The sequence below is a fragment of the Dehalobacter sp. TBBPA1 genome (assembly GCF_040931655.1).
Classification (GTDB): Bacteria; Bacillota; Desulfitobacteriia; order Desulfitobacteriales; family Syntrophobotulaceae; genus Dehalobacter; species Dehalobacter restrictus.
Window position 1 is genome coordinate 2,553,071 of the sequence record NZ_CP162385.1, and the last position, 57,671, is coordinate 2,610,741.

General features: G+C 46.3%; 55 protein-coding genes and 3 other annotated features (2 of these 58 running past the window's edge). Of the genes, 9 read left to right on the forward strand and 46 right to left on the reverse strand.

Translation table 11 applies throughout. From position 1 onward, the window contains the following. The 3 genes from lepA to spoIIP form a co-directional block, all read right to left on the reverse strand. Positions 1–947 carry the 5' portion of a translation elongation factor 4 gene (gene lepA / locus AB3489_RS12575; RefSeq protein ID WP_368293174.1) on the reverse strand. It extends 859 nt beyond the left edge of the window, so the window shows 947 of its 1,806 coding nt (coding positions 1–947); the start codon lies at positions 945–947; its stop codon lies beyond the left edge, outside the window. A gap of 123 nt (positions 948–1,070) precedes the next feature. Beyond that, entirely contained in the window at positions 1,071–2,630 is a 1,560-nt protein-coding gene (gene murJ, locus AB3489_RS12580) for a murein biosynthesis integral membrane protein MurJ (protein ID WP_368293175.1), read from the reverse strand. Positions 2,631–2,685: 55 nt separating this feature from the next. After that, positions 2,686–3,531, reverse strand: a complete 846-nt coding sequence (gene spoIIP, locus AB3489_RS12585) for a stage II sporulation protein P (RefSeq protein ID WP_242871518.1) — start codon at positions 3,529–3,531, stop codon at positions 2,686–2,688. A 356-nt stretch (positions 3,532–3,887) separates the two neighbouring features. After that, positions 3,888–4,156, forward strand: a binding site (T-box leader). 96 nt (positions 4,157–4,252) lie between these two features. On the opposite strand from spoIIP, the gene ileS reads away from it, so the two are divergent. Continuing rightward, positions 4,253–7,354: an isoleucine--tRNA ligase gene (gene ileS / locus AB3489_RS12590; RefSeq protein WP_368293176.1), complete on the forward strand. Its 3,102-nt coding sequence runs from the start codon at positions 4,253–4,255 to the stop codon at positions 7,352–7,354. 91 nt (positions 7,355–7,445) lie between these two features. Here ileS and AB3489_RS12595 read toward each other — a convergent pair whose 3' ends face one another. From AB3489_RS12595 to AB3489_RS12620, 6 genes are all read right to left on the reverse strand, one after another. Beyond that, positions 7,446–7,628: a hypothetical protein gene (locus tag AB3489_RS12595; RefSeq protein ID WP_368293177.1), complete on the reverse strand. Its 183-nt coding sequence runs from the start codon at positions 7,626–7,628 to the stop codon at positions 7,446–7,448. A 155-nt stretch (positions 7,629–7,783) separates the two neighbouring features. Next, entirely contained in the window at positions 7,784–8,503 is a 720-nt protein-coding gene (locus AB3489_RS12600) for an ABC transporter ATP-binding protein (RefSeq protein ID WP_368294637.1), read from the reverse strand. Continuing rightward, positions 8,496–9,263, reverse strand: a complete 768-nt coding sequence (locus AB3489_RS12605; protein ID WP_368293178.1) for an ABC transporter ATP-binding protein — start codon at positions 9,261–9,263, stop codon at positions 8,496–8,498. Before AB3489_RS12605 ends, AB3489_RS12600 begins: the two co-directional genes overlap by 8 nt. Positions 9,264–9,343: 80 nt before the next feature. Continuing rightward, entirely contained in the window at positions 9,344–10,339 is a 996-nt protein-coding gene (locus tag AB3489_RS12610) for a branched-chain amino acid ABC transporter permease (RefSeq protein WP_368293179.1), read from the reverse strand. An 85-nt stretch (positions 10,340–10,424) separates the two neighbouring features. Further along, positions 10,425–11,300 (reverse strand): branched-chain amino acid ABC transporter permease, encoded by an 876-nt coding sequence (locus AB3489_RS12615; protein ID WP_368293180.1) that lies wholly within the window; start codon positions 11,298–11,300, stop codon positions 10,425–10,427. 34 nt (positions 11,301–11,334) lie between these two features. Next, the gene (locus tag AB3489_RS12620; protein WP_368293181.1) at positions 11,335–12,525 is read right to left on the reverse strand and encodes an ABC transporter substrate-binding protein; all 1,191 of its coding nucleotides are present in this window, start codon (positions 12,523–12,525) and stop codon (positions 11,335–11,337) included. A gap of 239 nt (positions 12,526–12,764) precedes the next feature. Next, positions 12,765–13,028: a binding site (T-box leader), on the reverse strand. 269 nt (positions 13,029–13,297) lie between these two features. On the opposite strand from AB3489_RS12620, the gene rpsT reads away from it, so the two are divergent. Continuing rightward, on the forward strand, positions 13,298–13,570 hold the full coding sequence (gene rpsT / locus AB3489_RS12625) for a 30S ribosomal protein S20 (protein WP_019226572.1): 273 nt from the start codon (positions 13,298–13,300) through the stop codon (positions 13,568–13,570). A 124-nt stretch (positions 13,571–13,694) separates the two neighbouring features. Here rpsT and holA read toward each other — a convergent pair whose 3' ends face one another. The 6 genes from holA to AB3489_RS12655 all read right to left on the reverse strand — a co-directional run bounded on the left by holA (position 13,695) and on the right by AB3489_RS12655 (position 19,867). Continuing rightward, positions 13,695–14,759, reverse strand: a complete 1,065-nt coding sequence (gene holA / locus AB3489_RS12630; RefSeq protein ID WP_368293182.1) for a DNA polymerase III subunit delta — start codon at positions 14,757–14,759, stop codon at positions 13,695–13,697. A 36-nt stretch (positions 14,760–14,795) separates the two neighbouring features. Next, the gene (locus AB3489_RS12635) at positions 14,796–15,656 is read right to left on the reverse strand and encodes a methyl-accepting chemotaxis protein (protein ID WP_368293183.1); all 861 of its coding nucleotides are present in this window, start codon (positions 15,654–15,656) and stop codon (positions 14,796–14,798) included. Between the two features lie 288 nt (positions 15,657–15,944). Continuing rightward, positions 15,945–16,463: a peptidylprolyl isomerase gene (locus AB3489_RS12640; RefSeq protein WP_019226569.1), complete on the reverse strand. Its 519-nt coding sequence runs from the start codon at positions 16,461–16,463 to the stop codon at positions 15,945–15,947. A gap of 86 nt (positions 16,464–16,549) precedes the next feature. Continuing rightward, the gene (locus AB3489_RS12645; protein ID WP_368293184.1) at positions 16,550–18,400 is read right to left on the reverse strand and encodes a ComEC/Rec2 family competence protein; all 1,851 of its coding nucleotides are present in this window, start codon (positions 18,398–18,400) and stop codon (positions 16,550–16,552) included. Between the two features lie 72 nt (positions 18,401–18,472). Then, complete coding sequence (locus AB3489_RS12650; protein WP_368293185.1) at positions 18,473–19,078, reverse strand: DUF4131 domain-containing protein; 606 nt, start codon at positions 19,076–19,078, stop codon at positions 18,473–18,475. Between the two features lie 189 nt (positions 19,079–19,267). Beyond that, positions 19,268–19,867 carry a helix-hairpin-helix domain-containing protein gene (locus tag AB3489_RS12655; RefSeq protein ID WP_368293186.1) on the reverse strand — a complete coding sequence of 200 codons (600 nt, stop codon included), beginning with the start codon at positions 19,865–19,867 and terminating at the stop codon, positions 19,268–19,270. Positions 19,868–20,067: 200 nt separating this feature from the next. On the opposite strand from AB3489_RS12655, the gene AB3489_RS12660 reads away from it, so the two are divergent. Together AB3489_RS12660 and AB3489_RS12665 are read left to right on the forward strand one after the other, a co-directional pair. After that, positions 20,068–20,364, forward strand: a complete 297-nt coding sequence (locus AB3489_RS12660; RefSeq protein WP_368293187.1) for a hypothetical protein — start codon at positions 20,068–20,070, stop codon at positions 20,362–20,364. A 233-nt stretch (positions 20,365–20,597) separates the two neighbouring features. Next, entirely contained in the window at positions 20,598–21,317 is a 720-nt protein-coding gene (locus tag AB3489_RS12665) for a type II toxin-antitoxin system prevent-host-death family antitoxin (protein ID WP_368293188.1), read from the forward strand. A gap of 6 nt (positions 21,318–21,323) precedes the next feature. On the opposite strand, the gene leuS is transcribed toward AB3489_RS12665, so the two are convergent. The 12 genes from leuS to AB3489_RS12725 all read right to left on the reverse strand — a co-directional run bounded on the left by leuS (position 21,324) and on the right by AB3489_RS12725 (position 31,616). Next, complete coding sequence (gene leuS / locus AB3489_RS12670) at positions 21,324–23,816, reverse strand: leucine--tRNA ligase (RefSeq protein ID WP_368293189.1); 2,493 nt, start codon at positions 23,814–23,816, stop codon at positions 21,324–21,326. A gap of 119 nt (positions 23,817–23,935) precedes the next feature. Continuing rightward, positions 23,936–24,130, reverse strand: a binding site (T-box leader). A 67-nt stretch (positions 24,131–24,197) separates the two neighbouring features. Beyond that, positions 24,198–24,545 carry a ribosome silencing factor gene (gene rsfS / locus AB3489_RS12675; protein WP_019226562.1) on the reverse strand — a complete coding sequence of 116 codons (348 nt, stop codon included), beginning with the start codon at positions 24,543–24,545 and terminating at the stop codon, positions 24,198–24,200. A 3-nt stretch (positions 24,546–24,548) separates the two neighbouring features. After that, positions 24,549–25,133: a bis(5'-nucleosyl)-tetraphosphatase (symmetrical) YqeK gene (gene yqeK / locus AB3489_RS12680; RefSeq protein WP_368293190.1), complete on the reverse strand. Its 585-nt coding sequence runs from the start codon at positions 25,131–25,133 to the stop codon at positions 24,549–24,551. A gap of 202 nt (positions 25,134–25,335) precedes the next feature. Beyond that, positions 25,336–25,590 carry an RNA-binding protein gene (locus AB3489_RS12685; RefSeq protein ID WP_019226560.1) on the reverse strand — a complete coding sequence of 85 codons (255 nt, stop codon included), beginning with the start codon at positions 25,588–25,590 and terminating at the stop codon, positions 25,336–25,338. 81 nt (positions 25,591–25,671) lie between these two features. After that, a complete protein-coding gene (gene nadD, locus AB3489_RS12690; RefSeq protein WP_368293191.1) occupies positions 25,672–26,313 on the reverse strand; it encodes a nicotinate-nucleotide adenylyltransferase in 642 nt (213 codons plus the stop codon). A gap of 141 nt (positions 26,314–26,454) precedes the next feature. Beyond that, on the reverse strand, positions 26,455–26,745 hold the full coding sequence (yhbY, locus tag AB3489_RS12695; RefSeq protein WP_368293192.1) for a ribosome assembly RNA-binding protein YhbY: 291 nt from the start codon (positions 26,743–26,745) through the stop codon (positions 26,455–26,457). A gap of 1 nt (position 26,746) precedes the next feature. Continuing rightward, positions 26,747–28,024, reverse strand: coding sequence for a GTPase ObgE (gene obgE / locus AB3489_RS12700; protein ID WP_019226557.1), 1,278 nt, complete (start codon positions 28,022–28,024; stop codon positions 26,747–26,749). 98 nt (positions 28,025–28,122) lie between these two features. Next, entirely contained in the window at positions 28,123–28,635 is a 513-nt protein-coding gene (locus tag AB3489_RS12705; RefSeq protein ID WP_019226556.1) for a Spo0B domain-containing protein, read from the reverse strand. A 76-nt stretch (positions 28,636–28,711) separates the two neighbouring features. Further along, positions 28,712–28,987, reverse strand: coding sequence for a 50S ribosomal protein L27 (gene rpmA / locus AB3489_RS12710; protein WP_015044630.1), 276 nt, complete (start codon positions 28,985–28,987; stop codon positions 28,712–28,714). 51 nt (positions 28,988–29,038) lie between these two features. Beyond that, a complete protein-coding gene (rplU, locus tag AB3489_RS12715; protein WP_368293193.1) occupies positions 29,039–29,350 on the reverse strand; it encodes a 50S ribosomal protein L21 in 312 nt (103 codons plus the stop codon). Between the two features lie 166 nt (positions 29,351–29,516). After that, entirely contained in the window at positions 29,517–30,770 is a 1,254-nt protein-coding gene (locus AB3489_RS12720; protein WP_368293194.1) for an Rne/Rng family ribonuclease, read from the reverse strand. Between the two features lie 51 nt (positions 30,771–30,821). Then, positions 30,822–31,616, reverse strand: coding sequence for a TIGR03936 family radical SAM-associated protein (locus AB3489_RS12725; RefSeq protein WP_368293195.1), 795 nt, complete (start codon positions 31,614–31,616; stop codon positions 30,822–30,824). Positions 31,617–31,754: 138 nt separating this feature from the next. On the opposite strand from AB3489_RS12725, the gene AB3489_RS12730 reads away from it, so the two are divergent. After that, positions 31,755–32,177 carry a DUF2935 domain-containing protein gene (locus AB3489_RS12730; RefSeq protein ID WP_019224799.1) on the forward strand — a complete coding sequence of 141 codons (423 nt, stop codon included), beginning with the start codon at positions 31,755–31,757 and terminating at the stop codon, positions 32,175–32,177. Positions 32,178–32,190: 13 nt separating this feature from the next. On the opposite strand, the gene AB3489_RS12735 is transcribed toward AB3489_RS12730, so the two are convergent. Continuing rightward, positions 32,191–34,065 carry a TIGR03960 family B12-binding radical SAM protein gene (locus AB3489_RS12735; RefSeq protein WP_368293197.1) on the reverse strand — a complete coding sequence of 625 codons (1,875 nt, stop codon included), beginning with the start codon at positions 34,063–34,065 and terminating at the stop codon, positions 32,191–32,193. 188 nt (positions 34,066–34,253) lie between these two features. Then, positions 34,254–34,883, reverse strand: a complete 630-nt coding sequence (locus tag AB3489_RS12740; protein WP_368293198.1) for a methylated-DNA--[protein]-cysteine S-methyltransferase — start codon at positions 34,881–34,883, stop codon at positions 34,254–34,256. A gap of 161 nt (positions 34,884–35,044) precedes the next feature. Here AB3489_RS12740 and AB3489_RS12745 point away from each other — a divergent pair, with 161 nt between their 5' ends. After that, on the forward strand, positions 35,045–35,593 hold the full coding sequence (locus tag AB3489_RS12745; RefSeq protein ID WP_019224796.1) for a manganese catalase family protein: 549 nt from the start codon (positions 35,045–35,047) through the stop codon (positions 35,591–35,593). A gap of 82 nt (positions 35,594–35,675) precedes the next feature. Here the strand turns inward: AB3489_RS12745 and AB3489_RS12750 are convergent, their stop codons facing one another. The 14 genes from AB3489_RS12750 to AB3489_RS12815 all read right to left on the reverse strand — a co-directional run bounded on the left by AB3489_RS12750 (position 35,676) and on the right by AB3489_RS12815 (position 49,862). Next, positions 35,676–36,536 carry a M50 family metallopeptidase gene (locus AB3489_RS12750; protein WP_368293199.1) on the reverse strand — a complete coding sequence of 287 codons (861 nt, stop codon included), beginning with the start codon at positions 36,534–36,536 and terminating at the stop codon, positions 35,676–35,678. A 78-nt stretch (positions 36,537–36,614) separates the two neighbouring features. After that, on the reverse strand, positions 36,615–37,364 hold the full coding sequence (locus tag AB3489_RS12755) for a murein hydrolase activator EnvC (protein ID WP_368293200.1): 750 nt from the start codon (positions 37,362–37,364) through the stop codon (positions 36,615–36,617). Between the two features lie 158 nt (positions 37,365–37,522). Then, positions 37,523–38,695, reverse strand: a complete 1,173-nt coding sequence (gene rodA / locus AB3489_RS12760; RefSeq protein ID WP_368293201.1) for a rod shape-determining protein RodA — start codon at positions 38,693–38,695, stop codon at positions 37,523–37,525. Between the two features lie 315 nt (positions 38,696–39,010). Continuing rightward, positions 39,011–39,301, reverse strand: coding sequence for a cell division topological specificity factor MinE (gene minE / locus AB3489_RS12765; RefSeq protein WP_025206115.1), 291 nt, complete (start codon positions 39,299–39,301; stop codon positions 39,011–39,013). Positions 39,302–39,327: 26 nt separating this feature from the next. Continuing rightward, positions 39,328–40,122: a septum site-determining protein MinD gene (gene minD / locus AB3489_RS12770; RefSeq protein ID WP_019224790.1), complete on the reverse strand. Its 795-nt coding sequence runs from the start codon at positions 40,120–40,122 to the stop codon at positions 39,328–39,330. Between the two features lie 236 nt (positions 40,123–40,358). Further along, positions 40,359–42,437: a penicillin-binding protein 2 gene (gene mrdA, locus AB3489_RS12775; protein ID WP_368293202.1), complete on the reverse strand. Its 2,079-nt coding sequence runs from the start codon at positions 42,435–42,437 to the stop codon at positions 40,359–40,361. Positions 42,438–42,475: 38 nt separating this feature from the next. Further along, positions 42,476–42,991, reverse strand: a complete 516-nt coding sequence (mreD, locus tag AB3489_RS12780) for a rod shape-determining protein MreD (RefSeq protein WP_287895750.1) — start codon at positions 42,989–42,991, stop codon at positions 42,476–42,478. Next, positions 42,988–43,854, reverse strand: coding sequence for a rod shape-determining protein MreC (mreC, locus tag AB3489_RS12785; protein WP_025206118.1), 867 nt, complete (start codon positions 43,852–43,854; stop codon positions 42,988–42,990). The genes mreD and mreC overlap by 4 nt, the downstream gene beginning before the upstream one ends. 18 nt (positions 43,855–43,872) lie before the next feature. After that, positions 43,873–44,889, reverse strand: coding sequence for a rod shape-determining protein (locus AB3489_RS12790; protein WP_368293203.1), 1,017 nt, complete (start codon positions 44,887–44,889; stop codon positions 43,873–43,875). Positions 44,890–45,120: 231 nt separating this feature from the next. Continuing rightward, entirely contained in the window at positions 45,121–45,804 is a 684-nt protein-coding gene (gene radC, locus AB3489_RS12795) for a DNA repair protein RadC (protein WP_368293204.1), read from the reverse strand. Between the two features lie 29 nt (positions 45,805–45,833). Next, the gene (locus AB3489_RS12800) at positions 45,834–46,439 is read right to left on the reverse strand and encodes a nucleoside triphosphate pyrophosphatase (protein WP_051408119.1); all 606 of its coding nucleotides are present in this window, start codon (positions 46,437–46,439) and stop codon (positions 45,834–45,836) included. Positions 46,440–46,608: 169 nt separating this feature from the next. Beyond that, entirely contained in the window at positions 46,609–48,210 is a 1,602-nt protein-coding gene (gene cimA, locus AB3489_RS12805; RefSeq protein WP_368293205.1) for a citramalate synthase, read from the reverse strand. Between the two features lie 182 nt (positions 48,211–48,392). Then, positions 48,393–49,025, reverse strand: coding sequence for a redox-sensing transcriptional repressor Rex (locus AB3489_RS12810; RefSeq protein WP_025206122.1), 633 nt, complete (start codon positions 49,023–49,025; stop codon positions 48,393–48,395). 129 nt (positions 49,026–49,154) lie between these two features. Next, on the reverse strand, positions 49,155–49,862 hold the full coding sequence (locus AB3489_RS12815; RefSeq protein WP_368293206.1) for an SPOR domain-containing protein: 708 nt from the start codon (positions 49,860–49,862) through the stop codon (positions 49,155–49,157). A gap of 173 nt (positions 49,863–50,035) precedes the next feature. Between AB3489_RS12815 and AB3489_RS12820 the strand changes: the two genes are divergently transcribed. Beyond that, positions 50,036–50,935, forward strand: a complete 900-nt coding sequence (locus AB3489_RS12820; RefSeq protein WP_368293207.1) for a diguanylate cyclase — start codon at positions 50,036–50,038, stop codon at positions 50,933–50,935. Here AB3489_RS12820 and AB3489_RS12825 read toward each other — a convergent pair. Together AB3489_RS12825 and AB3489_RS12830 are read right to left on the reverse strand one after the other, a co-directional pair. Further along, on the reverse strand, positions 50,926–52,251 hold the full coding sequence (locus tag AB3489_RS12825) for a folylpolyglutamate synthase/dihydrofolate synthase family protein (protein ID WP_368293208.1): 1,326 nt from the start codon (positions 52,249–52,251) through the stop codon (positions 50,926–50,928). The genes AB3489_RS12820 and AB3489_RS12825 overlap by 10 nt on opposite strands. Before the next feature lie 21 nt (positions 52,252–52,272). Further along, a complete protein-coding gene (locus tag AB3489_RS12830) occupies positions 52,273–54,948 on the reverse strand; it encodes a valine--tRNA ligase (RefSeq protein WP_368293209.1) in 2,676 nt (891 codons plus the stop codon). Between the two features lie 227 nt (positions 54,949–55,175). Here AB3489_RS12830 and AB3489_RS12835 point away from each other — a divergent pair, with 227 nt between their 5' ends. Next, positions 55,176–55,322, forward strand: coding sequence for a hypothetical protein (locus AB3489_RS12835; RefSeq protein WP_368293210.1), 147 nt, complete (start codon positions 55,176–55,178; stop codon positions 55,320–55,322). Positions 55,323–55,560: 238 nt separating this feature from the next. Then, positions 55,561–57,360 carry a ribonuclease J gene (locus AB3489_RS12840; protein ID WP_025206126.1) on the forward strand — a complete coding sequence of 600 codons (1,800 nt, stop codon included), beginning with the start codon at positions 55,561–55,563 and terminating at the stop codon, positions 57,358–57,360. A gap of 123 nt (positions 57,361–57,483) precedes the next feature. On the opposite strand, the gene AB3489_RS12845 is transcribed toward AB3489_RS12840, so the two are convergent. After that, positions 57,484–57,671, reverse strand: partial view of an EamA family transporter gene (locus tag AB3489_RS12845; protein ID WP_019224778.1) — the 3' portion only. Its footprint extends 160 nt past the window's final position; the window shows 188 of its 348 coding nt (coding positions 161–348); its start codon lies off the right edge, out of view; its stop codon occupies positions 57,484–57,486.

A 57,671-nucleotide genomic window follows, 5' to 3' on the forward strand; every position in this document is an offset into this window, starting at 1 on the left:
TCCTTCAGCCTGTCAAAGTCGGAAGTTTCAACCGGATAAAGGCCGCAAAAAACCATCGATACCGCTTTGCGGTAGCCCGACAGCGGTTCCGCCGCCGCATGGTCGTTATCCGTCACGGTATCCCCGACCCGGGTATCCCCGACATTCTTGATACTGCCCGCGATATAGCCAACCTGGCCTGCCCTCAGCTCATCGACAATCGTCATTCCTGGGGTAAAAACACCAACTTCGGTGATTTCAAACATTTTTCCGGTGGACATCATCCTGATGTTCGTTCCTTTGGAGACTTTACCGTCAAATAATCGAATATAAGGGATCGCACCTTTGTAGGAATCAAACTTTGAGTCAAAAATCAATGACTTTAAAGGTTCTTCATCATCACCCTTAGGCGGAGGAATCCTCTTGACAATGGCTTCCAGGATCTCTTCGACCCCAATCCCCACTTTGGCCGATGCGAGGATCGCCTCACTCGCGTCAATCCCAATCACATCTTCAATCTCCTGTTTGACTCTGTCAGGTTCTGCGCTTGGCAGATCTATTTTATTAATAACCGGAATGATCTCCAGATCATTTTCCAATGCAAGATAGACGTTGGCAAGAGTCTGCGCCTCAATACCCTGGGCCGCATCGACCACCAACAAAGCCCCTTCGCAGGCAGCCAGACTCCGGGAAACTTCGTAAGAAAAGTCAACATGTCCGGGAGTATCGATCAGATTCAGCTCATAGACCTCTCCGTTTTTTGCCTTGTAGCGCAAACGAACTGCCTGCAATTTGATGGTAATACCACGCTCCCGTTCCAAATCCATGGAGTCGAGAACCTGCTCCTTGAGTTCCCGGGTGGACATGGTTCCGGTATACTCAATCAGCCGATCGGCAAGAGTAGATTTGCCGTGATCGATATGGGCAATGATCGAAAAATTTCTGATTTTAGATGAAGCGTTTGCCATGGATATTCTTCTCTCCCCGAATATAATGCCAGCATATCATTATACCAAACTACCGCCTTGAAAAGCAAGGCGGCTCCGGAATGCCGGGGGGACAGGGGGAGTCCTTTTGCCCCCCAGCCCTCCTTATTTGCGTCGTTTGATCAGCATCTCGATGGCCATTTGGTACTCTTCCATCTTCAGCAGACGGGCAACTATAAAAAACACGAGCATGCCTACGAGTGCTCCGCTGATTAAAACAATCGTCGAGCCCATTTTGCCAATTCCGACCCAAAGGGTCAGCAGATTCGCCCAAATCATGACGACAGCTGCCATGGCCAAAGCGGCTGCCAGTGTTTTACTAAACACGGCTGCGATTCTGCGCCCGTCAATTTTGCCGAGTTTGCGGCGCAGTACGATAAACAGCAGGAGCATCTGCATAATGGCTCCGAGGGTTACAGCCAGGGCCAAGCCGCCGCAAGCCAAAGGCCCGACTAAAATGTACATCCAGATTATGCTGGCAGCCATGGCGATAAGACCAAGAATAACCGGAATCCAGGTGTTCTGCATCGCATAAAAAGCACGCGGCAGAATCTGAATAATAGCCTGAGCAGTGATCCCTAGCGAAAAATACAGCAGCGGCACAGCCATGATATCCGTATCCCCTGCACTGAATTCACCATGCTGGAACAGAACCCGAATCAAAGGGAAGCGCAGGACGACCATCCCAATGGATATCGGAACCGTAATAAAGATAATCAGACGAATTGCACTCGAGATCGTCTCCAGAAAGTCTTTGGCCTTTTTCAGAGTAGCCTGCTCTGTTAAGGTCGGAAAAACAGCGACACCGATGGCCAGCGCGAAGATGCCGACCGGGACCTGGAAAAGACGGTAAGAGTACCAGACCGCAGTCAAGCTTCCCGGATCAAGAGCAGAACCGAGGTTGGAATTCACAATGACCTGGAATTGATTCAAGGTGTACATGATAATCATCGGGACAGCCAAGACCATGATCTTCCGGACCCCGGGATGTTTCAAATCGATCATTGGATAGTAGCGGAAGCCAACCCTGTGCAGGGAAGGGACCTGGACAAGAAAATTTACCGTAGCGCCGATCACGACCCCAAACGCAAAACCGGAGATACTCCGGGCCTCACCGGAATTAGCAAAAAGCGCCCCAAATAGGATGACGCTGGCATTGTAAAGGACCGTCCCCAGCGCGGACGGCCAAAATATTTTGTACGAGTTCAGGATACCCATCGTAATCCCGCTCAAAGCCAGAATGACCGGCTGCAGCAGTAAGATACGGGTAAGATAGATGGTAAGTTCCTTATTCGCCGGACTGAATCCAGGTACCTGCATCTCAATAAACTTCGGAGTCAGCAGCATGCCTGCGATAACCAGGATACAGAGCAGAAGAAATGTCGCATTGGTTACCGAGCTGACGACTTTCCATCCTTCTTTTTCCTTTTCTTTGGCAATATATTCGGATAGGACAGGGATAAAGGCAGCACTCAACACCCCTCCGACCAACAGCCAGTAGAGCAGGTCCGGAAGAATAAAAGCCGTATTATATGCATCTGTAGCCGCCGTTTTCCCAAACAGGCCTGCCATCAGGGATTCCCTGACAAAACCGAGAAGCCTGGAAACAAGGTTGGCAGCCATCATGAAGCCTGCCGCTTTCATCATTTTTTGATTGTTTGTCATAATGATGCTGAAGGACCTTTCTATATACAAAGAAATGCACTCACTGCAAATTATATCATTTACCGAGATATTCCTTCAATACTTCGGCTATCGGTCCGGCTGCAGCCTGTGCTTCCTCCAACGTGTTTAGCTGACTGCCAATTTCCAGCAGGATTGCTCCGTCCGTGAGATACTGGTTATAGCGTGCTTCTGAGGCATAGCGGATTTTCGGGAAAAACAGTCCCGGGTATTTTTTCTCCGCAATCTTAATAATTTCACGCGCAATTGCATCATTCTTTTCCCAGTTTTGATTTTTCTGACCGATCACAATCATGACTCTGGCACACTCCTGTCCGTTAATCTTTGCAGTATCTTTGCCCACCTGGGAAGGAAGTCCGTCCCGGTGAAGATCGATCAGCAAACGGGTTGTTGGGTTTTTCTCGAGCATTTTTTTTGCTGCGAGATAGGAATGATTGTAGGCCTGGATATAGACAGCATCATTAACCTCCTCGGAATGTGCCGTATTGATTCCTGCCTGGTTCAATTTTTCAGTCAATAGCTGTCCAATCTCCACAATATCTCCGTTTTCACCTCCAGCTGACCGGTCTGCACCGCCATCCCCCGAATAGGACTCTGCACTGTGGGTGTGATAGATGCTTACCAGGACATCCTGCGCACTTTTAATCGGTTCAGGATCATGATAAAACGGATTATCGAGGGGTTCGAGCAGTGGTCCCTCCATTTCAGGATCATTGGGATAATAGGCCCAGCCCAGCCAGGTCGGCCCTTCGGAAGGAGGTGCATAGAAACTTAAAAAATACGTCCGAGCGTCGGATATGTTGACTCCGGTCAGCAAATACATTCCGATCCCTGCAGCAGCATTCCGTGTATCACTGATATAGGTTCGTTGTGGATAAGACATCCCCGGGGCGCCTTCCAGAAGTATAAGCTCAAACGGAAAGCTTTTTTCAGACAATATTTTTATGGTATACTGAAAACTATCGTTGGAAATGCAAAAGTAAACAGAAAATGCAAGCAGCGCCAAGAGTAGTATGACCCCAATAGCTTTCAGACGGGTATTCCAAAAAAACAGGATAATCTCCTCCTTTCCATAATTAGGAATATGAAGGACAAACCTGTCTTAGAACATTGAAATACCCTTAATATTTTACACCTGCATTAACGCTGAATTTATACAGTGCAGAATTTTTAAGATGTACTTGGCATTTTTGCATGAGATGTCATATAATAGATATAATTTGAAGACAATTCAAGTATCAAACAGCAAAGAATGGGACAGTAGCTTAAAAGGAAGTCCACAGAAAGCAATCAAATGCTGAGAGATTGCGTCCGACTTTCAAGTGAAAATCACCCGGGAGCTGAACTTCAGAAATATGTGCCTTGTCACTGCCAAGTGATCAATTAACAGGGTTCCAGTAAGAAGTTTCGCCTGCCCTGCGTTAACGGGTAAGAGTGATGTGTTTGACGTAATTTCATGTACCTCAGACATATAATCAGGGTGGTACCGCGGTTTAGTCGTCCCTAAGTTATTTATACTTAGGGATTTTTACTTTTTTCATATGATAACTTGAGGGTTGACGAGGAACTAACAGTCATTAATGAATTGATAAAGGAGAATCTCTATGAAAAAATTTAAATCTTTAGCTGAAAACCCCGTTGCTGGACGGGAAAAACAAATATCAGATTACTGGGATTCGATTGATATTCTGCAGAAGACAATCGAAAACCGCGAAGGCGCGGAACCGTTCGTGTTTTATGAGGGTCCGCCGACTGCCAACGGCAAGCCGGGTATTCACCATGTCATGGCGAGAACCCTGAAGGATTCCGTCTGCCGGTATCAGAACATGAAAGGTTTTCAGGTCAAACGGAAGGCCGGATGGGATACGCACGGACTGCCGGTGGAAATCGAAGTTGAAAAACAGCTGAATCTTTCCGACAAACAAGGTATAGAAGCGTATGGGATCGCCCAGTTCAATGAAAAATGCCGCGACTCTGTGTTTACGTATGAAAAACAGTGGCGCGAAATGACGATCCGGATGGGTTATTCGATTGATCTGGATCATCCGTATATTACCCTGGATAACAATTATATTGAAAGCGTCTGGTGGATTCTGGACAAATTTTTCAGAGAAGGATATATGTACGAAGGTCACAAGATTCTTCCGTACTGCTCCAGATGTGGAACCGGACTTGCTTCCCACGAAGTGGCGCTGGGCTATAAAGAAATTAAAACGAATACAGTCATTGTCAAATTCAAACGCCAAGAATATGACGAGTATTTTCTGGCCTGGACGACCACACCATGGACCTTGCCCTCCAATGCTGCACTGACGGTAAGCCCGACCGAAACCTACGTCAAAGTCCGCAGCAATGATGAGATTTATTATCTATCGAAGACGCTCGCACCGAAAGTACTCGGCGACGATTATGAAGTCCTGCAGGAATTAAAAGGCACTGAGCTTGAATATATGGAGTATGAGCAGCTGATGCCGTTCTTAACCGCCGACAAAAAGGCTTTTTTTGTAACGACTGCCGATTATGTCACGACAGAGGACGGTACCGGGATCGTCCATACCGCACCCGCTTTTGGTGAAGACGATTATAACACCGGAAAGCGCTACAACCTGCCGGTTTTTCAACCGGTAGACGAATCGGGCAAATTTATCGCAACACCTTGGAAGGATAGCTTTGTGATGGATGCCGACCTGGATATCATCAAGTGGCTGCACGCCGAGGGCAAACTGTTTAAAAAGGAAAAGATGGAGCATAATTACCCGCACTGCTGGCGCTGTCAGACCCCTCTGCTGTACTACGCCAAACCAAGCTGGTACATTGCGATGACCAAACTAAAAGATCAGCTTGTCGCCAATAACAAAACAGTCGAATGGTATCCCGACTTTGTCGGTGAAAAACGTTTTGGCAACTGGCTTGAAAATGTCAATGACTGGGCATTGTCCCGTAACCGCTACTGGGGGACTCCGCTGAATATCTGGCGCTGCGAATGCGGCCATACTGCTTCGGTCGGCTCCCGCAAAGAACTTGTGGAAAAAGCAATCGAAAAGATTGATGAAACCATCGAACTGCACCGACCTTACGTCGATGATGTTCATATCCGCTGTGAAAAGTGCGGCAAACCGATGACCCGGGTCAGTGAAGTCATTGACTGCTGGTTTGACAGCGGCGCGATGCCCTATGCTCAGCATCATTATCCGTTTGAAAACAAAGAGAACTTCCATGAACTGTTCCCGGCTGATTTTATCTGTGAAGGGATCGATCAGACCCGCGGCTGGTTCTACTCCCTGCTCGCGATCTCGACCTTTGTGATGGGCCGTTCCCCGTATAAGCGGGTTCTGGTCAACGATCTGGTTTTAGACAAGCAGGGACAGAAAATGTCCAAATCCAAAGGCAACACGGTAGACCCGTTTGAACTGTTTGACCAGTACGGTGCCGACACGCTCAGATGGTATTTGCTTTATGTGTCTCCGGCCTGGACACCTAAACGCTTTGACATTGAAGGCCTTAAGGAAGTCCAGAGCAAGTTCTTCGGGACACTCCGCAACGTCTATACCTTTTTTGCGCTCTATGCGAATACCGATGAGGTCGACCCGAGAGATTTCTTTATCGAATACAAAAAGCGGCCGGAGCTCGACAGGTGGATCCTCTCCAAATATCACGCCCTGATCAATGACGTTGAAACCAATCTCGCTGTCTATGATCTGACTAAAGCGGTCCGAAAAATACAAGAATTTGTCAGCGAGGATCTCTCCAACTGGTATATCCGGCGCTCCCGCCGCAGATTCTGGGATTCCGGCCTATCGGACGACAAGAAGGCCGTTTATAACACCACGTATGAAATCCTGGTCGGCATCGCAAAAATCTCAGCACCGTTCGCACCTTATCTGGCGGAAGAAATCTACCGTAACCTGACCGGTGAGACTTCGGTCCACCTGGCAGATTATCCGGAATATGTCTCGACTATGATCGATGAGAACGTCGAAACCAGAATGGATTTGGTCAGGAATTTAGTCACCCTCGGCAGATCTGCCCGGGAACAGGTCAGGATCAAAGTCCGTCAGCCGATCCAGCAAATCCTAGTTGACGGGAAATATGAAGTCCTGATCGCCGATTTAATTCCACTGATTCAGGAAGAGCTCAATGTAAAGGAAGTTATTTTTGCGAATAACTTAAGCGATTTCATGAATTTCATTCTGAAGCCTAACTTCAAAACTGCTGGACCCGTCTTCGGCTCGAAAATCAAACTCCTTGGCAAAGCACTGGAAAGCCTGGAGGCTTCAACGGCTGCGGCTGCCCTGGAGGCTGGAGAATCGCTCTCAGTGGATGTGGATGGAGAACAGCTAGATATCGTCAAGGACTATGTCATCGTATCGATTTCCGCCAAAGAAGGGTTCACGGTCACAATGGAAAACAACCTGTTCGTTATTCTTGATACCACGCTGACCAGAGAGCTTATCGATGAAGGTCTGGCCAGAGAGCTCGTTTCCAAAGTCCAGCAGATGCGCAAGAGCAATGATTTTGAAATGATGGACCGCATCCGGATCTATTTCGATGGGGATGACCAAGTCACGAGTGCGATTCAAAGCTATCAGGAATACATCAAAGTAGAAACGCTCGCTGAAAGCATCGAAAAAACACTGAGTACCGCAGACCTGACTAAGGTGAACCTGAATGACCACGATACCGGCGTCAGGGTAGAACGGATCTAAATGCTTTGGCTCCGTTGAGCTGAATTTTTTAAAATAAGTAACCTTGAACTGAAATAATGCTGATAATAGTTAACACAGACCGTCATTAGCATTATTTTTTTAAGCTGAAGCTAACGGCGTGGTGCCATCCGCTTTTCAGCTGTTGTGCCATCCATGGCACAAACAGCCGCGTTCCGCATCCAGCTCCACTTGGCGCGGACAGCACCATGCCGTTAATATCTCGTCCATTAAGCAATCCTGTAAAGAATTTGAGATCTAATTTTTCTGCTATCATTTATAAGTACCGCTATATACTGGCGTAGGAAAAACCAGACGAATATTTTTCAGAATCTTATTCGAGATCAACGTAGTCCAGTCTGACATATTTTACGTTTCGGGGCGACAAAAACGAATCGTCAAAGAAGATCGAGATCCCGCATTATTGGCTGGTCACATCCGGGTCCGGCCCAGATAAGCTTCCTGAAGCAGAGAATCCGAGATTGCTTCTTTGGAGCTTCCGTGGTGAACAATTTTACCCCGCTCCATGACGAGTACACTGTCCGCCATTTTCAAGGCGGCTTTTGTATTTTGTTCGACCAGTACGACTGTGACGCCGGACTCTTTCATCCCGACCAGGATCGCCATGATCTCGCGTACGACAAGCGGGGCCAGCCCGATGGAAGGTTCGTCGAGCAGCAGCAGTGAGGGCCTGGCCATAAGGGCCCTGCCTATTGCCAGCATCTGCTGTAGACCACCGCTTAAAGAACCGGCCAAATCCTTTTCTCTTCCCTGCAGCAGAGGGAATAATTCCAAGACTTCCTCCACATCGTTTGGGATATCCGCCTTGTCCTGACGATAACGGTGAAAAGCCCCCATCATCAGGTTATCCATCACGCTTAGCCCGCTGAATATCTCTCTTTTCTCCGGTATAAGAGCAATACCGGCTCTGACGATTTTTTCCGGTGACTGGCCGGCTATTTTTTTGTTCTGAAAAATGATTTCTCCTGCAGCAGGCTTGTATAACCCCGCGAGAGTCCCTAGCAGGGTACTTTTGCCTGCACCATTGGCTCCAAGAACCGCCAGCAATTCTCCCTGCCTGACATTCAGGGATACATTTTTGAGCGCATGCACATAGCCATGATAAACATCGAGACCATTTACACTAAGCAATTTGCTCATCCTCTCCGAGATAGGCTTTGATCACTTCCGGGTGAGCCTGAATTTCTGCCGGGGGTCCCTGGGTGATCACCTCCCCGAAATTTAGGACAACAATCTCATCAGCAGCTTCCATGACCGTTTCCATATCATGTTCAATCATTATCATGGTCATACCCTGACTGCGAAGTTTTTTCAAATATTCTGTCAGGATTTCAGATTCAGCAGCATTTAATCCTGCAGCCGGTTCATCAAGCAGGATCAGTTTGGGCTGAGAAGCAAGGGCTCTGGCAATTTCCAACAGTCTTTGCTGTCCGAACGGCAAAACTGCTGCCGGCAAACCAGCTGACTCCGCTAAACCAACCTCTTCAAGCAGTTTCAGGGATTCAGCCCTGATTTTTTTTTCTTCGGTAGACCGTTCAGGGGAAGAAAGAAACGACTTGACAAAGCCCTTTTTCCCCTGTAGGTAAGCACCAGTCATAACATTTTCCAGCACGGTCATGCTGCCGAAAAGCTGCAGGTTCTGAAAAGTTCTGGTTACTCCAGCCTGAGCTGTCTTATACGGCTTCATTCCAGTGATCGTTTTTCCTTCCAATAACACTTCACCTTCATCCGGTTGATACGTTCCGGTAATCAAGTTAAAAATCGTCGTTTTTCCTGCCCCGTTAGGTCCTATAAGCGCTGTAATTTTTGCTTCTTCAACCCCAAAGCACACATGTTTGACAGCCATAATGCCGCCAAAATGTTTTGTAATTCTGTGTAACTCCAGAAGCATGGCCTTTTCCCTCCTTCTATAGGATTGATACTCAATCTATAATTCTTATTTCATATTTGAATCATCGTTCTGTATATAGGTTAATTGACTTCATTTCCATCTTGAACCAGACTCTTTTTTGAACTTTGAAAGAATTCCCCGATACTGCTTAACCCCTGCGGACGGTATATCATGAGTGCAACCAGGATGATTCCGTAAATAATGATCTGGTATTCACCGCCGGCTCCGGGAACGATGAGCGGTATCAACTCTTTTAAGATCTCGTTTAAGGCCACGACGACCACAGCCCCAAGCAAAGGCCCCCAAAAGGTACCCAGGCCGCCAATCACTGCCATCAGTACAAACTGGACGGAAGCATGAAAAGTAAATGGTGACGGACTGATAAAGGTCACATAAAAAGCATAAAGGCCCCCTGCCAAACCCGTAAGCAGCGCACTGAAAATAAAGGCCTGCAGCTTAAGCCTAATACAGTCAATACCGGCATTTTCTGCCGCATACTCACTCTCTCGGATCGCACATAAGGCCCTGCCTGTTCTGGAACGAACTAAATTTCGTATTCCCAGCAGTATCAGGACCAGAATGATCCAGATCAGGATATAAAATTTCCTGTCACTGTTTAAAATAAGACTGCCAATGCCCAGATGCGGAATACCGCTGATCCCGGATGGCCCTCCGGTTATTTCTCCGCCTTCGGTAAATAATATATGGACTAAAATCCCAAAGCCGAGCGTCGCGAGGGCAAGGTATAGCTCGCGTAACTTAAGGGTCTGTCGGCCAATTAGGGCCGCAACAATTCCGGGAAGAAGAATTGCTGCCAGAAGGGCTAACAGTGATGGCCAATGAAAACGCGTGGTTAATATCGCGGCCGTATAAGCGCCTAAACCAAAAAACGCCGCATGACCGAACGACACCTGCCCCGCATAACCCATCAGTATTCCCAAGCCCTGGACAACGATCGCATACAGGCCGATAACAATCAGTGATCCATAAAGATAATTGCTGTTAAGCAGGAGCGGGATAATCAACAATACCAGCATGATGACAGCTCCGCTGAATTTAAATATAATCTTTTTCACCAAAGATACGCTCCTTACCATATGACGCTGTAAATCTTACTCAAAAGAAATCAAATCTATACCAAAAGGAAACCCTGTTTTAAGATTAAATTTTACGCTCGCTGATTGCACCCAGGATCCCTTCCGGCCTGATTAAAAGGACTGCAAGAAGAATCACAATAGAGATCGCATCATTCAACCCGGAGGAAATCAGTCCTGAACTGTAGGCTTCCAAAAGCCCCAGGATTAATCCCCCCAGAACAGCTCCGGATATACTGCCCAATCCGCCAATTGTTGCCGCGATAAAACCTTTGACGCCTAACATAAAACCCATATCATACGTGACCATCGTCACCGGTCCAATGCAGATTCCTGCGGTGGTAGCCAAAGCCCCTGAAAAAACAAATGCGGCTAGGGAAATCGTACTCAGATTGATCCCCTGCAGCTGGGCTCCGATGGGACTGAGGACGGAAGCTTTAACTGCTTTTCCCCAGTACGTCCGTCCAAAAAAAGTGTTGACACAGATCAGTGTTGCCGCTGCCAGCAAAAATACCCAGATACTCTGAGGATTGAGTGCCGCCCCGCCTGCCATGATTGGTCCACTAGCCGTAAAGGAGGGCAGAGAGTAGGTATCCGTTCCCCAGATCAGAAGGGCCAGTCCCCTTAAGGATATCGAAATACCAATTGTAATGATCAGCATCGTCAGGCTGCTGGCTCCCCTGGCTTTGTTGACCGTCAGCCTTTCGAGTACCCCCGCCAACAAGGCGACAATAATGATGGCAAGAAGGGAGGCCGCTATTAGCGGCATCCCCATCGATTTGAAACTAACCGTCAAAAGTGCCCCGATAACCAGGAATTCCCCAAGGGCTAGATTTAATATGCCTGTTACTTTATAGGTAATGACCAGGATAAGGGCAATAATGGAATAAATACTTCCAAGCGTAAGCCCGCTGAATAATAGCTGCAGTAGTTGTTCTCCCATCAGGTTTCACTCCGTTACTGTAATTTTGCCCTCGTTACTGTAATATTTTCCATTTGCCGTCTTCGATCTGCACCAAAACGGCGGAATCTTCGCTTAAGCCATTATGATCCTGTTCGGACATATTAAATACCCCGGATACACCGACAAGTCCCTGCGTTTTTTCCAGTTCATTCCGAATGACGCTGCGATCCGGACCAGCTTTTTCGATCGCCTTGACCAGGAGACTTAAAGCATCTGCCGCATAACCGCCGAATGAATTGGGCGCGGTATTGTATTTGTTTTGGTAATCATTGATATAACTTGTAAGCACTGCTTTCTGCGGATCAGAATCCGCAATCTGATCGGTCACTGGAAGCTTGCCGATTGGAAGGATCACTCCGTCAGCGGCGTCCTGGGCAAGTTCAATAAATTTCTGATTGCCGACGCCATGGCTGTGAATGAGCGGAATCGTCAGTCCAAGATCCTTATAGTTCTTCGTCAGGATGGAGGCCGAAGGCGGAATTGCCCATACGACGACTGCCTGAGCCCCGCTGCTCTTAACATTCGTTAATTGCGGTGTCATATCATTGTCTGTCGCATCAAATTTTTCTTCGGCGACGATGGTGATCCCATTTTGGGGAGCTGCTGCGCTGATGGCTTTCTTGCCATTGTCGCCATAAGCATTGTTCATATACATAAAGGCAATCTTCGTCATGTTATTCTTCTTGAGATATTCAATGATTTTATTGATCATGATGATATCGCTCTGGGCTGTTTTAAATACCCATTGTCTTTCAGCCGCCGGTTCAACTATGCTGCTGGCTGCTGCCAGAGAAATCATCGGAATTTGTGCATCCTGGACAGTTTTAATGATGGCCATCGAGGTTCCGCTGGAGCTGCCGCCCAAAACTGCAAGGACGCCTTTTTCGATCAGCTTATTCGCAGCAAGTACAGCCTCAGTTTCATCACTTTTATTATCCTCAATGATCAGTTCGATCGGATGGCCTTGAATACCGCCTTCGGCATTGATTTTGTCCACCATCATTAGCAGCGTATCGCGTTCAGGTGTGCCCAAAGAAGAGGAAGTCCCGCTGATATCGAGAACCGCACCCACTTTGTAAGGTTCTGCTGCCTCACTGTCTGCCTTACTGCTTTTCCCGGAGCTGCACCCCCCCAATATCAGGCTGACCGCCAATAATAAAGCTACTACCATACTCCCTGTGAAACCTTTGAACTTTCTTTTCATCATCCTTCACTCCTACATTCATATTTTTCTGATACACCAGAAAATAACAAGCCACAGCCTTCGCCGGGACGAAAGCTGTGGCCTTCCGCGGTACCACCCCAGTTAGCTGGATCACTCCAACCCTCTCTTAAGAGTACGAATAAAGAAATCTTTCCCTACTGAAACTTAGTGTGGTCCGTGGCCATCCGTGGCCTTGCTAGCCGCTCCTTGCAGCCAATTAAAAAAGCACTTCTCATCCCTGAAGGGACGAAAGTGCTTCGCGGTACCACCCTATTTGGGTCTAAGCAGACCCCACTTTTCAGTAGGTACAGGACTTTATTCTTCCTTATACCCCCTCCCTTTTAACGGCGGGAGCCTCCGTCCAGACCTACTTACCCAAAGGTTTCAGTCCGGAAGTTCAGGGGTGAACCTTCAACGATCAATGCGATAGAAACGCTTTCAGTCTAAGACGTTTCCTCCCTGGAAAGCTCATACCGTTTACTTTACCCCATCATTACTTTTATACAATAATGGTGTTGATTTGAATCTATATTATCACAGGGCTTTGAGATTCGTCAATTAGAAATATCATTAGAAATATATTTGTTCTGTATCACTATAGTAAAAGTAAAAATATATTTCAGGATGGTATAAGATTTAGGATTGACATGGCAATAGTAAAGGCAAGGTATTCTTTTTTTAGAATTTAGTTGCATAGTCTTGCTAAAATATGATAAAATAACTTTTGTCTAAAAAACGTGCGGTAGTTAGATGTTTCGAAGGGGGTGACTGTATGCCAAATATTAAATCAGCAATTAAGAGGGTCCAACTAAGCAAATTACAGAATGCCAAGAATACTGCTGCCAGATCTTCCTTACGAACCGCTATTCGTCGTTTTGAGGAAGTTGTAAACAATAATCCTGAAAATGCTGTTGAAGCTCTGCAAAAAGCTTCCCGTGCACTTGATAAAGCTGCTGCCAAAGGTTTGATCCACAAAAACAAAGCAGCTCGCAAAAAATCCAGAATGGCCAAAAAATTTCAGGCTTTGAATAATAAAGCCAGCTAACAACGCTGCACTAGTCCCTCCATGGACGTCGCAGCATCCGTGAAGGCTATTTAAACGCTTCACGCTCCATAGACATTGAAGAGGATATCTCAGAACCCTGAGGCATCCTCTTTTTATCATTACGTTATTTCTTACATAATCGTATAACCATTATTTCCAGCAGTAGCTGAGGGTTCCCTCCGCTGCTCTTTAACGCCAGTTCAGTCTGAAGACAATCTTCCATGGCTTCAGCCAATCTGTTGGCTGAAAAAGAGTCCGCTTGCTGAAAAAGCTTATTCCCTTCAAAGAACGTCCTGATCCCTGCAGTGTCCATAAAATCATTGACTGTGCCCCTGCGGGCCCGCCAAATGCTCGCTGCCAGCAACAGTCGGATATGGCGGACGATCATGGTATGCACCTTGAGGTAATGTTCCTGACTGAGCACTTCACAAAGCCTGGTCAGGGCATCTTTGGTATTCTCTGCCGCGATGGCATCCAGCATCGCAAAGACCGTCGTCTCGATCATCGGCAGACATATCTTCCGGATATCTTCAATTTCTATGTTTTGTTTTTCTCCAGTATATAAAGCTAATTTGGCCAGTTCCTGACTGAGTACCCCCGTCTGATGGCCAGCCCATTCCAGAAGAAACAAAGCGGCGGGAACACTCAGGTTCTTTCCGTTTTGAAGCGCTTCTTTTTGCAACCAGGCCGTCCATTCCGTCTGGCCCTTCGGAAATGCAAATTCCACTGCTTTTCCATTTTTATTAATTTCCTTAAACAGTTTTCTGCCTCTGTTCACTTTTTCCGATATCAGGACCAGGCAGGTGGACGGATTGGGGTTCAGACAGTATTCCAGCAGGATATCCGGGTCGCTGCCTCTCCCTGAATCGGATCGTTCTGTTTCTTCGGCGCTGTTTTCCGATTCGGAAGTGCCTTTGCTCCTGCCCGTACTGAAATATGGAAGATCATCAACAACCACGAGTTTTCCGGAAAAAAAGGCTGTCATATTGGCAGCCTGGATCATTTCTTCTCGGGTTTGTTCTTTTCCGTTAAGAAGTTCTGTATTGCTGCCGGAAGGATCATCCAGCAAATAATAGTTTTTTAGCAGTTTTAAAGCCTCGGTTAGAGAATAGCGGTCCTCGCCGTACCAGAGATAAACGGAGGGGATATCGCGGTTCTTTATATCCAGTTTGATGATATCTAATGTCATATCCTATTTTCTCCTTGAAGTTAAGAAGAAACTCTCTTACTTGCCACCCAATGTGATTTTTGATAATTCAACCAGGTTTTGTGAATTTTCACTTACTTCCTCAATTGCAGCGGTGATTTCCTGAGTCGCTGCGGCCTGATTTTCAGCAATACCGCCAATTTGGTTGATTTCCATAATAATGCCTTCAATAGATTCTCTCATCTGGGTAAGTATTTCGGTAACCATTTTAGCTGAGTCGTTACTTTGGGCAGCAAGTTTGCGCATTTCTTCTGCAACCACTGCAAAGCCGCGACCTTGTTCACCGGCGCGAGCCGCTTCAATTGCGGCATTCAAACCCAGCAGGTTGGAATGTGAGGATATATCCGAAATAGCGCTAATGACCTTATTAATTTCTTTAATTTTCACGGCGGATTCATTTGCGGATTTTACCACATTGCTGATTTTGAAAGAAAGCCCTTGTGATCCTGAGGCAACTTCTTGCAATCCAGCGTTTGCTTGCTGAAGCGTTGCTGCTAAACCTTGAGAAATTTCTTCAACTCTACCCTCTTTTTCTAGGCTTTTACCGATTCCGACACAGCCGATGATTTCTCCATCGGGTGCTTTAATTGGGTATGTGAATGACGCAAACGGAATACCGTATCTCTCTTTGGACATAATATCCGATCTGGTTTTACCTGTTCTCATCGCTTCAACAAGGTGAGCGTGATCACTAACCTTAAAACTTGGATCCACCTTCGTATGAAGTTTATAGCCGGAGTAATGACAGAGCGCGTTCGTCTTATTTGTGATCAGCACCATGATGTCTTCCTGCATTATTTCTTTTAAATCGGCTAATACCATCACGTAGGCTTCCAAGATTTCTTCATAGCTTTTTACATGATTTTCTGCAAAATCCATTAAAATATCTTCCTCTCTCTTCCCAAAATGACCTATTTAGTAATTATTTTGAATTATCTCTACTATAACGCAGAACAAATAACTTTTCAACCAAAGATCATTGGGATCTTACAACAAAAAAAGTCCCCCTCAACGGATGAAGGGGAAAGAAAGAGGAGGAGAAAAGAGATGTTCATTTGGTATTATTTCCATGCACTTCCTCTTTTTATTCATGTTCTTTGATATTTTTTGTATTTCCGTATAAAATTAGTCTTTACTGGACTAATTTGATGTTTCAGACCAAAATATTTAGACGGTTTCTGGTTCAGCGTAATCTACACCTTTGGTGTCGACGGTTACGCTTTTCATTACCTGTTCCTGATTGGGCCTGTCCTGATAGTTACTTTCGACAGAAACAATATGATCAACAGATTCCATGCCTTCGATCACCTTGCCAAAAGCTGCATATTGACCGTCAAGATGAGGTGCATCATTAACCATGACAAAGAACTGAGAACCGGCTGAATCTTCCATTCTGGAGCGGGCCATAGACAGGACTCCACGGCTATGTTTCAGATCATTCTTGAAGCCGTTACCGGAGAATTCCCCTTTAATACTGTAGCCTGGATTGCCCATTCCCGAACCCTGCGGGCATCCTCCCTGAATCATAAAACCAGGAATGACTCTGTGAAAAATCAGACCGTTATAGAAGCCCTTTTTAATTAATGAAATAAAATTATTGACAGTATTTGGGGCTATTTCAGGATAAAGCTCGGCCTTAATGACATCCCCGTTGGCCATTTCAATTGTTACAATCGGTTTTTCCATGATCGATAACTCCTTTTCAACGTGTGAATTATTCGTTCAGTTGTTGATTATAGCATAAATTTGGATAAAAAAGAAATTTGCAGCTGTCACCTGCCTGTCGTTATCTGATAGCCCTTTTTATTGATCATCAATTGTATTGTACCGTCCATATCTGTCCGATATATAGGTACACCTCTTTCTTCCCAGTAGTTGATAACCTCCCGGGAAGGATGACCAAAGCTGTTTTTGCCTACAGAAACAAACACCGCCCGGGGATTGGTACTGTCAAACCAAGCTGTATCCAGAGAGCCTTTTCCGCCATGATGTGGAACTTTTATAAAATTCGAATTCCAGTCAGTTCCTCTGTCTGAGATGGATTCCATTTCTTCTGCTTCCATATCTCCCGTCAATAGGATTTTCTTTCCCAGATATTCCATCTGTATCACCAGAGAATTATTATTCGAATCAGCGCCGGTGTTGTTCATTTCTTCGACCGGGGCTATAATCTCAATCTGCAAACCGGAAGAAAAATGGATATAATCCCCTGCCTTGAGCGTTACAAACTTTTCTTCGTTCCGGTAGTATTCCGCTGGAATTCCCGACTGCCATTCTTCATTTGTTATTCTATCACCCGCTTCGGGTACTGCGACTTTTGCCACAGGCAAATTGGCCAGCAGATATTGCGCCCCTCCCAAATGATCAGCATCCTCGTGCGTGATAAAAAGAAGATCCAGTTGACCTATCCTTTTTTCCATCAAATAAGGAAGCACAATTTTTTCCGCTGCATTGTAGTTCTCCCTACGGGGACCGGTATCGACAAGCAGGTTCTCTCGGGCTGTCTGAATTAGGATACAGTCCCCCTGGCCCACATCAATAAACGAAATTTCCAGGGCATTGCCGGCCGACCAGGGGTGCCAGAGCAGCAGCATCATAAGCAAAGCAAAGACATGTCTAAATTTGATAAAACTTAACAGTTTCGCAGGAATTAGTTGTTTGGCAGAATCTAGGAACTTTGCAGACCACAGATTAGAATATCCCATATGGTGTGGCTTATTTTCGTTCTTTCCAAGTTGGAGCGTGTCAACCATTCTGTACAGGTAGGGCAGAAATTGTAATCTCTTCGCTGTCGTTCTGAGTCTTCTGACCTGTACGTTCGAAATGAATTGTATTCTTTCTGTACCGAATAGCATCGCTGCCAAAAATCCATACCAGGCTATCCAAAAGGCCAGGCCGGGGTTTAATACCCAGAAATAGGCCCAAGGGAAAGATGCAATCAGCGTCAATATACGGTCAGAGATCTCAAGCAGCCATACTGCAGCTTGAAAAAAAACGGATGGGATACCCGGAACAAAAATCAGTACCGTTCCAATAAGCCCGATCTGCAGAACTGCGCCGAGCATAAAAAGGATGAATATATTGGTGATCAGCCCAGCCAGAGACAGTTTGTGAAAAACATTCATCATAATGGGTATCACGGCAATCTGAGCCCCAAATGATACTGCTGCAGGCAGTCTCAGTAATTCAGGCAGCCTGCCGAACCAGGCATTTTTCATCAACTGGGGTGATAGAACCAGCATTCCCCAAGTAGCAGCAAAGGAAAGCTGAAAACCTATATCACGCAAAAATAAAGGATTCCATAAATAAAGAATCAACGCAGCAAAGAGAAGCCATCTAAGCGACGACATCTTTCCACTGCCTAAGCGGCCGATTAAGACTGAGGTTCCTAAAATGGTTGCCCGTAAGATAGGCGGATTACCGTTGCATAAGACTGCATAACACAAGATAACTCCAATCGTTGCGACAATCCTGGCTTTCCGGGGCAGGCCAAACAGAAACAGCCATGCCAAAGCCATCACAAAGGCCACATTAGATCCCGAAGCCGCAAAAACATGCATGACTCCTGCGGCCTTGTACATCTCCAGTGTTTTCGCAGAGATCCCGCTGGAATCCCCAAACAAAATTCCTTCAAGAATACCGGCTTGCTCCGGCCAGGATGCGGTCAGAATATCATGTACATGCTGACGTATCCTTCAGGTAAAACCCGGAACACCTTCCTCCAGTACATCAGCTTCCCCGAAGGCTGTAATCGTACCGCTTAAGCCTCTTACGGCATAATAAAGCGGAAGGTCAAATTCGCCCTCTGTTCCCGGAGGTTTGGGATGTTCCAGTCTGGCTGTGACCAAGATGGTGTCTCCGGGCTTAACTCGATCCCATCCCTTCATATATACCCCATTTTTTTCGGGATAAACACGAAAATTGTATTTTTCCCCCAAGCGTTCTTCCGTTCCGGGATAGACATCTTCCAGGATGAAAATACCCTGGCCGGTCTTATCATTAATCCGCCAATCCAATAATCTGCCCTGTATCTCAATTCTTTCTATAAGCAGCGGAGAAGCGATATTGTTCTCTGCCGGCATCCCATACAAAAAACCTGTTAAAAGCCCGCAGGCCAGCAGTACCGCTTCAGGTTTGGAAGCCCTGCCAAAAAAATCGAGCGGTTTCCATATAACCACAATTCCTATAGCTAAAAGCAAGCAAATGGCCAATATGAATATTCTTGCTTCTTTTTCACTTTGAACGGCCAGCAATCCACCTGTCAGCACAGCTATAGCCTGACTGACCAGTTTATCTTTCATGACGCTTTCATGCCCCTTCATGACCTTTTTCTCATTTTGGTATGCAAACACCCTATGCTCAGTCCGAGAGCTACAGTTCCGCTATGAGCGGAACAGGATAACGCAGCGCAGTTATTTGCGGATTGTGCCATTCATGGCACGCGAATATTGTGGCCCGCAGACTTGCCTCAGACATACTGCTTTATCACGTTACGGACTGATAGAGATATACTTCTCCATTTTCTCATAGGTCTTTGAACCAATCCCCGAAACATTTTGAATCTCTTCCGGTGCGGAGAACCACCCGTTTTCCGTACGATAATCAATAATTCGCTGGGCTAAGGCCGGACCGATCCCCGGAATAGTATCCAGTTCATTAATACCTGCGGTATTGATATTGACCTTTGTCGATAATCCGTCTGTTGTACCCGGCTGAGCTGCGCTGTTTTCGGTCTTATTTTGAGTCTTGTTTTGGGTCTCATTTCCGGTTAATTGACCCGTTCCGGTACTCTTTGAGGCCACAATTATTTTTTGTCCATCCTTGAGCTTTTGGGCAGGATTCAATACTTCAAGGTCAGCTTCAGCTGTCAGTTCCGCTGCCTGCAGCGCATCATCCAACCTGGCATTCAAAGGGAGGTGCAAAAGACCGGGATGCACAACTGCACCCGAAATATAAACTACAATCTCCCTGTTTTCTTCTGCCTGATTAACTTCAACCGGACTGTTTACTGGCAAAAACAGTTTCACAGCGGCCAGGACCAGTAATACACCCAAAATGCCCCACCAAAGCAGCCTCAGCTTTTTCTCCAATCGTCCATACCCCCTCTTTTTCCATTATTCTCCATTTATTTTCAAATTCCTTTGTGTGGATTACTTTTTTGCCGTTTCCAAGTTAATCAGCGCGCTTAAACTTTAAACCTGATCATGAGAATGTTCCCATTTCTATTCCAAAACATAGAATATATCAGCCGAAACTGGCAAATTTTTACAAGGAGGTGCTCTTACTCCCAATGACATTATTTAGAGGAACCCATCTGAATTATGAGCTTGTTGCTCCTTATGCAGGGAATCAGGCCACAGTAAGTCTCTTTGACGGTAAAACCTACCACGGACAAATTGTTGAAGTCCGTCAGGACGGTATTCTGTTTCATTCCAATAACCCAGGATTTCTGTTTCTTCCGTTCCTGGCTATAGCCGCTTTAGCACTAAGTGTTCCTTTTGCTTACGGCGCAGGCCTGGCCTACGGTTCCCGTTTTGCTTATGGCCCCTACCCGTACGGGCCTTACAGGCCATACCCTTATTATTGATTTCTCATTCTGATCTTCTGAATTGCACCGCAGCATTAGGCCAGTTGAACACTTTGTTATCCCTAACGTGTTGACACCAGGCACTTCGTGTCATTGTCCGTGGCAAACCAGCCACGATTCTCTATTCGAATCGTGGCTGGTTTTAACTGTATTATTTTAATTTGACACAACTGGCAAATATGTTACAATTGTATTAGCTAATTTTTTATATTAGCTAACGCGGAGGTGCTCTAATGGAAATTACCTCAACTGAAGCCCAGAATAATTTTGGCCGCTATCTGAAGCTAGCCTGGTTTGAAGACATTATCATCACGAAAAACGGCAAAAAAACAGTAGTTGTTAGACGCTATAAGGAGCCCGGAAAAGATGTTTCAGTCGTTGCTGAAAAAGCTGAAGGCTATTCCTGGGACCAAGAGAAGATCACGTATGAAGACTTTTTAATGCTTTCTGAATCAAGTGAAAGCCGCTACGAGTATATTGACGGAGAAGTCTACCTTTTGGCTTCACCTACTTATGACCACCAGTGCATCATCATGGAAATATCCAATGTCCTGTACAATTATTTCAAAGGCAAGAAATGCCGTCCGCTGACTTCTCCGTTCGACGTAACCCTTTCAGTCAGTGACAATAAAAATGTTGTCCAGCCTGATATGATTGTGATTTGCGATACTGAAAATATCAATGAAAAAGGCAGGTATACCGGCGTACCTACCCTAGTTCTTGAAGTATTGTCCGATTCCACACAAAAAAAAGACCTGCTGAAAAAACTAAATTTATATCTGCAGGCCGGTATATCGGAATATTGGATTGTGAATCCCTGGCGCAAGGAAGTCTATTTATACTGCTTTGCCGAACTGGACATCAGGGAATACCGCGTTTATCAGAGCAGCGATACGATCAAGTCTCTATATTTTGAAGGCTTGTCTGTCCCTCTTGAACAGCTATTTTCTTAAACTGTCTTACCTCACAACGATATTCACCAGTTTACCCAGAACCGTGATCACTTTGATGACGGTTTTTCCTTCAAGGTGCTGTTTGACTTTTTCTGAAGACAGAATCATCTTTTCCAGTTCCTCTTTAGAAATTTCGGCTGGGACCTGAACCTTGTCGCGAACTTTTCCGTTTACCTGGAGAATAATCGTGATCTCCTCTTCGATCAGCACCGTCTCATCTTCAATGGGCCAGGCCTGTTTATGAATGCTTTCGGTGTTTCCAAGTTCTGCCCAGAGCTCTTCGGTGATATGCGGGGCAAACGGTGCCAAGATCTTCAGCAGTGTTTCAATGCCTTCTCTGGCAACGGCCAGGTTGGCATCCTTTTCTTCTTTATACAGGTAAAGTGCGTTAACCAATTCCATAATGGAACTGATCGCGGTATTGAAATTAAATCTGCTGCCGACATCATTGGTAACCTTTCTGATGGCACTGTGTGTGGTAAAACGCATTTGTTTGGCTTTGGCATCGAGCTCCGTGAAGGATTCACGTGCAGTACTGCCATTTCCTGCAGAAGCCAAGGCAGCTTGATACTGGACAATAAGCCGCCAGACACGGTTTAAAAAGCGGTAGCAACCTTCAACACCCTGGTCACTCCACTCCAGATCCCGTTCAGGCGGGGCAGCAAACAGAATGAACATTCTGGCCGTGTCTGCACCATATTTGCTGATGATCTCCTCAGGGCTGACGACATTTCCTTTGGATTTGGACATCTTGGAACCGTCCATGCAGACCATTCCCTGGGTAAGCAGATTTGCAAACGGCTCATCCACCTGGAGGTAGCCAAAATCTCTCAGGGCTTTAGTAAAAAAGCGTGAATAGAGCAGATGCAGGATCGCATGCTCAACACCGCCGACATACTGGTCGACGTTCATCCATTTGGCCGTGTTTTTCTCGTCAAAAGCCTTATCCGGATTCCGCGGGTCACAATACCTCAGATAGTACCACGAAGAGCACATGAAGGTGTCCATCGTATCGGTTTCTCTTCTGGCAGGGCCTCCGCACTTCGTACAAGTTGTCTGCACAAAGCTCTGGGAAGTGGTCAGCGGATTCTCACCGGCCTTGAACACGACATCATCGGGCAGCATCACCGGCAGCTGATCATCCGGCACAGGCACAACGCCGCACGTATCACAGTAAATCATCGGAATTGGCGCACCCCAATAGCGCTGACGGGAAATCAGCCAGTCCCTAAGGCGGTAATTGATTCTACGCTCACCAAGCTGCAGCTTTTCCAGTTTGGCAGCCATCCTGCCCCAGGCCGTCCGGTTATCCAGTCCGTCAAAATCAAGGGAGTTGACCATGGTCCCGTCTTCAATATAAGCTTCTTTCATCGGCATATCTTTATCTGCAGCGGAAACTTTAGGATCAAGAATGACTCTCACAATCGGCAGACCGTACTTCCCGGCAAAGGCAAAATCTCTTTCATCATGTCCCGGGACCCCCATAACAGCCCCGGTTCCATATTCGAGAAGAACGTAATTGGCAATCCAGATCGGGATCCTTTCTCCGCTTAATGGGTTGATGCAGTAGTGTCCGATAAACATCCCTTCTTTTTCTGCTTCCGATGAGGTTCTCGCAATTTCGTTCAAACCTTTCATCTTCTCGATAAAAGTGAGCACGCCTTGTTCATACTGTGTTCCTTTGACGAGCTGTGTAACCAGCGGATGTTCGGGGGCAAGAACCACATAGCTCACGCCAAAAATCGTATCGACTCTGGTTGTGAATACAGTGATCATATCTGTGGTGCCTTCAATTTTAAAATTGGCTTCGGCCCCTTCAGAGCGGCCAATCCAGTTGCGCTGCATGGTTTTTACTTTTTCCGGCCAGCCGGTGAGCTTATCAAGGTCGTTTAAGAGCTGTTCCGAATAATCCGTAATCTTGAAAAACCATTGTTCAAGATCTTTTTTGGTAACAGGTGTGTCGCAGCGCTCGCAGGCACCGTCCACGACCTGTTCGTTAGCCAATACTGTCGCGCAGGACGGGCACCAGTTTACAGCGGCTTTCTTCTTATAGACCAGACCATGTTGATAGAACTGATTAAAAATCCATTGCGTCCAGCGGTAATACTCGGGGTGGCAGGTTGCAACTTCTCTATCCCAATCGTAAGAAATACCCATTTCCTGAAGCTGTCGCTTCATGTTCGCAATATTTTTCCAGGTCCACTCTGCCGGCGGTGTCTGATGCTTGATCGCGGCGTTTTCAGCGGGAAGGCCGAAGGCATCCCAGCCAATCGGGTGCAGCACATCATAGCCCTGCATCCTTTTGAAGCGGGCAATCACATCAACGATCGAATAATTGCGGACATGTCCCATATGTAAGTTTCCAGATGGGTATGGAAACATGGCAAGTGCATAGAACTTTTCTTTACCGCTATTCTCCTCAGTTTTTCCTGCTTTGTTCTCCAGCCAGGCTTTCTGCCATTTTGACTCAATCTCGTTGAATAAATATCTTTCCTGCATAGATCCGACCTCCAAAGTTCTTTCCAACAGAACAGCCTTTAGTTGTCCTGCCTTATGTTTCAAACGTTCATTCTTCTGGTAGATATTACTAGTCCAAAAATAGATAAAAACCCCCATCCCCAAGGGACGAGAGTTTGCTCCCGCGGTACCACCCTAATTCTGTGCGCTTAAAGATTATAACGGTTCTCACCGGCATCCGTTGCTGCCCGGACACTGCTCAGGAACGAGTTCCCCGCCTGGTGAAAACGGCTCACACCAACCGCCGTCTCTCTGATCCATCCCTTTCAGGTACTGCTTTCCATCAAAGCGTAAAAATATTAGATTGGATATCCAAATTAATTATTCAATCGTTTAGATTTTAATTCTATATAGAATTAAAATCTAATTATATAATACAACTTCCCGAGCATCGCCCCACAGTCTTTCCAGACTATAAAACTCTCTGGTATCTGGTGTCATAATATGTATAACCAGATCACCACAGTCGATCAGCACCCACTGAGCTTCAGGAAGCCCTTCTATCCTTAAAACCGGAATCCCGACCTCGGGCAATTTTTCTGCAAGGTACTCGATAATTGCTTTGGTCTGAGTCGTGCTGTTTCCCGTGGCAATCATAAAATAATCTGCAATGACGGATATTCCCTTTAAGTCAAGGGTCAGAATATTTCCGCCTCTTTTATCGTCAATAAAGTCAACTACTTTCTGCAGCTGGTCATGACTTATTTCCAAATTCTAACCTCCTTTAGACGCTTTTCCATTTTTCAAATCTTCATACGTCAGAATTGTCAGCGGATGAATCGGTTTATTGTTCTCCTTCAGATAGTACAAGGTATGCTCCACACAAGCCAGTGTACCTGTCTTAAGGTCATGATACAACTTCTGACGAAGCTTGTCTACACCGGGGAAATTCCTCCCGGGTTCCATGAGATCGGCACTGTAAATCAACATTTCCAGAGGGGACATCCCCGGTCTCCCCAAGGTATGATTCGCAACCGCATTCAGGACATCCTCGTTTTTTATCGCGTAAAGGTTCCGTAGCATATAAGCTGCGACTCTTCCGTGAATGACCTGGGGAATTTCCATATCTTCCGGATATAGAATAAGGTTCCATTCCCGGGCTTTTTTCAGCTGCTCCAAATAAGTGTACTCCTTAGCCAGGTCATGGGTAAGGGCAGCTAAGCCCGCATCTCCTTCTTTTACACCGAACCTCGGGGCAAGTTCCACGGCCAGAGCCTCTACCCCAAGCGTGTGCTGAAATCTTTCCAGCGGAAGTTTTTGTGAGGCTAAAGTTCTGAAATATTCCAGCCGGTCGTTCACAACGTTCAACCTCTCTTATTTTACCGCTCCTTGCCACCATGGGCGTCATACAAGAATACGGTACAGTTTGCTGTACCGTATTCTCTCGGGTCCAGGGTCTGAGAATGTAAGATAAACCAGGATTCTTCATGCTATTTATATAGAGTCCTACGACTCATTAAAGATCAGAATTTATCTTAACAGAAACCCCCAACCAAAAACATTAGACAGTTTGGCGAGGTCTCGCTTCGTTTACTGTCAATGAACGGCCATTGAACTCACTACCGTTAAGTTCTTCTGCTAAGCGCTCGGCATCCTCTGAAGCAACTTCTACAAAGCCAAAGCCTCTTGAGCGACCGGTTTCTCTGTCGGTAATGATTCTGCTGCCGATTACATTGCCAAACCGAGCAAAGTACTCAGTCAGTTCCTCTGAAGTCGTACTCCAGGGGAGATTGCCCACGTACAGGGTTTTTGTCATGGAATTCACCTCTAAAATAATTTTGTTTATAGTATGAAACAACTATTACTATAGTATACAATCCTATCGGAAGTCAAATGTTTATTTACTGATGTAAATATTATTTTCTATGATGAAACGCCGTACTTCTTCTGGAAGCAAATAACGAATAGACTTGTTATTCCAGATCCTTTTTCTGATATCTGTCGAAGATATAGCCAGAGCGGGGATTTCCATCTCGAATATTCTGTCTTGGGCATAAGGATATCTGTCAAATAATTCTCCCAAAAAATCACCAATTTCATACCCCGGTCTCGAAGCCCCGATAATTTTGGATATTCCAATAATTCCTTCTGCTTCCCGCCAATTCAAAATATCCCGGAGCGCATCCGAACCGGTGATAAAAAAAAGTTCCTGTTCAGGGAACAACCGATGCAGGGCTTTTAAAGTGTCATAGGTGTATGAAGGGCCTTCCCTGTCAATCTCAATTCTGGATGCGATAAAATTCTCATTGTCGCGAATAGATATTTCAACCATCGCAAAACGCAGATCCGAATCTGCAATCTGGTAATCAACTTTATGCGGAGGAATGCCTGTGGGGATGAATAAGACCTTGTCAAGCGCAAATTCGACCCTGGCAGTCTCCGCAGCCACCAGATGGCCGTAATGAATTGGATTAAACGTTCCTCCCATGATGCCAATCCGGCATCCGCCGGCGATTGACTCGCGAACACTCCGTTCCATTATTTATCTCCTAAATTTTTATTATGAGGCAAGTCTCCGTAACACTGTCTATAACGGAGACTGATCTCAGGAGAATACTTAAGTAAAATATGCTGAGAAATATCCCACCTGCAAATTGTCCTCATTTACCAAGAAAATATGTCAGGGCAGCTCTATTTTTGGTTTTTCGCTGGCCTTCCGATAGAGCAGAAAATTCCGCCCGATCACCTGAACCAATTCTGAATGGGTAGCTTCGGCCAGCCCGGAGGCGATATTTTTCGGGGCATCGGCACAATTCTGGAGCACCCGTCCTTTAATCAGCTCTCTTGCCTCCAACGCATCGGCGGCCTGTTTAATCATATTATCTGTAATTTCATCTTTGCCAACCATTAAAATAGGTTCCATTTCATTCCCCATAGCCCTTAGAAACCTTTTCTGTTTGCCTGTCAGCATGCTATTGTCCTCCCTCCGACCATTCCAACTCCAACTTTCCGATCGATACTTTATTGCCTTCTTTGATCCCCTGTTCCTTCAGTGCATCGTCGACTCCCATCACTTTAAGGATATTCTGGAAGCGCATGACACCGTCATCCGTATCGAGGTAGGCCATCGCCGCATGTCTTTCAATCTCTTTGCCTGTAATGATATACATGCCGTCTTCACGCGTAATGACAAATCTGTCCTCGCTTTGGACCTGAACCATGCGATGTTCATCAGGATCAGCTGAAAGTCCAATCAGCGGTACCTCAGGAAGAATTTGTATCATCTTATGCAGTAATTTATCGATTCCCTCTCCGGTTACCGCCGAAATTGGGTAGATTTCATAGGCATCCCCAAATTCCTCGCGGAGACGGCGGAGATTCTCCTCGGAACCGTTAACATCAATTTTGTTCGGAACAACCAGCATCGGCCTTTCAGCAAGAGCCGGGCTGTGCAGTTTGAGTTCCTGATTGATGATTTTAAAGTCTTCCAGCGGGTCTCTGCCCTCGGAACCTGAAATGTCCAAGATATGAAGAAGCAGTCTGGTACGCTCGATATGACGCAGAAATTCATGTCCAAGTCCTGCGCCGGAATGAGCCCCTTCGATAATTCCCGGGATATCCGCCATGACAAAACTCTCATCCTCTACCTGAACGACGCCAAGATTCGGTACCAGGGTCGTGAAATGATAGTCTGCGATTTTCGGACGGGCAGCCGATACCCTCGAGATCAGTGTGGATTTTCCGACGTTTGGGAATCCGACCAGGCCGACATCTGCCAGAAGCTTCAGTTCAAACAGAAGCCAAAGCTCTTCCCCTGGTTCTCCGCGCTCCGCCACTGTAGGAGCCTTGTTTGTATTACTCATAAAACGGGCATTTCCACGGCCGCCGCGGCCGCCTTTGGCAATGGTGACCCTTTGCCCATGCCGGGTAAGATCAGCCATAATTTCGCCTGTACCTTCATTTTTGATTATCGTTCCCGCCGGTATACGCAACACCAGGTTTTCTGCTCCTTTACCGTGCATATCCTTGCCTTGCCCGTGTTCGCCGCGGTCTGCCTTATAATGGCGGCGATAGCGGAAATCCACCAGGGTCCGCAGGCCCTCATCCGCTTCGAGGATGATATCCCCGCCACGGCCACCGTCTCCGCCATTAGGCCCTCCCAACGGGACATACTTCTCCCTGCGGAAAGATACAGCTCCTGCTCCGCCGTCCCCAGCTTTTACATATATTTTTGCGCGATCATAAAACATTCGTTAACCCCTTCATTCGGATTTTTCTAAAGAAAACTTGGCTGGCGCGAAGCCTTTGGCGTCAGCCTTAGCTGCGCTTAGACCTATCAGAAAGTAACTCATGCTTTCTGGTAGACTGGGGAATATACATTCTGCTCAAAAAGATTGTCTTCTTTATATAGTCTGAATTCGCAGGAAAATCCTCCGCCGACAACGCCGAACTGGATCTTTGCCGTTAATGTTTCAACATCCTGATCTCCCTGCACGAATAGGTCTAAACAGTCTTTAGTGTATCCAGAAAAACTCAGCGCATATTCTTCCTGCCAATGATCAAGCCAAAATTCTTCATTTTTCATTTCCGGAGGAAAATCCAACACAAATTCTGCACCTTTCAGACGCAGCTTAAAATACCATCCCAGGAGAATACCAAGCAGTGTTTTTTGGCCAATCTTGTAAATATCTTGCTGCGGCCGAATCTCCACCAGGACTTCATCAATATAAGCCAACGCTTTGTCCGGCATATTCAGCTGCAAATACCCCTTGATGACCTGAAAATAATTCAGAAAATCATGCCGAAGGATCTGGAAATTATCCAACTGCTCATAAAGGATCTTTTTATCAAGATTGACCATTTTTCTTCTCCTCACCAAAGATAATTAACAATAAAACATACCCCCGGGCTAACCCAGGGGTATGACGTGTAATCTGTTATTGGGCTTGAGTAATCCCGTTTTCCGCATGAACACTTACCTGCTTGCGGAATTTATCTTTGCGTTCGAACTTTACGTAACCATCTGTGAGCGCGAACAGCGTATCATCTTTGCCAATGCCGCAGTTTTTGCCAGGATGGAGTTTGGTTCCACGTTGGCGAACAAGAATATTTCCTGCCAAAACGTACTGTCCGTCAGAGCGTTTGACTCCGAGTCTTTGCGCATTACTGTCTCTGCCGTTTCGTGTACTTCCTACACCTTTCTTGTGGGCCATGAAGATCACCTCCTAAAAAGAACATGCTGATCGTATTCTAATTTTCAACCATTAAGCATTGATTGTTTCAATTGAAAGCTTCGTGTAAGGCTGACGATGGCCTTTTTTAACACGAACGTGTTTTTTGGGTTTATAACGGAATGCAATGACTTTGTCGCCTTTGCCCTGTTCCAGAACTTTTGCGACAACTGTCACGCCGTCAACAACTGGAGCTCCAACCGTTACATTACCATCTTTTTCAACAAGCAGTACCTGATTCAGGTCGAGAACCTGGCCGACAGCTGCATCAAGTTTTTCAACATTGACGACATCGCCTTCCTTGACTCTGTACTGTTTGCCTCCTGTTTCGATAATTACATACATTTTTCTACACCTCCCAGTCCCAGACTCGCCTGCGTAGGTCGGCCCGCTGCCGCATAAACGGCAAGAAACCAGTTCATACCTAATAAGTGCGGTTGTGGTGAGAAGCCACCACGTTCTAACATTTTAGCATTTTTCCTTATATTCGTCAATCAGTTGATCCTACAGTTCAATTCATTCGTCTCTCGTGCCAGCCTTTTCCGCCGCACTCCCGGCATTTTTCGGTGTTCCTGGCAGCTAAGGTCTGACCTTCTTTTTTGCGTGTTACCTCAACGAGCCCCAGCCTGGTGCGCCCCACTACTTTACATTTGACCTTATCCTGTTTAAAAGACTTTTCCAGCATTTCCAGCAGCTGATTCCAATCCTCATTTTGTTCCATGTCAATAAAATCGACGATAATAATCCCGCTAAGGTTTCTAAGTCTTATCTGCCTGGATATTTCTGAAGCAGCCTCCATATTCAGACTCTGCAGGGTATGCTGCAGGGAGCTTTCTCCAGTGTATTTTCCGGAGTTGACGTCAATGGCGGTCAGGGCTTCAGTCTGTTCAATCACCAGATAGCCTCCGCTTTCAAGCGGAACCTTGGGTTTTAATGCTTTCAGGATTTCATCACCGATATGATAGCGTTCAAACAAATTCCCTTTAAAGTCAGTCCATATTTTCCCGGAAACTGAGCATCTGACTTCCCGGAGCTTTGTCCGTAGCAGCTCGGCCATTTCCCCGTCATCGGTAATAATCCTGGTTACCTCTTCGTCGATCGTTTCTCTTAACAGACGGGACAATGGGTCGCTGCTGCTGTAAATCAGTCCCTTGCCAGACTTGCTTTTGATTCTTTCCGTTAAGGTCTGATTGATTTCTAAAATCTTTTCAATATCATCAGCCAGTTCTTTTTCCGCAACGCCTTCCGCCATCGTCCGGACAATCAGACCAGCATTCTCAATGCTGAGATTCTGGGCAAGTTGATTAAGACGTTCTCTTTCTGTTTCATCCGTTATTTTACGTGAAATCCCCAAATATCCGCGATTCCCGGGCAAGAGTACCACAAAACGCCCGGGCAGTGAAAGATTGGTCGTAACTCTTGCTCCTTTATTACCGACAGCTTCCCGGGTGACCTGAACAATCACCTCCTGGCCTTCTTTTAAGAGGCTCTCGATCGGTGGCACCGGCGATCCGGGTACATTTTGCACCTGGACATATTCTGGATTGACAATATCCCCTGCATAGAGGAAGGCATTCTTCTCGAGCCCAATATCGATGAAAGCAGCCTGTATGCCTGTAACAATATTACTGACCTTCCCCTTGTAGATATTGCCGGCCAAACGGGATTCTCTTCCGGAATCATCCAGGACTTCTGCCAGTCTGCCTTCTTCCAGTACCGCAGCCCTCATCCGATGATCCTCAGTGGTAATGACAATCTCTTTCAATCTTATCCCTGCTTTCAGGCTTAGTATCAAATCCAAATTTCTAAGATGACACTATATCGTCGCGATCACTTCGAGTGGGTTTCTGAGCATCCCGTCGGACTGTTCGATAAACAGGCCTTCCCTTGTTGTCGTTACGCCTGAAATATCTACCGGAAGTCCTTCCATGTTTTTTAGACTTTCCAGGATTTCAACCGGCCGGACTGAACCAACGTTTCCGGTAATAATATCCAGGCGCAGTTGTACGTGATAATTCTGAGCATCCGCAGAAATAACCCCTTCTTCAGAAATCAGTGTTATGGTTTTAACAAACGGACGAATATTCCGCTCTATTTTTTTGCCCTGCTGATAGCGAATCCCTGTTGCTTCGTCCCTGTTCAGCCAGTTCCGGCAAGCTTTACGGAGTTCTTCTGCCTCGACCGGACGAAGGAGAGGCGCTTCGGTCCGGTATCTGGCAAGATTAATCACAGCCATCAGTGCCTTGCTTCCCTTTACTGCGATCCCAGCGCCTATGATTTTTATGCCCTCGGGCAACTGGCTCTGAAGCCGCTCGACGATATTCCCAATATCACATGCTCCGGCTTCTGTTGCTTCTCCAGCTTCTTCCCGAATAGCGTCCTTTTCTTGTTCTTTATTCTCTTTGACTTCGATATCGACATATTCCTGTTCTCCTTCCACACCGACTGGCAAAGGGGGACCAAAAGCAATCTTCGGATGAGGATTGAATCCTTCGGAAAAAGCCACTTCAATTTGGGCTCTGCGCAGGGCCCTGTCCAACATTCTGGTTAAATCCAGATGCGCAATATACCGGGCTTCACCTTTCTTGGTGTAGGCCAGCCTTATCTTCATCATAACCGCCTCTTTTCCAATCTTTCCAAGATATAAATATCAGAGCTATCTTCCAAAGCTTTGTTGTAAAGCCTTTCTTTATTCCGGCATGTTTGTAAAAAAGCCGAATACATTACTTGTAAACGAGGAGGGATTTCAATGCAATTTTCTTCTGGCGAACAGACGCCGCTAAGATTGCTGGATGAGGCCAACTTCTGGAAACACCAGGAATATGAGCATACAAACGTCATCCGGGAAATCGTGCCGGATCTGGAAAGAAAATTTGTCGAAGAACTTAAAGAATGGGAACAGGCTCTGACAAGGACGCATAGCCAGGTTGTCCAGCTCACTGAAACATTGGTCAGATATGGCAATACGCAACCGGTTGTCGCCGATCAGGCACTTCGTCTGATCAGCTTTTCTCTTGAACAAAGCGGCCGGTTTGTAAAATTCCTTTTTGAAATTCTAGATTTGAGTCAGGCAGTCAAGAAGAATCCGACTGCTGCAGCTGTAATCAAACACATCATCCGTGAATCTGAATATTTCATCGGGATCACCCAGACCATCTGCAGTCAAGGCTAGGTTCTGTATAAAGTTAAGGCGCACTGAATTTTACGGGTCTGGCCAGATCCGGACAGACTCCGCAGTGGCTGCATTTTTCCCGGCAATCAGGTGTGACAGCTTCAGTCAGGGCCTTTTTATATTCTTCAAGCAAGTAGGATTTCTTGACACCTGAGTTCAGATGGTCCCAGGGAAGGATCTCATCCTCTGATATCCGCCTGTTGGCATAGAAATGCGGGTCAATGCCGATTTCCTCCATTCCCTGCTTCCACAGATCATACCGAAAATGCTCACTCCACCCGTCAAATTTGCAACCTGCGTTAACCGCCCATTCCAGTAGCTCCGCAACTTTGCGGTCACCCTTGGCAAATATGGCTTCCAGAAAGCTTGCTTCTACATCGTGGTAGATAAACTTGATCCGGTAATCCCGCAGTTTCTTGCGGAGGTATTCCTGTTTTTCTCTTAGAGTCACCATGGAATCCTGTGCTGCCCATTGAAAAGGCGTATGCGGTTTGGGAACAAACGAACTTGCCGAAACTGTGATCCTGCAGCCGCGTTTCCCAAGTTTTCTGGACAACTCTAGGACTTTTCTGGCCTGTTGGACGATTCCGTCCAAGTCCTCATAGGTTTCGGTCGGAAGTCCAATCATATAATACAGCTTGATACTGCTCCATCCTCCTTTAAAGGATGCTTCTGCCGTCCTTAAAAGATCCTCTTCCGTTACGCCTTTATTGATAACATCCCTTAAGCGCTGGGTTCCGGCTTCCGGTGCAAAGGTCAGTCCGGATTTGCGTACTTTTTGGACCTGTTCGGCAATCTCAACATCAAATGAATCCAGGCGGAGTGAGGGAAGGGATACACTGACCCCTTTGGGTTCCATTTTAGCCATCAGACCTTTAAGGACACCGTTGATGCAAGTATAATCACTGGTCGACAGCGAAACAAGTGAGATTTCTTCATAACCGGTGGCCTTGATGGATTTCTCCGCCTGTTCCAGCAATGCTTCAGGAGACCGTTCCCGAAGCGGCCTGTAGATCATTCCGGCCTGACAAAAGCGGCATCCCCTGGTGCAACCCCTCATGACCTCAAGCATTACCCTGTCATGAATAGCCTCCGTATACGGGACAATCACTTTTTCCGGGAAGTAGGCCGAGCTGAAGTCCCGCAACACCGCCTTTCTGACCGTCTCAGAAATTCCTTCCCTGACTGTGATTTGCTGGATTGAACCATCAGGTTTGTATTCGGCCTCATAAAAACCCGGCACATAGATTCCCTGAATCTGGGCCAGTTCGACCAGAATAGCTTCCTTCAGTTTTCCGTTTTTCCTGGCTTGCTGAATCACGTGAAGAACTGCGGGAAATTGCTCTTCCCCTTCCCCCAGGAAAAAGAAATCTACAAAAGGCGCCAGAGGTTCAGGATTGTAGGCACATGGACCACCGGCAAATATAAAGGGATACGCACCCCCACTTTCCGTCCCGTTTTTTCTGTCTTCGGATTTTAACGGTATCCCGCTGAGCTTTAGGACATTTAATAAATTGGTATAGCTGAGCTCATATTGCAGCGTGAAAGCGACCACATCAAAATCCAGCAGAGGACGAAAAGATTCCAGTGTGTAAAGCGGGATTCCTCCCTGCTTTAACTTTTCTTCCATATCCGGCCATGGAGCAAAGGCCCTTTCACAGAGAAACTCTTCATAAGAATTGATGCGGCCGTACAGGATACGTAACGCAAGATTGGACATGCCGACTTCATATACATCAGGAAAGACAAATGCCACCCGTACATCTGTCTTTTCCCAGTCTTTTTTTACCATATTCCATTCACCACCGACATAACGACCGGGCTTAATCACCTGCGGTAAAATCCGGTCGAGTTTCTGGCGAATCCATTCACGATCCTTCTGATTCATATGTATTTCCCCCTTGAGCCTATTTATCCAGGCAGGTCTTCATAATATATACGCTTTCGGCAGCATAAAGGCTTTGACCTGCCTTTATGCCATCCATGGCATCGTAACACTAGGCCATCCATAGCCCTCGTGTGCCGCGCTCAGCATCCCTGTTCCGCTTGACGTTGTCTATATATTACGGAGACGGATTACTTAATTGTGGATAAATTATTATAGCACAGCACCTTATTCTTAAGCAAAAACCTACCTTCCAGGCGCAGAAGGGCTTTCTTTTTGTCCAGGCCGCCGGCATAACCAGTAAGTTTTCCATTGCCGCCAATCACACGGTGACACGGAATTAAAATGGAGATCGGATTATGCCCGACTGCACTGCCTACCGCCTGAGCGGACATCGTTGTTAACCCCCGGGCCAGAGCAATACGTTGGGCAATTTCCCCGTAAGTTATGACTTTCCCATACGGTATCTGCAGCAGTATCTCCCAGACAGCCTTCTGGAAGTCGGTCCCCACAGGAGCCAGATACAAATCCATTTTGGGAACTGAAATACCTGCCATGATACCTTTCGCATTTCTTTCCGTGCTTGCCGCCTGTTCCTCTTCCCAAGTTTGTCCTTCTTGTCCCGAAAAATAAAAATCCAGCCGCCGACGCAGCGTCTCAAAAACAGGATATTCCCGATTCTCTGTCCATTCGGAAGTAACGGCAGGATAATGCTTCTGGCCAATGAACCATAAACCGCTTAGCTTATCTTGGACTGCCGCAGCTGTCATTTTTCCAAGAGGTGTATTCACAGTGCAGGTATAGGTCATGTTCGTTTTCATGTTGACAGGGTACCAGCTCCCTTCACCTATTTGAATAGCCGGTCTGCCAGTCCAACCCTCTTCGAGCTGAAAAGACAGAGTGACGAATTCTCAGATAGGATAATATAATACAGTAATTGCTCGTATGAAAGCAAGCGAAAAGAAGTATTGGAGGGGAAATTATGTTCAAATACGCCGATGCGCTGTTATTTCCAGTAGAAGTCAATTATCCAGACCCGCAGTTCGGCCGGATCATGCTGGAACATTACGGCGGGAAAGATAGCGAGTTCTCCGCAGCCACCCAGTATATGAATCACCGTGCTAATATGCCCAACCACTTTGTAAGGGAGTTATTGGGTCTTATCGCAGCAGAAGAACATAGCCATATGGAGATGATTGCTGAGGCGATCAACAGACTTGGAGGACCACCACTTTGCTACGTCAATTCCGAGGGTATACCCTGGGACCTGACCTATGTCGATCAAAGCCTTGATCCTGTTGCGATGCTGCAGGCTGATGCTGAAGCTGAGATCCGCGCAAAAATGCTTTATGACACACATTTGACAATGACCAGCGATCCTGGTCTGAAAAAGATGATTCGCTTTCTGGGTGACAGAGAAGATGTCCACAAACACCTTTTTGAAAAGTCCCAAGCTATGATCCTTCAGGGTGCTGCCCCAGGAAGTTTTAGCACATTAATCAGGGAATACCGAATGAGCTTCCCAGTCTGAATGCTTCTCTATATTTACCGGTGCATGATATTTACATGCTTTTGGATCATTACCACAGTATTCCATTCTATATGATCTTTTTTTATTCTTCTTTTAATTTTCCGACCATACAATTGAGTCCAAAATCCATCATGCCCTGGATAACTTCAGTCTCACTTAGCATTCTTTCGATCTTATCGTCTTTACCCATTACACTGACGAGACTGAAATGATCAGCAGAAAACTTATCAATAATCTGTTTAAGCGCAGTGTCCCTACTTACCGCGAGACTCCTTCCAGGCATCAGCCCCTGCGCCAAAAGACGCTCTTTCTTGCGGCAGAGCTGCTTTAAAAAAACAATTCTGGCATTGTCCAGCTCTTTGCCGCTGCCAATCCAGAAAAAGATGCCAAGAACAATAAAAAGAACCGGTTCATAAATATAGAAGCCCATTCCCTGCATTAGGAAACCAGCAAAAACAAAAGCACCCCCAAGGCATTTACCGGCTGCCGCCAGGAACCGGGTGGTCGAGACAAAACCAAAAGACCCCGCCAGCAAGCCACGGACAATTCTACCACCGTCAAGCGGCAGAACAGGAAGCAGGTTAAAGGCTGCCAGCCAGAAATTCGTTTTGGCAAATTCCAACGCCCATGCTCCGCTTAAGATTCCGTTTTCACGAAGAATCTGAATAAAAAAGAACAACACGACATTGACGGCCGGACCAGCAAAAGCAATAATTGTCTCCTCCTTCTTTTTCCCTTCAAAACTGTCGTCAAGAACGGCCGTCCCCCCATAGGGATAGAGCTCGATACTCCTACACCTGATCCCGTAACCTCTTGCAGCAAGTATATGACAGGCTTCATGAACAATAACCAGGCTAAAGACTAGAAGTGCCCTGACAACCTGACCAGCAAGCATACATAGGATTAACAGGATGATAAAGGTCGGGTGAACTTTAACTTTCATCTTGATCCCCCTCTGTCCCCATCCCTAGCAGATCGATTAAAAAGTATTAAGTACAATCGGGATTTTTGAATTTATATACTAGTTCTGAATTAGGTATGTCAAGGGGTCGACCGGCTGACCGTCTTTTTGTAGTTCTAGGTAGAGCCAGGGTTTTTCCTGTGCTGAACTGACTCCGACTGTCCCCAATTTTTTCCCCATCGAAACAGGTTCACCCCGTTCAACATTAATATCGCCAAAATTCCCCAAAAGGCCTTCCCAGCCATTGCCAAAGTTGATCCGTATCACTTTTCCGAGTTTTTCATTTTCACTGACTTCGAGTACAACTCCTTCCTGGGGGCAGAGCACAGCAGTCCCCAGCGCACTTTCAATTTCAATTCCGCTGCTGATCGTCCCACCCTCATCTGTACTCTCAAACGCTACCTTGACAGCTCCGGCTACAGGTGGATAAAAAATCTCTTCTTTTACAGAATTCACCGGCAGGCTTTCAGAGTTTTGAAGGCCTATTGCTTCTTTTGCCATCGTGTTTAATGCCACATAGATATTTCCACTGCTCATACCGCCTTGATAAACAGCATAGACACCTTTGGAAACAAAGTCCTCTCCGCTGGCACTGAAAACAATCGTTAAAAACAAAAAAGCCGAAAGAAGTACTCTTTTCTGACTGCCGTTCCAATCGGCCAAAAGACCTCCGGAAGGTTTTTTATTGAAATAAGTCCGATGATCTTTCCAGTCGCTCCTGACATATTCCTGATCATCCCTGTAACCACGTCCGATCTCCCGGGCAGCCTTTTCAAATTCCCAGTCATCCCAGCGCTCAAACGGATCCATTCATCCACCGCCTTATAAAGGTTTTCCTTCAGGGAGACAACCCTAATAAAGAATATGAACAAATACGCAAAAAAGAACATCTTCCTGACGAAAATGTTCTTTTAGAAATTTCTTTACAGATTTGAATAATGGCTTGTAAACTTTTATCGTTGAAGATGTCAGAACATTCGTCGTTCTCCTCTGCGACTTACGCTTAAGACAAGCCCGACCGCTAGCATATTTGCCCACATCGAGCTGCCGCCGGAAGTAATAAACGGCAGAGGAATTCCGGTGACAGGCATGATTCCTGACGCCATCCCAACATTGATGAAAACATGGAAAACAATCATTGCTACGACTCCGGAGACAATCAGGACCCCATACCTGTCTCTCGATTTGGTGGCTACGGTAACCATCCGCAAAAGCAGGATGCAGAATATAAACAACAGTATCGATGTTCCTATAAAGCCAAATTCCTCACCCACAACTGAAAAAATAAAGTCTGTATGATGCTCAGGTAAAAAATTATACTGGGCCTGGGTGCCTTGCTGGTACCCTTTGCCCCAAATGCCTCCGGAACCTATGGCCCAAACCGACTGAATAACATGATATCCATCCCCTGAAGTATCCTTGGCGGGATCCAGAAAAGCAATAAACCGGTTAATCTGATAATCTTTCAAAGGCAACGGCAATCCTTCCAGAAATTTCAGCGGTCCGGGAAGGTTCGTGGCTAAGTGCAATGCAACAGCACCAATGGCCGCCCCAATGCAGCCGACAATCACCGCCCCAAATTTAATCGGATTCGCTCCGGCAACAAACATCATTCCAATAAAAATCGCCCCGAACACCATCGCAGTCCCCAAATCAGGCTGAAGAAATATTAATAAAGTAGGCGGCAGTACAAACAGCAGGGGTAGAATAAAATCCTTTACATTATTCAGCTTTCCTTCCCTCTCATTGAGAAAGCTGGCAAACGTAACAATCAGCAGCACTTTGGCAAATTCCGAGGGCTGAATGCTTTGCGTAGAGGTGATAGGTATCCAGCGCTGCGCACCCTTCGCTTCAGAACCAAAAGCAAAAACGAGAAGAAGCAGGAATATATTAAAAGCGTAGATCCAGATACCGATCTTTTTATAGTTTTCATAATCAGTAAACGCAACAATCACTGCAAGAACAATTCCTGTAGCGATCCAGACCACCTGAGTTTTCACATAATGATACGGGTCTGACGCCATAACATTGATGGAAGCCGTGCTTAAGATCAGCAGGCTCGCCCCTAAAAGCAGCACAACTGCCAGGACCATTCCAAGATCGAGACCTCTGATAAAATTCCAATTTTTTTCTTTTATCATACAATACTCCATATATCGGCTGCTACCAAAGATTATATCACAGATCTCTCCGTTCACAATGATAACTTGACAAGTATAGGTTTTTTCTTACTAAAATATGTTGAACATCTTCATACCGACCCGACTCCATACTCCAGCCGTCCAGGCTTACGAGACAAACCTCATATAGACAGCCTGTCCTAAATTCGAATGCGCATTCAAAATCGCCTCCGAGGGCGATTTTGGGACAGGCCTGATCCCCATACATCGATGTAAAGTCTTGTTCACAAAAAAAGAAGCTTAATGCTTCCTTTTTGTTTGACTTGAGCGATTTACTCACGAAATCGACTGTGTTCTCTCCATATAGTCCCTTCTAATTTTCTTTACAGGAACACTGGCCATCAGCGCGACTTCCCTCTCATCTTGATTCAGGTATACCTCCAACCCCTCTTCGTTGATCACCATATAATTCGATATCACCTTGACCAGATCTTCTTTTAAGCGATTCATCAGGTAGGGCGATATCGTGGCACGGTCATGAACCAGAACCAGCCGCAGCCGATCTTTGGCCTGACTACGGCTTCCGGAATTGTCCTTGCCCAGCACACGATATAATAATTCCCACAACATAATTACCTCCCCCCAGTGCAGGGCTAGCGTATGCCAACTAAATTTTTCAGTTTATCCATCAGGGAATTCGATACATCCAGATTCATTAATGGGACTTCTTCGCCTCTTACCCTCTGTGCAATCCTCCGGTAAGCTTCGCCCGCTTTGGAAACGCCGTCCATGACTGCGGGTTCTCCTCTGTTGGTCGATACAATAATCTTCTCGTCCTCCGGTACCACACCGAGAAGATCAATAGCCAAGATATCAACGATATCCTCAATGTCCATCATGTCCCCTTGTTTAACCATCCGTGGTCTGATTCTGTTAATAATTAGTTTTGGATTACGCAGATCCGCACTTTCCAATAGTCCGATAATTCTGTCGGCATCGCGGACCGCACTGACCTCCGGCGTCGTAACGACAATTGCTTTGTCCGCACCGGCGATTGCATTGTAAAAGCCCTGCTCAATCCCAGCCGGACAATCGATCAGCGTATAATCAAATTCTTCACGCAGCTCTTCGCAGAGAACCTCCATCTCATCGGGGCTTACAGCTGTTTTGTCTTTCGTCTGAGCAGCCGGAAGCAAATGCAGGCTGTTGAACCGCTTGTCCTTAATAAGTGCTTGTTTGATCCTGCAGCTGCCGCTTGTAACATCGACAATATCATAGACGATCCTATTCTCGAGGCCCATAACAACATCAAGATTGCGAAGGCCGATATCCGTGTCGACCAATGCAACTTTAAATCCGGCAAAAGCCAGGGCTGTCCCCAAATTTGCTGTTGTAGTAGTTTTCCCTACGCCACCTTTCCCTGAAGTTACTACAATTGTTTCACCCATAACCAAGCCTGCCTTTCATCATAAATGATTAATGCATTGTCTTACATTTCAGTTATAATTTTCCATTGCCAAGTAAAAAATAAATCCCCTCTTCAGAATTTCAACCAGTACCTTATTAGCCCAGCGTGAGCTTTGATCTGTTTCTGTGTAAGAAGATTCTACAATCCCTTTTGCTTTTCCTTTCGCAAAGAAAAAAAACCGAGGATCAAATTCCCCGGTATTTCTTATTTATATGACTATTTCCAGCCAAAATGATATTTAAATGCTGCTTTCGCGACATAACCCGATGTTTCACTGCCGTGTCCGCCATATTCCACCACGCCGGCAAATGCGATCTGAGGATTGTCATACGGTGCAAACGCGACAAACATCCCGTTATAAGCTTCTTCTTTGGATGTTCCCTTCGAACCGATCTGGGCCGTACCGGTCTTGCCGCCGCCGGTGAACTCTGGTATATCTCTGAAAAGCCAGGCCGCTGTCCCCTCACCGCTCGTTACTTCCGACATTGCTTTTTTGATCGTTTCAATATTTTGTTGGGAAACAGAAACTTCGTTTAGAACTTCCGGCTGGTTCTGCTGGACGACTTTCCCGGTCACAGGGTCAAGAATTTTGTTCACAACATAAGGCTTGTAATGTTTTCCGCCATTGACAATGGTCGCGACATAGTTAGCCATCTGAAGAATTGAATAGTGGTTTGCGCCTTGACCAATCGAACTGTTGAAACTATCGTACAACCGCCAGTTTACATACTCATTAATGTTATTTTTATACTCCTGTTCGGCCTGAGCAATTTCATCTTCTTTATCATGCTGAAGTGTATTTTTTTCATCCTGATCTTTTGCACTGGCCAGAAGCTGCGCATATTTATCCCCAATTTCCTGAAGCTTTTCTTCTCTTTTTTTATCGTAGTAGGGTTTATAATAAGATTCCTTCCAGGCCGGGGAAGGCACATTTCCTTCCGCTTCATACGGTAAATCTACACCGCTAGTAACCCCCAGGCCAAATTCATTGGCAATTTTCTTGATCAGCTCCGGATTTTTCTCATAAACCCGGCGACCAACAATCTGGAAATAGATGTTGGAAGAATGCGCAAGCCCGCTATAAAGGTTCACCCTGCCAAAGTTATTTCCACCCCACTCGGCGACCCCTGCACTTTGTACATCCGGGGACCCCAGCGAAGACATGGTATCCATAAAAGTATCTTCCGGTGTAATAACGCCTGCTTCCAGAGCAGCCATTCCCGTAATCATCTTAAAAGTCGAACCGGGAGGATACGTACCGGTCAGCGCCCGGTTGAATGATGCGGCATCTTCACTGCTGAAATACTTTTGAGCAGTTTCCTCCGAAATTGTCCCGATCAGGTCATTCGGATCCATGAAAGGACGGGAAGCCATGGCCAGTATTTTGCCTGTATTCACATCGATGACCACCGCCGCGCCGGCCTGGGCATCGGGATGGGTCTTCTGAATATCCTTGATCACTCTGTCCAGTTCGTTCTCCACGACACGCTGCATCTTGCTGTCGATGGTCAGCTGCAGGGTACAACCTGCCTGGGCTTCCTGGAGCGTTTCTTTGTCGATCGGTCTCGCGTTGCCGTCGACGCTGACAATTTCTACGCCATGACTGCCGCGCAGCCAGGTATCGTAGCTTTTTTCCACGCCCATTTTCCCTACAAGGTCACCCTGCGTGTAGCGATATTCGTCATCATTGGACTCTGCCTGCTCATTGAATTGTTCAATTTCACTCTCGCTTATTTCCCTAACATAACCCAAGATCTGACCAAGCAGTGTCTTTTGCGGATAAACCCTTTCCGCTATTGGTTCAATGCTGACGCCGGGCAGCTCATTGCTGTGCTCGGCGATAATCGCCTGTAGTTCTTTCGGTATATCTTCCAGAATGACAACCGTCTTGTAGCTCTTCCACTGCTGGTTACGAATCATCACCAAAAGATCCTCGGTAATCAATTCTACTGATTGGTTTGGATAAGGCCAGTACGGTTTAATATATTCTGCGAGGTTAGCAACAACATCTTTCCAGTTGGTGTTCACTTTCTGCAGGTCAGTCCAGTCCAGGGTCAGCGCAAACCTCGGCACGCTTTGGGCCAAAACGATATTGTTGCTGTCCACAATCTCTCCGCGGACCGCGGACGTCGTGACCGTTTTCATCACATTACCGGCCGCCAGGTCCGAATAATAGGACGCTTTGGCAATCTGCAGCCACCATAGATTAAATCCTAAAATCAAAAAAAGAAGAATGACAACCACACTGAGCCAGGTCAATCTCCTCTGATAGGGTTGTCTCTCCCTTTCTTCCATCGTGTTCATCTCCTATTAAGCATCATGTTTAACCAACACTATAATTGTTGTTCGATCTTCTTTTTAGGCTGCAAAATTCCTTCTGTAAAAGACTTGTGGACGAAGGGATAGGTAAGCGGAACCAATAGGCAGTTGTAGAAAGAAATGCCCAGAATGACCTTTACGGCATCGCCGAGGTACCAGTTAAGTCCAGCGGTGGTTGCAATCAAGGCCATCAGGGTCTGCCCAAGAACCGTTACGATAAAGACGAGCACCATGGTAAGCGGAATGTTTTCTCTGTACCAGCGCTGCTGAAGCATACTGATCAGCAGTGCAACGACAGCTAAAATGATCGCATAGAGTCCGATATACCTTCCGAGATAAAAATCCACAATCAGGCCGATCACAAACCCATACACAATTCCCTGAGCCGGCCGGTGATGCAGAGCGATATAAATAACCCAGAGCATGGCCAAATCAGGTTTTATGCCGGCCCATGACCAATAATGGAAGATTGTCCCCGGGAGGATGAGACAGACAATAAGAATCAGTAACATTACGATAAAACGTTTCATCGACTGTCCTCCGGAATGCTCACTACATAGACTTCCTCCAGAGAATCAAAATCAACAATGGGTTCGATCGCGGCTACTTTCAGCAAGCCTTTCGCATCAATTTTAATCTCGGTAACAACACCAATCGGAATGTCCTTGGGATAGACCTCTCCTAAACCCGAAGTATATACCAAATCTCCTGCATTGACTTCATCGTCCTGCCGGAAATTCATTTCGAGTTCTCCTGAGGAATTCAGCCTGGTGTTTTTCTTATACGTACCTTTGACAATCCCAAAAATTGCCTCACCTTTATTACCCCTGGCAAAGGCGCCAACCTGTCCCTCTCCGTCGAGTAGCAGTAAAACATCCGAGGTCTTCGGGGTGACAGAAATGACCTTCCCGACCAGACCCAGATTGGCAACAACAGGATCATCCACTTTTACGCCGTGATCACTGCCTTTATTGACGGTGACTGTCTGATACCAGGCTGAAGGATTACGATTTATAATGGTGGCACCAATTTTCTCATAGCTCTCCAGCGAGGGACTTTGAAAAACAGCATCAAGTTCCTGATAGCGCAGGGCAGCCAGTACCTGTTGTTTGAGCTGAAGATTGTCTCCCGTGAGCGTTTCTACCTGTTTACGAAGTTCCTCATTTTCTGCTTTGACAGTCCGAAAACTGAAAATCGCCCGAAAATTATCTTTAATCCCATCTCCCAGATTCCAAATCGCACTTTCTATCGGTGAAAGTACTCTTTGCATGGCGTTCCCGACAGGGTTCGGAGACTGACTGCCGAGTCCGGTCAAATGGATCGTCGTCAAAGTGATCAGCAGAACAGCAAAAACGAGAACGGCTATACCCATGGGATTTATTTTTTTCCCCACCGATTTCTCCTCCCGTTTTTAATTCTTCTGCATAGCGGCAATCCTTCTTAGAATTTCCTCATTCTCAAGCACTTTACCGGTACCCAGTGCAACACAGGAAAGCGGGTCCTCAGCAAGGTGGACGGGTATCCCTGTCTGATCGGCAATTAGCCTGTCCAGATTTCTTAACAGTGATCCGCCTCCCGCCATAATAATGCCTCTGTCCATGATATCTGCCGCCAGTTCCGGAGGCGTTTTCTCAAGGCAGTTCTTTACCGCATCAACAATAGCACTTACCGGCTCATTTAAGGCTTCAACAATTTCTTCGGAAGTAATCTCAACGTTCTTGGGGAGACCTGTCAGTAGATCGCGTCCTTTGATGGCATACGTCAAACCTTTTTCCGGCATATAGGCCGCTCCGATCTCCATTTTGATATTCTCAGCCGACTGATAACCGACGGAGAGGTTATACGTTTTCTTGATATACGCAATAATGGCATCATCCATCTCATCTCCGGCTACCCGGATCGAGCCGGCTGTAACGATGCCTCCCATCGAAATCACGGCGACTTCAGTTGTGCCTCCGCCGATATCTACAATCATATTCCCGGTAGGATCGCTCACGGGCAGACCTGCTCCGATGGCGGCAGCCATCGGCTCTTCCATAATGATCGGATCTTTTGCTCCGGCTGCAAGAGCTGCTTCCTTGACAGCTCTTTTTTCAACTGCGGTAACTCCGGACGGCACACAAATGACGACCCGGGGCCGCGCAAATAAGAATTTTGATCCTAAAGCCCTGTTGATAAAATATTTAAGCATTTTTTGAGTAACATTGAAATCCGAGATTACGCCGTCTTTCAACGGTCTGATTGCAACAATATTTCCCGGAGTTCTTCCGATCATCTCCTTGGCTCTGTCTCCAACCGCCAGAGGCTCGTTCTTCTCTATATCCATAGCAACCACTGAAGGCTCCCGTACTATGATTCCTTTGCCTTTCATATGTACAAGGGTATTGGCGGTTCCCAGATCGATTCCGAGGTCCTTGGAAAAAACCATGTTTTGTAAATCTCCCTTCAAGATAAATCATTTCAAATTTCAAGTGATGCCTGGCAGTCTTTTCTCAGTCTCCCACAAAGTGGAATTTTTCATACCATATTTCGTATTGCTATGGCATCGTTTTATTATATCATTTTTTTGCATCAAATTAATGAATATTTCCTATTTTTCAATATTTTTTTATATTTGTGGTCATCTCTCGACAGTGGTACTGTTAGGCTAAAGATCGGGCTAGATGATCCCCTGTTCTTTCAGGCTGACATACTTTTTATCCCCGATGATGATATGATCCAATACCTCAATCCCTAATATTTTTCCGCCTTCGGCAAGCCTTTTGGTAATATCAAGGTCTTCCCTGCTGGGCGAAGGATCGCCGCTCGGATGATTATGCAGCAAAATAATTGTATTCGTGTTACGCCGGATGGCATCCTTAAAACACTCCCTGGGATGCACAATGGATGAATTGAGAGACCCGACCGATACAGGACTTATACCCAGTACATTGTTTCGAGTGCTTAAGTGTATGATCCTGAAGTGTTCCCGGTCGAGCTTCCGCATCTCCTCCATGACCAGATCGGCCGCATCTGATGGCGTGTTGATCACCGGGCGTGACATAGGATCAGCGCAGACACTCCGTTTGCCGATTTCCAAGGCTGCCTTGACTTGAGCCGCTTTGGCCGGTCCTATGCCGTGAACCTGTTTTAATTCATCAATGGATAATCTGGCCAGGCCAGTCAGTCCGCCCGTTTCCGTCAAGATTCGTTCAGATAGTTCCAGGACATTTTCCCCTCTTGAACCGGTCCTCAGCAGTATCGCCAGTATTTCTTTGGTGGACAGGTTTTCCGGACCATGCTGATGAAGACGTTCCCTTGGTTTTAAATCTTCAGGCAAGTCCTTTAGACGGCGGTAATTCATCCCTTTTCCCTCATGCTTCAAGGTATCTTTTATTTTTTAGGGGAAATCCCCTTATCCCCAAGCTTTCGCACCAGAAGCTCCATCGGCAGTCCGACCACATTCGACCAGGAACCGCTAACTGCTGTCACAAACCCGGCAGCTCCGCCCTGAATCCCGTAAGCGGCTGCTTTATCCATTGGTTCCCCTGTCGTAATATAATCCTTGATTTCCTGAACCTTCAGCTCCCGAAAAGACACAGTTGTAATCTCAACAGCAGTCTCCACGCTGATCTGCTGACGAACCTTGTCCATTGCGGCTAACGCAATCGCGGTCATTACCCGGTGGGTTTTTCCGCTTAAGTTAAGAAGCATTCGTTCCGCTTCCTCCTCGTCAGCAGGCTTTCCGAGCACAATATGGTCCAGCACCACAATGGTATCGGCACCTAAAACCAAATCATCAGCCGAACCACTTAAATCAAGCCACGCTTCAAATCCGGAAAGCGCCTTGCGTCTGGCAAGATCCTGTACGCCTGTCTCAGGCCAAACATCTGGCGGAAGATATTCGTCGACCGGAGCACTGACAAGTCTGAAGTCATATCCCCATTCCTCCAGAAGCTCACGCCTTCGCGGCGAAGCCGAAGCCAAAATCAACATCATTCTGTCACATCCTAGGCATCTTACTGTTCTTCAAATCATCAATGTAAGCTACGATAAACAAGCCGGGTTATCGTCCCCCGGCTGTTAAGTCTTCTATCAGTCTAGCACTATTCCCTTTTTTTGACAAGTCCAGCGTGTATTGACACTTTTACGACAAAAATGGAAAAGTCTATGCCTTGCCCTGAGAGCTCAAGATAACCAGATAGAGCGCATCAAGCAATGCTTTGGCGCTGGCCTTAATAATATTGCTGGATACCCCGATCGTTCCCCAGGTATTGACGCCATGCTTTGTTTCAACCACAACTCGGACAACTGAACCTGTGCCCCGGGAACCGTCAAGAACCCTAACTTTATAGTCTGTCAGCTCACTCTCTTCAATAGCCGGGAAAAAGGCACCCAAAGTGCTTCTGAGAGCTTGGTCAAGCGCATGAACCGGCCCGTCTCCCTCGGCTGCAATATGAACCTGCTTGTCTCCGACCTGCACTTTCACAACCGCGACAGAGTCAAGCTCACCGCGCAGCGGATCACTCCAAACGTGATAATCTTCGAGTGTAAACGGCTGTTCGTATTTGCCGAGGATCTCCAATAATAGCAGATCCAGGCTTCCCTCTGCCGTCTCATACTGGAATCCCTCGTTTTCGGCATTCTTAATTCTTTCCATCGCCAGTTCCACGAGCGGATCATCTTTTTCAATCTCAGGTTTGAACCGGCGCATTTTCAAGCACAAATTTGCTTTTCCGGATTGATCGGAGATCAGAACCCGGCGTTCATTCCCGACCGAAGCAGGGTCAATGTGCTCAAAGGTTCTGTTATTCTTCATGACCGCATCGACATGCATACCCGCTTTATGAGCAAAAGCGCTTCTGCCCACAAACGGCTGTTTCTCATCAAACGGATAATTGGCGAGTTCCGCCACATACCTGCTTAAATAAGAAATATTGTGCAGAACCTCAGGTTCAAGCAGTTGATAGCCTAATTTCAGCTGCAACCAGGGTATCAGCGTGCTTAAATTCGCATTGCCGCAGCGTTCCCCGAAGCCGTTCCAGGTTCCCTGGATCTGATTCACTCCTGCCTCAACAGCCGCCAGCGTATTTACGACAGCCAGCCCTCCATCATTGTGAGTATGAATACCAAGTATGGCAGGGGAAAGCTCCTGCCTGACGATCTGCACCCCGTTCGTGATGTCCCTGGTATAGGTACCACCATTCGTGTCGCAGAGAACAAGTCCTTTCGCTCCACCAAGCATGGCGGCTTCCAGACAGCTTAACGCAAACGCAGGGTCGTCCTGCCAACCGTCAAAATAGTGTTCTGCATCAAAGAAGACTTCCTTACCGGCTTTCACAAGATATTCAACAGATTCTCTGATGATTCTTAAGTTTTCCTGTGGGCTTGTTCTTAAGACCGTTTCAACATGGAGTTTCCATGTCTTCCCAAAAATCGTCAAGGGATTCGCTCCTGAAGCAATCAGTCCGTTCAATGAATCACTTTTTTCCGGAGATTCGCCGACTCTGCAGGTGCTGCCGAATGCAACGACCCTCGTCCGCAAACGCCAGTCCTGATTTTCGGCAGAATCCGCCCAGGAGGACATCGTACGGTAAAACTCATCATCTTTGGGATTCGCACCCGGCCAGCCGGCTTCCACATAGTCGATGCCGGCTTCAATCATTTTCTGCATATAGAAAAGCTTATCTTTGGCTGAGAAGTGGACGCCTTCTCCCTGAGCTCCGTCCCTCAGCGTCGTGTCGTAAATTGAAATACGCTTGTCTGCCATTCTCTTCCCTCCCAAAAACTCTCTGTGCATCTAAAAAATTCTTAAAAATGTTTAATAACTCATTTTACCTGTAAATACAAAATTAATAAAGCCTTAATCCATTTTAGAACAAAAAAAGAAGGCATCCAGCGCTAGCGTATCTGGAATACCTTCCTTCATGTACAAATGATCGATTCTAGGTTCTAAGCCATTTTTCCGCCCAGATTGAATGTCAGCACTTCAAGGTTTACAGACAAATCCACATTTCTGAGTTCTACAGTGGGAGGAACATTTAAAACGACAGGTGCAAAATTCAAAATGGCCTGGACTCCGCCTTTAATAAGTTTATCGGCAATTTCCTGGGCTGCAGATGCTGGGACAGTTATTGCTCCGATCTGGATCTGGTTTTGGGCGACGACTTCTTCCATCGTTTCAATCGGCAATACTTCGATATCGTTAATCTTCATCCCAGTTTTTTGGGGATCGTTGTCAAAAATATTGATGATTGAAAATCCGCGTTCTTTAAAACCCTTATACGTACTCAGGGCCAGTCCGAGGTTGCCCAGTCCTACGAGGCAGACGCTCCACTCATTGCTGAGACCCATGATCCGAAGAATATTTTTATGCAAGTCTTTGACATTGTAACCTACTCCGCGAATCCCAAACTCCCCAAAATAAGCAAGGTCTTTACGAACCTGAGCAGGACTTACGCCTACTCCTTCAGCAATATCACCTGAAGAAATCGTTATGATTCCTTTGCGGTCTATCTCTGTCAAATAACGAGAATATACGGAAAGCCGTATAATCGTTGCTTCAGGAATTTTCAAGGTTTTCAAATCCAAATCCCCCATTTCGTCTACTTCAAAGATAATTAATTATATCACTACCTAAAGAAAATGCAATTAAACCGAAGGAAATACAAGATATCACTGTTTAATTATGTTTTTTGACCCTACCCAAAATAATCAGGGATTTTGTTCAAAATACTTGTAAGTAACCCATTTATACTCAGCAAAGACTTGAAGAAGCTGCTGATTATACTTATATTGAAAATTCCCCTGACCATCCAGGGAAGCATTAAGGGCGCTCAAATTATCCTGCAAATGCCTGAAATCTTCCGGATAATCGCTGTCTTTAATATCCTGAATTCTCTCTGTGGCATCGGTTTGATCAATGCCTTGTCCAAGACCTGCACATAATGAATTCGCCAGCTCGAGGATTTCCAGAACCGTTTCCGTTTCGCTGCCGCTGACCTTATAGTGCAAAGCAGGATACGTCACTTCCCTGACCCATGAATCAATACCGTTTTCCAATAAGCCCTGGTAACAAAAAAGCGCCTCTTCATTGGAGCCAAAGGCACCCACCGCAACCTGATAAGGCTCCTTACTGATGATCACGGCCTGCCAGCCCTTGTTATGCAAATTCTGCAGCAATACTTCGGCATTTTCTTTATCCTTATAAACACCGATTTGACAGGTCCAAATTTTGATTTCCGTCAAATTGAGAATCTCGCTGTTTGTTTCTGGCAGGTTTTCTGAGGTAACGGCGGTCTGTGAGGAAACCAGCCCGACAAACATTTTTCCAGTATACCATACAAACCAGCCGACAGCGGATAATCCTAGTATTACCATTATAATTGAAATAAAAACACCTGATCTAAATTTTTTTCCCATCAGGCAACTCCTTCAAATCATTCTATTTCGATCATATGAAGGAGCGGCAATAATTAGTACATGGTAATATGATCAGCGCTTAAATATTGTGCAAAAAAAAAATAAATTTTAGTTCCATAATATGTTATAATATTTCCTGGAAAAATAAGTATCCCAAGGAAGGATATGCCGATATGGAAGAATATTTGATTCTTGCAGTGGATGATCAGGACTTTAATCTTATTTTTCTTAAAAAAACTTTAGCCGAATATCAGTTTCTTTCTGCCAGAAACGGCAGACAAGCCCTGGAATTGCTAAGAAGGTGCTCTCCTGACCTGATCCTGCTGGATATCGTAATGCCGGAAATGGATGGTTATGAAGTTCTCAGACAGCTAAAATACGATGAACGGACCAGGAACATCCCCGTTATTTTCCTGACAAGCCTTGACTCCATTGAAGATGAAGAAAAAGGGTTTAATTTGGGTGCTGTAGATTATATCACCAAACCTTTTAAGCCAACAATCATTCAGGCCCGGGTCAAGAACACTTTACGGTTCATCCATCAGCAAAAACTCTTGGAAAGAATGTCTCACCTGGACGGTCTTACTGAGATCCCAAACCGGCGATTTTTTGAAGAAAAACTTGCTGCCGAATTTGGCTTTGCAGCCACCAACAAGCGTCCGCTTTCGCTGATCATGATTGATGTTGATTTCTTTAAGAAATTCAACGACCAGCATGGGCACTCCAAAGGCGATGAAGCGCTTGTTAAAGTTGCCCAGATCATCCGCTCATGCTTGAATGAACCTCACGAATTTCTGGCCAGGTATGGCGGAGAGGAATTTGTGGTGATTCTTCCGGATACGGATGCTGCTGCCGGAAGTGAAATTGCCGAAAAAATACGTTACCATGTCAGTATATCCCAACTGTTCAACAATCCCGCCGGCAGCCACGCTGCTCTGACCGTCAGTGTGGGCGGATACAGTATGATACCGGCCAATTACGAATACTGTCACAGCATATTGGAAAAAGCCGATGCCTGCTTGTACCAAGCCAAAAAACACGGCAGAAATTGCGTGAAGTGGGATTATTCCTGATGCGTATAATGATCCAGTAAAAATTTTCTTACCCCGGAGATCATGTACAAGGAGCCGGTGACACAAAGCAAATCACCCGGCTTCATTCTTTCAAGCCCTTTTCTTACTGCTCCCGCAGGATCTTCAACCGTCGATACGTTTTCCTGCACTAGATACTTCTCCGCGATTCTGGCTACATACTCCCAGTCACCAGCCCTTGGGGAATCCGGCTTGGTCACGATGATTTCATCGGCCAGCGGTGCGATAATCTCAACGGCTTTTTCTATTTCTTTGTCCCTGAGCATGCCAAGACAAAGCAACAGCCTGTTTCTTTTCAAAGGTCCGTCGGCGTACTGCTGCAGCGCCTTAGCCAGAGACATCATCCCATCGGCATTATGTGCTCCGTCCAGAAGAACTCTCGGATTCCGCAGCAAAAGTTCCAGCCTGCCCGGCCAGCGGACTGCTTTGAGACCTTCCCTGACGGCACTTTCAGATATATTCAGCAAATACGTTCCAACCAATACTTCACAGACAGCTAGTGCAGCCGCTGCATTGGTAAACTGGTGTTCCCCAAGAAGCGCGAGCTCCAGATCCGGATAAGACCAGTACAAGCCTTCATAGCCAAAACGCTGCGAACCATCACCCGGGTGCCGCCAATGTACATCGCGGCCTACCTCAATCATCCTGGATCCTTTTTGGGCAGCTCGTTCCTCGATAACCTTCAAAACTTCCGGCTTGTCCGAGGAAGTGACCACTGGAACGCCATCCTTAATAATACCGGCCTTTACCCCAGTAATTGCTTGAAGCGTATCTCCAAGATAATCCATGTGATCCATGCCAATACTGGTCAGCACAGATATTAAAGGGGTAACGACGTTGGTGGAATCAATTTCACCGCCGAGACCAACCTCCAGAAGGACCAGATCGGGTTGTTTTTCGGCAAAATAACACAGGGCCAGTGCCGTACAGACTTCAAATTCGGTCGGATGTTCAATCCCGAGACGCTCCATTTCCTCCAGATGGGGTTTTAACTTATTGATCCCTGAAACCACATCTTCCGGTGAGATCATCTCTCCGTTTATCGTGATTCTTTCCCGAAAATCATGAAGGTGGGGGGATGTAAACATTCCCGCGCAATAACCGGCCTGCTTCATAATCGACTGAAGCATTGCCGTCGTCGATCCTTTCCCGTTGGTGCCGCCGATATGAATCACTTTCAATTTCTTTTCCGGGTGATCCAGACGATCCAGCAAAGCCTTAATCCGCTCTAGTCCGAGGTTAATACCGAACTTTGTCAGATTCTTAATATATTCCAATGTCTTTTCGTATTCCGTCATTATCCTTAATCCTTTGCAGATTTATTCAAGCTCTTCGCTTAAATCGGATAATCTGAGTTTTAGAGAACGCATTCTGACCATGATATCATCCAGTTTCTCTTTTTCGTTTTGAACGACCACTTCCGGCGCTTTCGAGGTAAACCCTGGATTGCCGAGCTTGTCTTCCAGCCTTTTCTGTTCCTTGATCATATTTTCGATTTCCTTGCGGACCTTGGCCACTTCTTTGTCCAAATCAAGCAGCCCTTTCAGTGGTATATAAACGGTAACACCAGTAAGAACCGTACTGGCGGACTGCGGCGGCTTATTCTCCATCTGCTGTAAAATTGTGATGTTTTCCGCAACTGCAAGCTGCCGGATATCCGCAAGACCGCTTTGTAGAACCGAGAGCATATCTTTTTCGGGAGCTACGAGCAGGATATCTGCCCTGCGGCCCGGAGCGACACCCATCTCCGCCCGGATATTGCGCACTGCCCGGATAATATCCATCAGAACATTCATATCTTTTTCAACCTGCTCGTTGCGATATCCTTCAACCTGCGGCCAGGAGCTGAGCATAATCGTCCTTCCTTTGATGGGCAGATGCTGCCATATCTCCTCAGTTAAGAACGGCATAAACGGGTGAATCAGTCTCATTGTACCTTCCAGCACTTCAAAGAGAATGCGCTGGGCGGTCTGGCGTTCAGACTGGTTTTCTTTCATATAAAGTCGTTTTTTAGTCAGCTCGATGTACCAGTCACAATATTCATTCCAGATAAATTCATAGAGCAGTCTGCCGGCTTCCCCAAGGTCAAAGCGCTCTAAAGCAGCCGTGACATTCTGAACCGTATCTTCATAGCGTGACAGGATCCATTTGTCTGCCAGGGTAAGCTCAGCAACGTACGGTCCGGCAGGCTGTTCCTTAGCTTCCGATTGATAGTCCTCCAGATTCATCAGCACAAAGCGGGAGGCATTCCAGATTTTATTCAAAAAGTTTCTGGTGGACTCTAATTTTTCGAAATGGAATCTCAGATCATTACCCGGGGTGTTGCCGGTGATCAGCATAAACCTCAGGGTGTCCGCGCCATATTGATTAATGACTTCGATCGGGTCGACACCGTTGCCAAGTGATTTACTCATCTTGCGCCCCTGCGGGTCAAGAATCAACCCGTGAATCATCACCTTGTGAAACGGAACATCTTCCCGGAATTCCAGTCCCATAAAAATCATCCGGGCTACCCAGAAGAAAATAATATCCCTGCCGGTAACCAGAACACTCGTCGGATAAAACTGTTTCAGTTCAGCGGTATTTTCGGGCCATCCCATGGTTGAGAATGGCCAGAGTGCTGAAGAAAACCACGTATCCAGAACATCGGGATCCTGCTGCAGGTGATGGCTTCCGCATTTCGGACATGCCGTCGGATCCTCTTTCACGCAAATTTCAGCTCCGCAATCCTGACAATACCAAACCGGAATACGATGACCCCACCAGAGCTGCCGCGATATACACCAATCCCGAATATTTTCCAGCCAGCCTGTATAGATCCTGGCAAAACGGTCGGGCACAAACTGTAGATCGCCATCCTGCACGACTTTAATCGCCGGTTCTGCCAAAGGTTGCATCTTCACAAACCACTGCCTGCTGACTCGAGGTTCAACCACTGTGGAACAGCGGTAACACTCCCCCACTGCATGGGTATGCGGTTCTATCTTAACCAAAAGGCCAAGCTCTTCTAGATCTTTGACAATCCGGCGGCGTGCTTCGTAACGATCCAGTCCCTGGTATTTGCCGCCATTTTCGTTGATGGTGGCATCGCTGTTCATGATATTAATCTGCTCCAGATTATGGCGGAGCCCCATCTCAAAGTCATTTGGGTCATGCGCAGGCGTAATTTTGACCGCGCCGGTGCCAAATTCCTTCTCGACATATTCATCGGTAATCACCGGAATCTCTCTTTTCACTAAAGGAAGGATCACATTCTTTCCTGCAAGATGCCGGTACCGTTCATCCTCAGGGTGAACGGCAACCGCCACGTCTCCGAGCATCGTTTCCGGACGGGTCGTCGCCACAACAACGCCTTCTCCGCCATCCGCTGCCGGATAACGGATATGCCACAGGTTTCCTTCCCGTTCATTATGCTCGACTTCAATATCCGAAATGGTCGTATGGCACTTGGAGCACCAGTTAACAATATAGTTCCCTCTATAAATCAGTCCTTTGTTGTAAAGGTTGACAAAGACTTCTCTTACAGCCTTGGAACATCCTTCGTCCATGGTAAACCGTTCCCGTGACCAATCACAGGAAGCACCTAGTTTGCGCAGCTGACGGGTAATTGTACCGCCATACTGTTCCTTCCAGGCCCAGACTCTTTCCAGAAATTTCTCTCTTCCAAGTTCGTGTCTGTTCGTTCCTTCTTTGGCCAGCTGTTCCTCAACTTTGGCCTGGGTGGCAATGCCCGCGTGGTCTGTCCCGGGAAGCCATAACGTATTATATCCCTGCATTCTTTTATAACGGGCCAGAATATCCTGCAGCGTGTTATCCATCGCGTGTCCGAGATGCAAAGACCCGGTTACGTTCGGCGGCGGCATCACAATGCTGAAAGGTTTCTGCTCCGGTTCAACTTTTGGCGTAAAAAATCCGTTCTGTTCCCAATACTGATACCATTTTTCCTCTACCTGGCCAGGATCATATATTTTGGCCATCTGTTGATCCTCACTCATAAAAAGGCTCCTTTCGAACCAAAAAAATCTTCCGGCCCAAAGGACGAAAGACTCACATAACATACTTCATACCGGAATAGTATACGATTGTACAGTTCCAGCCGGCAATGAATCGGGAAATCTTTCAGCCCCTCTGCCAATTCCACTCTAAATTCTATACTGCAATTCTATGCCGCCGCCAACAACAAAAGGTTTGGTGACAGCCAAGTTTCCTTTAGTATGTCAGAATGAATACTTACTTTCTGTTACATCTAAGTGCAGCTAATGCTGCCGACAACCACGGATGGCTTAGTGTCGTGATGCCGAGGATGGCAAGAAGTGACCACCAAAGACTTGGTGCCGGCGAAGTTTTCTTTATTATACTGAGGCAGTAAAAAAAAGTCAAAAGGTTTTAAGTAAAGGATCCCATTCAAATTCGTATTAGCTGAAAGGTTTCCCAGGCAATGTTTGTTTAAAAACACAAATACGTGATATAATAATAATTAATGTGCCTCAGAACGGCTAATAAAAAATTGCTGAAATATGCTTAAACACCGGGGCGTTTGGGTTTAACCGTATTTTGGCTTGTTTTCTGCTTGTTTGACACAACACAAAATATGGAGGTAAAAGTTTTTGACAAAAGAGAACAAACTGCAAATTATTCCCCTCGGAGGTCTCGGGGAAATCGGCAAGAACATGACCGTCATCCGGTATAATAATAAAATTGTCCTGGTTGATGCGGGTCTGACATTTCCAAATGAAGACCTCTTAGGTATTGACATCGTGATTCCGGACTATACATATTTGGTTGAGAACCAGGCAATGGTTGCAGGGATACTCATTACCCATGGCCATGAAGATCATATTGGGGCTCTCCCTTATCTATTGAAGGATCTTAATGTCCCTGTTTATGGGACACGCCTTACAATTGGCCTGATTCAGTCCAAGCTGAAGGAAGCAAATATTACGAAAGCGACACTCAACGTCATTCATCCGAATGACACGGTCCGGCTCGGCGCTTTCCGGGTTGAATTCATCAACATCAGCCACAGTATTCCGGGCTCTGTCGGCCTGGCAATCCATACACCGATTGGCACCATTGTCCATACTGGAGACTTTAAGCTCGACCATACGCCTGTCAGCGGCGATGTCCTGGATATACACAAATTTACCGAATTAGGGGAACACGGCGTTCTGTGCCTGATGTCCGACAGCACGAATGTCGACCGTCCTGGCTTTACCATGTCCGAGCGGTCTGTCGGCCAAAATATTGATGAAGCCTTTTTCCACGCCGAAGGACGGATTATCTTTGCTAGTTTTGCTTCAAATATCAACAGGCTGCAGCAGGCGATTTCCGCTGCCGTCAAATGCCAACGCAAAGTTGCTGCGATCGGACGAAGCATGGTCAATGTCATTAATATTGCGATGGATCTGGGTTATCTTGATATACCGGAGGGAACCCTGATTGAGGTAGACAAGGCAATGGATTATCCCGGCAACCAGCTCTGCATCCTGACCACAGGCAGCCAGGGGGAACCGATGTCAGCCTTAAGCAGAATAGCCAGCGGCGACCACCGCCAGATCTCAATCAGTGAGAACGACACGGTCATTATTTCGGCCAGCGCGATTCCTGGTAATGAGAAAGCCATTTCCCGCAATATCGACCAACTGCTCAAACTCGGTGCGCATGTCATCTATGAGCAGATTTCAGGAATGCACGTTTCGGGGCATGCCAGCGAAGAAGAACTTAAACTAATGTTCAGCATGGTGAAACCGAAATACTTCCTTCCTGTGCATGGTGAGTACCGCATGCTTGTCAAGCACGCAGAACTCGCGCAGCAGGTCGGCATCCCTAAAGAAAATATCTTTATTGCCGAAAACGGCAGTGTTCTGGAATTTACGGACGAGGGCGCTAAAATGGCCGAAAGTATTCCAGCAGGCAGAGTTCTGATCGATGGTTTCGGGATTGGTGATGTCGGCAATATTGTACTGCGTGACCGTAAACAGTTATCGCAGGATGGAATATTGATTGCTGTTCTGACTGTCAGCCGTCCGACCGGTGCATTGGTTGCAGGACCTGATGTCGTGACCCGCGGGTTTATTTATGTGCGGGAGTCGGAAGAAATTATCAGCGAAGTCAGGTACCTGATCCGAGAGGCTATGCAGGAATGCCAGCAAAAGGGTATTAACCAATGGGCACCAATTAAAAACAAGGTCAAAGATATCGTTGGAAAACACCTCTATCAGAGAACCGGCAGACGTCCAATGATTCTGGTCATCATTCAGGAAGTAAACAGCGAAGCAATCAAGGACGCAAACAAGAAAGACACTGCTGCCAGAGAAGCAACCAACAAACCGCCCAACTACAAGGAAATGGCCGTAAAAGCGCGTCCGAAAAGAACAATGAAGCCTAAGATTCAAGCCCCAACATGATATTCCTTTTAAAAAAAGATTTAGAAAACGAATAGATTTAACACATCAGACAATAAAAAGATTACCTGAGTCCGTTCAATGGACTCAGGTAATCTTTTTATCAGAAATTCTTTAAGCGGGACATTACTTCATGTTTAGTACGATGACCCCTGCCACAATCAATAAAGTCCCGCCGACCTTGGCGGCTGAAACCTGTTCCTGAAGAAAGAAAAAGGAAAGCAGCATCACCAGGATATAGCCCAGACTGACCATTGGATAAGCAATACTGAGTTCCAGCTTTCTCAGGACAAATATCCACATCAGCATGCTGA

Excerpts from the sequence above, each read along its gene's own strand:
- murJ (WP_368293175.1), bottom strand. The coding sequence starts at position 2,630 with ATGACAAACAATCAAAAAATGATGAAAGCGGCAGGCTTCATGATGGCT.
- spoIIP (WP_242871518.1), bottom strand. The coding sequence starts at position 3,531 with ATGTCTTATCCACAACGAACCTATATCAGTGATACACGGAATGCTGCT.
- ileS (WP_368293176.1), top strand. The coding sequence starts at position 4,253 with ATGAAAAAATTTAAATCTTTAGCTGAAAACCCCGTTGCTGGACGGGAA.
- AB3489_RS12595 (WP_368293177.1), bottom strand. The coding sequence starts at position 7,628 with ATGATAGCAGAAAAATTAGATCTCAAATTCTTTACAGGATTGCTTAAT.
- AB3489_RS12605 (WP_368293178.1), bottom strand. The coding sequence starts at position 9,263 with ATGCTTCTGGAGTTACACAGAATTACAAAACATTTTGGCGGCATTATG.
- AB3489_RS12615 (WP_368293180.1), bottom strand. The coding sequence starts at position 11,300 with ATGGGAGAACAACTACTGCAGCTATTATTCAGCGGGCTTACGCTTGGA.
- AB3489_RS12620 (WP_368293181.1), bottom strand. The coding sequence starts at position 12,525 with ATGAAAAGAAAGTTCAAAGGTTTCACAGGGAGTATGGTAGTAGCTTTA.
- rpsT (WP_019226572.1), top strand. The coding sequence starts at position 13,298 with ATGCCAAATATTAAATCAGCAATTAAGAGGGTCCAACTAAGCAAATTA.
- holA (WP_368293182.1), bottom strand. The coding sequence starts at position 14,759 with ATGACATTAGATATCATCAAACTGGATATAAAGAACCGCGATATCCCC.
- AB3489_RS12635 (WP_368293183.1), bottom strand. The coding sequence starts at position 15,656 with ATGGATTTTGCAGAAAATCATGTAAAAAGCTATGAAGAAATCTTGGAA.
- AB3489_RS12640 (WP_019226569.1), bottom strand. The coding sequence starts at position 16,463 with ATGGAAAAACCGATTGTAACAATTGAAATGGCCAACGGGGATGTCATT.
- AB3489_RS12650 (WP_368293185.1), bottom strand. The coding sequence starts at position 19,078 with ATGAAAGATAAACTGGTCAGTCAGGCTATAGCTGTGCTGACAGGTGGA.
- AB3489_RS12660 (WP_368293187.1), top strand. The coding sequence starts at position 20,068 with ATGACATTATTTAGAGGAACCCATCTGAATTATGAGCTTGTTGCTCCT.
- AB3489_RS12665 (WP_368293188.1), top strand. The coding sequence starts at position 20,598 with ATGGAAATTACCTCAACTGAAGCCCAGAATAATTTTGGCCGCTATCTG.
- leuS (WP_368293189.1), bottom strand. The coding sequence starts at position 23,816 with ATGCAGGAAAGATATTTATTCAACGAGATTGAGTCAAAATGGCAGAAA.
- AB3489_RS12685 (WP_019226560.1), bottom strand. The coding sequence starts at position 25,590 with ATGACAAAAACCCTGTACGTGGGCAATCTCCCCTGGAGTACGACTTCA.
- nadD (WP_368293191.1), bottom strand. The coding sequence starts at position 26,313 with ATGGAACGGAGTGTTCGCGAGTCAATCGCCGGCGGATGCCGGATTGGC.
- yhbY (WP_368293192.1), bottom strand. The coding sequence starts at position 26,745 with ATGCTGACAGGCAAACAGAAAAGGTTTCTAAGGGCTATGGGGAATGAA.
- obgE (WP_019226557.1), bottom strand. The coding sequence starts at position 28,024 with ATGTTTTATGATCGCGCAAAAATATATGTAAAAGCTGGGGACGGCGGA.
- AB3489_RS12705 (WP_019226556.1), bottom strand. The coding sequence starts at position 28,635 with ATGGTCAATCTTGATAAAAAGATCCTTTATGAGCAGTTGGATAATTTC.
- rpmA (WP_015044630.1), bottom strand. The coding sequence starts at position 28,987 with ATGGCCCACAAGAAAGGTGTAGGAAGTACACGAAACGGCAGAGACAGT.
- rplU (WP_368293193.1), bottom strand. The coding sequence starts at position 29,350 with ATGTATGTAATTATCGAAACAGGAGGCAAACAGTACAGAGTCAAGGAA.
- AB3489_RS12725 (WP_368293195.1), bottom strand. The coding sequence starts at position 31,616 with ATGAAGATAAGGCTGGCCTACACCAAGAAAGGTGAAGCCCGGTATATT.
- AB3489_RS12730 (WP_019224799.1), top strand. The coding sequence starts at position 31,755 with ATGCAATTTTCTTCTGGCGAACAGACGCCGCTAAGATTGCTGGATGAG.
- AB3489_RS12735 (WP_368293197.1), bottom strand. The coding sequence starts at position 34,065 with ATGAATCAGAAGGATCGTGAATGGATTCGCCAGAAACTCGACCGGATT.
- AB3489_RS12740 (WP_368293198.1), bottom strand. The coding sequence starts at position 34,883 with ATGAAAACGAACATGACCTATACCTGCACTGTGAATACACCTCTTGGA.
- AB3489_RS12745 (WP_019224796.1), top strand. The coding sequence starts at position 35,045 with ATGTTCAAATACGCCGATGCGCTGTTATTTCCAGTAGAAGTCAATTAT.
- AB3489_RS12750 (WP_368293199.1), bottom strand. The coding sequence starts at position 36,536 with ATGAAAGTTAAAGTTCACCCGACCTTTATCATCCTGTTAATCCTATGT.
- AB3489_RS12755 (WP_368293200.1), bottom strand. The coding sequence starts at position 37,364 with ATGGATCCGTTTGAGCGCTGGGATGACTGGGAATTTGAAAAGGCTGCC.
- rodA (WP_368293201.1), bottom strand. The coding sequence starts at position 38,695 with ATGATAAAAGAAAAAAATTGGAATTTTATCAGAGGTCTCGATCTTGGA.
- minD (WP_019224790.1), bottom strand. The coding sequence starts at position 40,122 with ATGGGTGAAACAATTGTAGTAACTTCAGGGAAAGGTGGCGTAGGGAAA.
- mrdA (WP_368293202.1), bottom strand. The coding sequence starts at position 42,437 with ATGGAAGAAAGGGAGAGACAACCCTATCAGAGGAGATTGACCTGGCTC.
- mreD (WP_287895750.1), bottom strand. The coding sequence starts at position 42,991 with ATGAAACGTTTTATCGTAATGTTACTGATTCTTATTGTCTGTCTCATC.
- AB3489_RS12790 (WP_368293203.1), bottom strand. The coding sequence starts at position 44,889 with ATGGTTTTTTCCAAGGACCTCGGAATCGATCTGGGAACCGCCAATACC.
- radC (WP_368293204.1), bottom strand. The coding sequence starts at position 45,804 with ATGAATTACCGCCGTCTAAAGGACTTGCCTGAAGATTTAAAACCAAGG.
- AB3489_RS12800 (WP_051408119.1), bottom strand. The coding sequence starts at position 46,439 with ATGATGTTGATTTTGGCTTCGGCTTCGCCGCGAAGGCGTGAGCTTCTG.
- cimA (WP_368293205.1), bottom strand. The coding sequence starts at position 48,210 with ATGGCAGACAAGCGTATTTCAATTTACGACACGACGCTGAGGGACGGA.
- AB3489_RS12815 (WP_368293206.1), bottom strand. The coding sequence starts at position 49,862 with ATGGGAAAAAAATTTAGATCAGGTGTTTTTATTTCAATTATAATGGTA.
- AB3489_RS12820 (WP_368293207.1), top strand. The coding sequence starts at position 50,036 with ATGGAAGAATATTTGATTCTTGCAGTGGATGATCAGGACTTTAATCTT.
- AB3489_RS12825 (WP_368293208.1), bottom strand. The coding sequence starts at position 52,251 with ATGACGGAATACGAAAAGACATTGGAATATATTAAGAATCTGACAAAG.
- AB3489_RS12830 (WP_368293209.1), bottom strand. The coding sequence starts at position 54,948 with ATGAGTGAGGATCAACAGATGGCCAAAATATATGATCCTGGCCAGGTA.
- AB3489_RS12835 (WP_368293210.1), top strand. The coding sequence starts at position 55,176 with ATGAATACTTACTTTCTGTTACATCTAAGTGCAGCTAATGCTGCCGAC.